The sequence below is a fragment of the Fictibacillus gelatini DSM 15865 genome (genome assembly GCF_000430745.1).
Lineage (GTDB): Bacteria > Bacillota > Bacilli > Bacillales > Fictibacillaceae > Fictibacillus_A > Fictibacillus_A gelatini.
In genome coordinates this window covers 56,572-112,775 of sequence record NZ_AUMP01000021.1, presented here as the reverse complement: position 1 = coordinate 112,775, position 56,204 = coordinate 56,572, and the positions used below count along the sequence as shown (strand labels likewise).

Annotated in this window: 59 protein-coding genes, 2 pseudogenes and 1 riboswitch (1 of these 62 running past the window's edge); of the genes and pseudogenes, 13 read left to right on the top strand and 48 right to left on the bottom strand. The window is 39.7% G+C overall.

Annotated features, from left to right (window positions below):
- From H538_RS0112385 to H538_RS0112370, 4 genes are all read right to left on the bottom strand, one after another.
- On the bottom strand, nt 1–220 hold a 220-nt coding region (locus H538_RS0112385; protein WP_026677875.1), incomplete at its 3' end, for an IS110 family transposase.
- Between the two features lie 197 nt (nt 221–417).
- The gene (locus tag H538_RS0112380) at nt 418–1,083 is read right to left on the bottom strand and encodes a PspA/IM30 family protein (protein ID WP_026677874.1); all 666 of its coding nucleotides are present in this window, start codon (nt 1,081–1,083) and stop codon (nt 418–420) included.
- A gap of 112 nt (nt 1,084–1,195) precedes the next feature.
- The gene (locus H538_RS0112375; RefSeq protein WP_026677873.1) at nt 1,196–1,834 is read right to left on the bottom strand and encodes a helix-turn-helix transcriptional regulator; all 639 of its coding nucleotides are present in this window, start codon (nt 1,832–1,834) and stop codon (nt 1,196–1,198) included.
- A gap of 105 nt (nt 1,835–1,939) precedes the next feature.
- On the bottom strand, nt 1,940–2,386 hold the full coding sequence (locus tag H538_RS0112370) for a DUF86 domain-containing protein (RefSeq protein ID WP_026677872.1): 447 nt from the start codon (nt 2,384–2,386) through the stop codon (nt 1,940–1,942).
- Between the two features lie 110 nt (nt 2,387–2,496).
- Here H538_RS0112370 and H538_RS0112365 point away from each other — a divergent pair, with 110 nt between their 5' ends.
- Entirely contained in the window at nt 2,497–2,766 is a 270-nt protein-coding gene (locus H538_RS0112365) for a DUF3055 domain-containing protein (RefSeq protein WP_026677871.1), read from the top strand.
- Between the two features lie 181 nt (nt 2,767–2,947).
- A complete protein-coding gene (locus H538_RS0112360; RefSeq protein WP_051291464.1) occupies nt 2,948–3,172 on the top strand; it encodes a hypothetical protein in 225 nt (74 codons plus the stop codon).
- 5 nt (nt 3,173–3,177) lie between these two features.
- On the opposite strand, the gene H538_RS0112355 is transcribed toward H538_RS0112360, so the two are convergent.
- A complete protein-coding gene (locus H538_RS0112355) occupies nt 3,178–3,453 on the bottom strand; it encodes a YutD family protein (RefSeq protein WP_026677869.1) in 276 nt (91 codons plus the stop codon).
- A 114-nt stretch (nt 3,454–3,567) separates the two neighbouring features.
- On the opposite strand from H538_RS0112355, the gene H538_RS23785 reads away from it, so the two are divergent.
- Complete coding sequence (locus H538_RS23785) at nt 3,568–4,179, top strand: YhcN/YlaJ family sporulation lipoprotein (protein ID WP_051291462.1); 612 nt, start codon at nt 3,568–3,570, stop codon at nt 4,177–4,179.
- Nucleotides 4,180–4,223: 44 nt separating this feature from the next.
- Here the strand turns inward: H538_RS23785 and lipA are convergent, their stop codons facing one another.
- Nucleotides 4,224–5,108: a lipoyl synthase gene (gene lipA / locus H538_RS0112345; RefSeq protein WP_026677868.1), complete on the bottom strand. Its 885-nt coding sequence runs from the start codon at nt 5,106–5,108 to the stop codon at nt 4,224–4,226.
- Nucleotides 5,109–5,307: 199 nt separating this feature from the next.
- Here lipA and H538_RS0112340 point away from each other — a divergent pair, with 199 nt between their 5' ends.
- Nucleotides 5,308–6,309: a M23 family metallopeptidase gene (locus H538_RS0112340; protein WP_026677867.1), complete on the top strand. Its 1,002-nt coding sequence runs from the start codon at nt 5,308–5,310 to the stop codon at nt 6,307–6,309.
- Nucleotides 6,310–6,536: 227 nt separating this feature from the next.
- Here H538_RS0112340 and yunB read toward each other — a convergent pair whose 3' ends face one another.
- Genes yunB through H538_RS0112325 form a run of 3 tightly spaced genes read right to left on the bottom strand, consistent with a single transcriptional unit; the run spans nt 6,537 to nt 8,674 of the window.
- Nucleotides 6,537–7,340 (bottom strand): sporulation protein YunB, encoded by an 804-nt coding sequence (gene yunB, locus H538_RS23780; protein WP_051291461.1) that lies wholly within the window; start codon nt 7,338–7,340, stop codon nt 6,537–6,539.
- 60 nt (nt 7,341–7,400) lie between these two features.
- Nucleotides 7,401–7,883 carry a dihydrofolate reductase gene (locus H538_RS0112330; RefSeq protein ID WP_026677866.1) on the bottom strand — a complete coding sequence of 161 codons (483 nt, stop codon included), beginning with the start codon at nt 7,881–7,883 and terminating at the stop codon, nt 7,401–7,403.
- Nucleotides 7,880–8,674, bottom strand: a complete 795-nt coding sequence (locus H538_RS0112325; protein ID WP_026677865.1) for a thymidylate synthase — start codon at nt 8,672–8,674, stop codon at nt 7,880–7,882. The genes H538_RS0112330 and H538_RS0112325 overlap by 4 nt, the downstream gene beginning before the upstream one ends.
- A 150-nt stretch (nt 8,675–8,824) precedes the next feature.
- Here H538_RS0112325 and H538_RS0112320 point away from each other — a divergent pair, with 150 nt between their 5' ends.
- On the top strand, nt 8,825–9,007 hold the full coding sequence (locus tag H538_RS0112320) for a hypothetical protein (RefSeq protein WP_026677864.1): 183 nt from the start codon (nt 8,825–8,827) through the stop codon (nt 9,005–9,007).
- A 29-nt stretch (nt 9,008–9,036) separates the two neighbouring features.
- Here the strand turns inward: H538_RS0112320 and H538_RS0112315 are convergent, their stop codons facing one another.
- The 10 genes from H538_RS0112315 to H538_RS26470 form a co-directional block, all read right to left on the bottom strand.
- Nucleotides 9,037–9,339: a YunC family protein gene (locus H538_RS0112315; RefSeq protein ID WP_026677863.1), complete on the bottom strand. Its 303-nt coding sequence runs from the start codon at nt 9,337–9,339 to the stop codon at nt 9,037–9,039.
- A 91-nt stretch (nt 9,340–9,430) separates the two neighbouring features.
- A complete protein-coding gene (locus H538_RS0112310; protein ID WP_026677862.1) occupies nt 9,431–10,816 on the bottom strand; it encodes a bifunctional metallophosphatase/5'-nucleotidase in 1,386 nt (461 codons plus the stop codon).
- Nucleotides 10,817–10,830: 14 nt separating this feature from the next.
- Nucleotides 10,831–11,646 (bottom strand): sulfite exporter TauE/SafE family protein, encoded by an 816-nt coding sequence (locus H538_RS0112305; protein WP_026677861.1) that lies wholly within the window; start codon nt 11,644–11,646, stop codon nt 10,831–10,833.
- Nucleotides 11,647–11,707: 61 nt separating this feature from the next.
- Complete coding sequence (locus tag H538_RS0112300) at nt 11,708–12,553, bottom strand: DUF72 domain-containing protein (RefSeq protein WP_026677860.1); 846 nt, start codon at nt 12,551–12,553, stop codon at nt 11,708–11,710.
- An 86-nt stretch (nt 12,554–12,639) separates the two neighbouring features.
- Nucleotides 12,640–14,037, bottom strand: coding sequence for a Fe-S cluster assembly protein SufB (gene sufB, locus H538_RS0112295; RefSeq protein ID WP_026677859.1), 1,398 nt, complete (start codon nt 14,035–14,037; stop codon nt 12,640–12,642).
- Between the two features lie 106 nt (nt 14,038–14,143).
- Nucleotides 14,144–14,587, bottom strand: coding sequence for a Fe-S cluster assembly sulfur transfer protein SufU (gene sufU / locus H538_RS0112290; RefSeq protein ID WP_026677858.1), 444 nt, complete (start codon nt 14,585–14,587; stop codon nt 14,144–14,146).
- Entirely contained in the window at nt 14,577–15,797 is a 1,221-nt protein-coding gene (locus tag H538_RS0112285; RefSeq protein WP_026677857.1) for a cysteine desulfurase, read from the bottom strand. Before H538_RS0112285 ends, sufU begins: the two co-directional genes overlap by 11 nt.
- A complete protein-coding gene (gene sufD, locus H538_RS0112280) occupies nt 15,797–17,104 on the bottom strand; it encodes a Fe-S cluster assembly protein SufD (protein WP_026677856.1) in 1,308 nt (435 codons plus the stop codon). Before sufD ends, H538_RS0112285 begins: the two co-directional genes overlap by 1 nt.
- 15 nt (nt 17,105–17,119) lie before the next feature.
- The gene (gene sufC, locus H538_RS0112275) at nt 17,120–17,905 is read right to left on the bottom strand and encodes a Fe-S cluster assembly ATPase SufC (protein WP_026677855.1); all 786 of its coding nucleotides are present in this window, start codon (nt 17,903–17,905) and stop codon (nt 17,120–17,122) included.
- Nucleotides 17,906–18,120: 215 nt separating this feature from the next.
- Complete coding sequence (locus H538_RS26470; protein WP_486598941.1) at nt 18,121–18,270, bottom strand: YuzK family famiily protein; 150 nt, start codon at nt 18,268–18,270, stop codon at nt 18,121–18,123.
- 251 nt (nt 18,271–18,521) lie between these two features.
- Between H538_RS26470 and H538_RS0112265 the strand changes: the two genes are divergently transcribed.
- The 3 genes from H538_RS0112265 to H538_RS0112255 all read left to right on the top strand — a co-directional run bounded on the left by H538_RS0112265 (nt 18,522) and on the right by H538_RS0112255 (nt 22,198).
- Nucleotides 18,522–20,153: an OPT/YSL family transporter gene (locus H538_RS0112265; RefSeq protein ID WP_026677854.1), complete on the top strand. Its 1,632-nt coding sequence runs from the start codon at nt 18,522–18,524 to the stop codon at nt 20,151–20,153.
- 72 nt (nt 20,154–20,225) lie between these two features.
- The gene (locus tag H538_RS0112260; protein ID WP_026677853.1) at nt 20,226–21,749 is read left to right on the top strand and encodes a cobyric acid synthase; all 1,524 of its coding nucleotides are present in this window, start codon (nt 20,226–20,228) and stop codon (nt 21,747–21,749) included.
- A 206-nt stretch (nt 21,750–21,955) separates the two neighbouring features.
- Nucleotides 21,956–22,198: a hypothetical protein gene (locus tag H538_RS0112255; RefSeq protein WP_026677852.1), complete on the top strand. Its 243-nt coding sequence runs from the start codon at nt 21,956–21,958 to the stop codon at nt 22,196–22,198.
- Between the two features lie 52 nt (nt 22,199–22,250).
- Here H538_RS0112255 and H538_RS0112250 read toward each other — a convergent pair whose 3' ends face one another.
- From H538_RS0112250 to H538_RS0112160, 18 genes are all read right to left on the bottom strand, one after another.
- A complete protein-coding gene (locus H538_RS0112250; RefSeq protein ID WP_026677851.1) occupies nt 22,251–23,930 on the bottom strand; it encodes a M4 family metallopeptidase in 1,680 nt (559 codons plus the stop codon).
- A gap of 204 nt (nt 23,931–24,134) precedes the next feature.
- On the bottom strand, nt 24,135–24,953 hold the full coding sequence (locus tag H538_RS0112245; protein ID WP_026677850.1) for a MetQ/NlpA family ABC transporter substrate-binding protein: 819 nt from the start codon (nt 24,951–24,953) through the stop codon (nt 24,135–24,137).
- 26 nt (nt 24,954–24,979) lie between these two features.
- Entirely contained in the window at nt 24,980–25,648 is a 669-nt protein-coding gene (locus H538_RS0112240; protein ID WP_026677849.1) for a methionine ABC transporter permease, read from the bottom strand.
- A complete protein-coding gene (locus tag H538_RS0112235) occupies nt 25,641–26,666 on the bottom strand; it encodes a methionine ABC transporter ATP-binding protein (protein WP_026677848.1) in 1,026 nt (341 codons plus the stop codon). The genes H538_RS0112240 and H538_RS0112235 overlap by 8 nt, the downstream gene beginning before the upstream one ends.
- Nucleotides 26,667–26,761: 95 nt before the next feature.
- A riboswitch (SAM riboswitch) is annotated at nt 26,762–26,878 on the bottom strand.
- Nucleotides 26,879–26,939: 61 nt separating this feature from the next.
- Nucleotides 26,940–28,154, bottom strand: a complete 1,215-nt coding sequence (locus tag H538_RS0112230) for an anti-sigma-I factor RsgI family protein (protein ID WP_026677847.1) — start codon at nt 28,152–28,154, stop codon at nt 26,940–26,942.
- Between the two features lie 75 nt (nt 28,155–28,229).
- A complete protein-coding gene (gene sigI / locus H538_RS0112225) occupies nt 28,230–28,982 on the bottom strand; it encodes an RNA polymerase sigma-I factor (protein ID WP_026677846.1) in 753 nt (250 codons plus the stop codon).
- 481 nt (nt 28,983–29,463) lie between these two features.
- The gene (locus H538_RS0112220; protein ID WP_051291460.1) at nt 29,464–29,793 is read right to left on the bottom strand and encodes a thioredoxin family protein; all 330 of its coding nucleotides are present in this window, start codon (nt 29,791–29,793) and stop codon (nt 29,464–29,466) included.
- Nucleotides 29,794–29,835: 42 nt separating this feature from the next.
- The gene (locus tag H538_RS0112215; protein ID WP_026677844.1) at nt 29,836–30,171 is read right to left on the bottom strand and encodes a toprim domain-containing protein; all 336 of its coding nucleotides are present in this window, start codon (nt 30,169–30,171) and stop codon (nt 29,836–29,838) included.
- A 410-nt stretch (nt 30,172–30,581) separates the two neighbouring features.
- Nucleotides 30,582–30,968, bottom strand: coding sequence for a glycine cleavage system protein GcvH (gene gcvH, locus H538_RS0112205; RefSeq protein ID WP_026677842.1), 387 nt, complete (start codon nt 30,966–30,968; stop codon nt 30,582–30,584).
- A gap of 73 nt (nt 30,969–31,041) precedes the next feature.
- Nucleotides 31,042–31,401, bottom strand: a complete 360-nt coding sequence (locus H538_RS0112200; RefSeq protein WP_026677841.1) for an arsenate reductase family protein — start codon at nt 31,399–31,401, stop codon at nt 31,042–31,044.
- A 162-nt stretch (nt 31,402–31,563) separates the two neighbouring features.
- Nucleotides 31,564–33,348, bottom strand: a complete 1,785-nt coding sequence (locus H538_RS0112195) for an acyl-CoA dehydrogenase family protein (RefSeq protein ID WP_035350702.1) — start codon at nt 33,346–33,348, stop codon at nt 31,564–31,566.
- 23 nt (nt 33,349–33,371) lie between these two features.
- Nucleotides 33,372–34,550: an acetyl-CoA C-acetyltransferase gene (locus H538_RS0112190; RefSeq protein WP_026677839.1), complete on the bottom strand. Its 1,179-nt coding sequence runs from the start codon at nt 34,548–34,550 to the stop codon at nt 33,372–33,374.
- Between the two features lie 25 nt (nt 34,551–34,575).
- On the bottom strand, nt 34,576–36,972 hold the full coding sequence (locus H538_RS0112185; protein ID WP_026677838.1) for a 3-hydroxyacyl-CoA dehydrogenase/enoyl-CoA hydratase family protein: 2,397 nt from the start codon (nt 36,970–36,972) through the stop codon (nt 34,576–34,578).
- A gap of 201 nt (nt 36,973–37,173) precedes the next feature.
- Nucleotides 37,174–37,902 carry a chitin disaccharide deacetylase gene (gene chbG / locus H538_RS0112180; protein ID WP_026677837.1) on the bottom strand — a complete coding sequence of 243 codons (729 nt, stop codon included), beginning with the start codon at nt 37,900–37,902 and terminating at the stop codon, nt 37,174–37,176.
- A gap of 92 nt (nt 37,903–37,994) precedes the next feature.
- The gene (locus H538_RS0112175; RefSeq protein WP_026677836.1) at nt 37,995–39,347 is read right to left on the bottom strand and encodes a 6-phospho-beta-glucosidase; all 1,353 of its coding nucleotides are present in this window, start codon (nt 39,345–39,347) and stop codon (nt 37,995–37,997) included.
- Nucleotides 39,344–39,691, bottom strand: a complete 348-nt coding sequence (locus H538_RS0112170; RefSeq protein ID WP_026677835.1) for a PTS sugar transporter subunit IIA — start codon at nt 39,689–39,691, stop codon at nt 39,344–39,346. The genes H538_RS0112175 and H538_RS0112170 overlap by 4 nt, the downstream gene beginning before the upstream one ends.
- 13 nt (nt 39,692–39,704) lie before the next feature.
- Nucleotides 39,705–41,042, bottom strand: a complete 1,338-nt coding sequence (locus tag H538_RS0112165; protein WP_026677834.1) for a PTS sugar transporter subunit IIC — start codon at nt 41,040–41,042, stop codon at nt 39,705–39,707.
- Nucleotides 41,043–41,050: 8 nt separating this feature from the next.
- Nucleotides 41,051–41,356, bottom strand: a complete 306-nt coding sequence (locus tag H538_RS0112160) for a PTS sugar transporter subunit IIB (RefSeq protein WP_026677833.1) — start codon at nt 41,354–41,356, stop codon at nt 41,051–41,053.
- A gap of 289 nt (nt 41,357–41,645) precedes the next feature.
- On the opposite strand from H538_RS0112160, the gene H538_RS0112155 reads away from it, so the two are divergent.
- The 3 genes from H538_RS0112155 to sugE all read left to right on the top strand — a co-directional run bounded on the left by H538_RS0112155 (nt 41,646) and on the right by sugE (nt 43,637).
- Complete coding sequence (locus H538_RS0112155) at nt 41,646–42,371, top strand: GntR family transcriptional regulator (RefSeq protein ID WP_026677832.1); 726 nt, start codon at nt 41,646–41,648, stop codon at nt 42,369–42,371.
- A 37-nt stretch (nt 42,372–42,408) separates the two neighbouring features.
- Complete coding sequence (locus tag H538_RS0112150) at nt 42,409–43,254, top strand: hypothetical protein (protein WP_026677831.1); 846 nt, start codon at nt 42,409–42,411, stop codon at nt 43,252–43,254.
- A gap of 95 nt (nt 43,255–43,349) precedes the next feature.
- Entirely contained in the window at nt 43,350–43,637 is a 288-nt protein-coding gene (gene sugE / locus H538_RS0112145) for a quaternary ammonium compound efflux SMR transporter SugE (RefSeq protein ID WP_026677830.1), read from the top strand.
- Nucleotides 43,638–43,809: 172 nt separating this feature from the next.
- Here sugE and H538_RS23770 read toward each other — a convergent pair.
- The 6 genes and pseudogenes from H538_RS23770 to H538_RS0112120 form a co-directional block, all read right to left on the bottom strand.
- Nucleotides 43,810–44,493: pseudogene (locus H538_RS23770) on the bottom strand (DUF421 domain-containing protein).
- Between the two features lie 23 nt (nt 44,494–44,516).
- Nucleotides 44,517–45,095, bottom strand: a complete 579-nt coding sequence (locus tag H538_RS0112135) for a CBO0543 family protein (protein WP_026677829.1) — start codon at nt 45,093–45,095, stop codon at nt 44,517–44,519.
- Between the two features lie 233 nt (nt 45,096–45,328).
- On the bottom strand, nt 45,329–46,846 hold the full coding sequence (locus tag H538_RS0112130; RefSeq protein ID WP_026677828.1) for a phospholipase D-like domain-containing protein: 1,518 nt from the start codon (nt 46,844–46,846) through the stop codon (nt 45,329–45,331).
- 145 nt (nt 46,847–46,991) lie between these two features.
- A pseudogene (locus H538_RS27130) lies at nt 46,992–47,159 on the bottom strand (hypothetical protein); the annotation flags it as partial.
- A 39-nt stretch (nt 47,160–47,198) separates the two neighbouring features.
- A complete protein-coding gene (locus tag H538_RS0112125) occupies nt 47,199–47,663 on the bottom strand; it encodes a hypothetical protein (RefSeq protein WP_026677827.1) in 465 nt (154 codons plus the stop codon).
- A 354-nt stretch (nt 47,664–48,017) separates the two neighbouring features.
- Nucleotides 48,018–48,593, bottom strand: a complete 576-nt coding sequence (locus tag H538_RS0112120; RefSeq protein WP_026677826.1) for a recombinase family protein — start codon at nt 48,591–48,593, stop codon at nt 48,018–48,020.
- A gap of 123 nt (nt 48,594–48,716) precedes the next feature.
- On the opposite strand from H538_RS0112120, the gene H538_RS0112115 reads away from it, so the two are divergent.
- Both H538_RS0112115 and H538_RS0112110 read left to right on the top strand, forming a co-directional pair.
- A complete protein-coding gene (locus tag H538_RS0112115) occupies nt 48,717–51,683 on the top strand; it encodes a Tn3 family transposase (RefSeq protein ID WP_026677825.1) in 2,967 nt (988 codons plus the stop codon).
- Nucleotides 51,684–52,083: 400 nt separating this feature from the next.
- Nucleotides 52,084–53,475, top strand: coding sequence for a peptide MFS transporter (locus H538_RS0112110; protein ID WP_026677824.1), 1,392 nt, complete (start codon nt 52,084–52,086; stop codon nt 53,473–53,475).
- A gap of 50 nt (nt 53,476–53,525) precedes the next feature.
- On the opposite strand, the gene H538_RS0112105 is transcribed toward H538_RS0112110, so the two are convergent.
- The 5 genes from H538_RS0112105 to H538_RS23760 form a co-directional block, all read right to left on the bottom strand.
- Nucleotides 53,526–53,771 (bottom strand): YusU family protein, encoded by a 246-nt coding sequence (locus H538_RS0112105; protein WP_407636394.1) that lies wholly within the window; start codon nt 53,769–53,771, stop codon nt 53,526–53,528.
- A gap of 105 nt (nt 53,772–53,876) precedes the next feature.
- A complete protein-coding gene (locus H538_RS23765; RefSeq protein WP_051291459.1) occupies nt 53,877–54,491 on the bottom strand; it encodes a TetR/AcrR family transcriptional regulator in 615 nt (204 codons plus the stop codon).
- A 124-nt stretch (nt 54,492–54,615) separates the two neighbouring features.
- Entirely contained in the window at nt 54,616–55,602 is a 987-nt protein-coding gene (gene manA, locus H538_RS0112095; protein ID WP_026677822.1) for a mannose-6-phosphate isomerase, class I, read from the bottom strand.
- A gap of 183 nt (nt 55,603–55,785) precedes the next feature.
- A complete protein-coding gene (locus tag H538_RS0112090) occupies nt 55,786–56,019 on the bottom strand; it encodes a hypothetical protein (protein ID WP_026677821.1) in 234 nt (77 codons plus the stop codon).
- A gap of 25 nt (nt 56,020–56,044) precedes the next feature.
- A protein-coding gene (locus H538_RS23760; RefSeq protein ID WP_035350745.1) for a hypothetical protein crosses the window boundary here: on the bottom strand, nt 56,045–56,204 show its 3' portion. 116 nt of this gene lie beyond the right edge of the window; the window shows 160 of its 276 coding nt (coding positions 117–276); its start codon lies off the right edge, out of view; it ends in the stop codon at nt 56,045–56,047.

Genomic DNA, 56,204 nt, shown 5'->3' with positions numbered 1-56,204 from the left:
CTAAGACTTCTGTTTTGTCATGATCCTTCATGGCCCTTAATATTCGTTGATAGAAGGACTCAAATCCATCCCGAGATTGGGATACAGAGAATGATTTTTGAAGCACACGACCACGATCATCCACAAAACAAGCGAAATGTGTACGCTTCGCAATGTCGATACCGACGACAAGTGTTTTTTCAGTGACTTGATTAATTTTTTGATTTTCTATACAATCCATATGGAGTCCTCCTTGGTTAACAAATTAGGGGTCAATTCTAGCAGATTGACACCCCGCATCATACCAAGAGGGCTCTTTTTGTTCAAGTCCCCGAAAACCTTCTAACAGGAATGCTCCTTAAAAACATTATAAGCCAATCGTGCAAAAAAAGTTGAAAGAAAATCCTATGCGAACACAGGATTTTCTTCGTTATTTTTCTATTTTTGGTGTTTTTGCATAAGAGCCGCAAGTTCGTCCTCAATATCTTTATCTTTGTTTAACTCAGCAAATTCATCATCAAGCGATTTCCCTTTTGCATAAAACTCATTGGAGGCATCTGCTTGAGCTTCCATTTGCAATACTTTTTCTTCCATTCTCTTTAGCCCCGACATTGCAGAATCGGCGTTAAATTCAGCCATTGATTTATTGATTTGCGTTTGTGCTTTTGCGGCATTCGCTCTGGCAACAAGCGTTTCCCGCTTGTTTTTCATTTCCGTCACTTGTTTTCTCATTTCATCAAGCTTTTGACGAAGCGTTTCCGCCGTAGCTTTATTTTGTTCATAAGCCGCTTTAAACTCTTCCATTTTTTGCGTTGCAGCTTTCTTATCTTCCAAAGCGCGGCGGGCAAGGTCAAGCTTTTCTGCTTGAACCGCCATCTCTGCTTGTTCTGCACGTTTTTCAACAAGCGCCTTCTGTTCTTCATATTGCAGTTTAAATTTCTTTTCAAGGGCAATTTGGGCAGCAACAGCTTTTTCCGCATCTTCTAAATCTTCTACCATGTCACGAATATATTGATCCAGCATTTTCACAGGATCTTCCGCTTTTTCAATTAGCGCATAAACATTTGAAAGTGTTACATCTCTTAATCGTTTAAATAAACCCATTTAAAAATCCTCCTCAAGGTTTTGTTTCTTTTTTCATTATACAATTACGACTCAAGCGACAAAAAAGTTTCACCGTTAAACAAAAAAACTTTGCCCAAATCGGGACAAAGTTTTAAGCTTCTTTTTCGTTTCTTTTAATAATATAGTGACAATAGTCGCCGCCTTTAGCGAGACATATTTTTCTTTCAATATTGTCCGTGCCAAGCATTTTTTTAAACAGAGATAATTCACAGGAACATGCTTGTTGATACTCTTTTGCAACCATCGCAATCGGACAGTTATATTCTTTCAGTTCAAACGTGCCGTCGTCTTTTTTCTCCCAATCGACCATATAGCCTGCTTCATTTTGAATCGCGGCGAGTTCCGCGACTTTTTCCTCGAACGATTTATGCTCTAATCGTTCTTTATATTTATCATTTAAACGGTGTTCACGGCGGCTGAAGAGCTCATTCACCGTTTCCTCTCCCTTTAAAGCTTCAATGTCTTTAAGAAACTCAACCGTAATGCCTGAATAATTTCTCGGAAACTGTTCATCCCCTAAATCGGTTAAATGGTAGACATTAAGCGGTCTGCCCATTGCCTGGCGAACGAGAGTCGTTTGAACAAGATGGTCGCGTTCCAATGTATTTAAATGACGGCGAACCGCCATTTCTGTTATTCCTAATTGACTTGCCATTTCGGTTACAGTCAAGCGCTTTTGCTTTTTTAGCATATTGATGATTTCATCACGTGTCGAGGTGTTGTTTGTCATACGATCACCTTCCTTTCCTTTATTTTAACGTAACTTCCTTAAAAAGTACATTATTAAACAAAAATGTTTAAAAAATAGACAAGTACGAACTTTAGTCGCACTTGCCTATTTTTCGTCCGGCAAAAAGGCTGAAACCGGCCCTAATTCATTTTCAAGATATTCGCGAACGTTTGCCGGGAAGCTGGATACTGCATGAAGGTTCTCTTTTAGCGTTTGGATTAATTGACCATGGTCAATCTCACAAAAATCTTGAACTAATGATTTGCGTAAAGCGATGATTTGTTTTAAGCTTTTTTCCGCTTGTTCATCAATGACGTTTTCATCATGTAAAATATCTATAATGTCCTCATAACTTCCTGGATCTCTCATAATAAACCCATCAATAATGCCATTGCCGACATCCAGAATACTCTCAATTAACAAATGCCCAATCCGCTCTAACGCTAATTGTTCAAGAGAAGTGCCTACGCTTTCTAAATTGGCGAAATCACCAGTCAATTTTTTAATATATTGGAGTTTTTGTTCAATTTTTTTTCGGTCTACAAAATACATTTTTTTCACCTATCTTTATTGTTCTTATTGTATAGTTTAGCATATTGTTGTAGGAAATGTCGGATTACGCTATGATAAAGTAAGCATTTTTACGTTTGGAGGAGAAGAAAATGACTGAGGAACGTTTCTTTTTGTATGATGATAAAGAAGAGTCCGAAACACGCTTTGTCGGTTTTATGGGGAAAAATAACCGTTTTGATTTAGCCATTGTAAAAACCGACCGCCATTTTGGGAAAAAGCTTGTCCTCAATATCCAGGGAAATCGGTTTGCCATCATTGGCCATGATGACCTTGAAGAAGAGGGCTATTTAGAATATGCATTCGGCATAAGCGAAGAGGATGCCGATGAATTACGACAATTCCTTTATGAAATAATATAAACAGGGACAAGAATCCCTTTTTTAAAAAACTGGGCAAAAAAACCAGCGGCCGTGATCACCTTTTTGGGCAGTTTAAAAGTAAGGATAATTTTCTCTATCCTTAAAAGCCTAAAGGGGTGATTTTTTGTCTAAAGAACGAAAATATACGGATTTCTCTAATGTGGAAACAGGCAGAACCTATATGATTCAAGAAGAATTTCCGGAAGGCCCGGTTGGCTCGCCCGTGAACATGAAACTCGGGAAATCAACACCGTGGGAAGGAAATGAGCGGCATTATACACCCTTTAACTATGAATACAAAAATCTTCATGAAGGACTCGAACGGCAAATGCCCGGAGCCCATGTTACGCACGATGACCCGGATACACATGTGCAGGAGCCATATGACGATTATCCTAACCCCTAGAATTTCTAGGGGTTTATTTTCTTAAGGACAAAATACGGACAGCCAAAATTGCAATATTCATAAATATACTCACCCAATGTACTGATTTTCGTGTCAAACGTCGCTTTTTCGTGATGGTCTTCAAAAAATCCACGTAATCGGAGCTGATTATACCCAATATCTCCAACAATATAATCATATTTATGTAAAATTTCACTGTAACGTGTTTTAAATTGTTCTTCATTAAAGGCGTTTTTTTCATTTTCTACTAGTTCATATACATATTCGCCAATCCGAATCATGAATGTCACCTCTCTTCCCTTTATTTTACCATGTACGACAAAAATTCAGCCAACAATTTCTTGTAAAAGATTGTTTAATTCAGGTCACTCTAACTAAAGAGGAGGTGAAAAGTATTGAAAATCAAAATCATACTAAGTCTGGCTGCTGTTCTTTTATTGTCAGCATGTGGCGGATATGACTGGCGTAACGACAGAGCCACTGAATATAAATTTTCAAGAGTGAACTATAAAGAAGCGAACCAGAGAAACCGAAATTATGCAGATTTTGGTTTTGAAAGGCACGAGCGCAAGGGCGAGCATGCTCGGGCTTTAAAGCAGCATGAAATTCCTTACATTGACAGGCAAAAATTGGCCCATACCGTAACTGATTTAGCGATTCGGATGCCTCAAATTAAAGATGCGGCAACCCTTGTAACTGACAAAGAAGTATTAATTGCTTACGTTACAACGAACAAAGACCGTATGGCTGCAGCCGACATGGTAAAAGATACGGCGATGTCCATTGTCCCGCGTTATTATCATGTCTATGTATCCGATGAAAAAGGGATGATTCCGAAACTGCAGCAATATCAATCGTTTAATACGCATACAGCTAATCGCAGAGTCGTTATCAATCATTTAATTAAAGAAATGAAACGATCTCCTCAAGGCTATCCTGTCGGCACTGAAAATGCAAACGGTGAGAAGCCGGGAGAAATGGAAATGGAGAAAAGCAGAGCCAAATAAAGAGGAAAAACCAGAAGCGAGTGGCATGCTTCTGGTTTTGTCTCTTATTTATTCTGTGCGGCTGCGTTTACTTGTTCGTCAGCATGGTATGAAGACCTTACAAGCGGACCGGATTCACAATGTTTAAAGCCTTTTTCAAGCGCGATTTTCTTGAGTTCTGCAAATTCATCCGGATGATAATACTTTTGTACTTTTAAATGCTTTTTCGTCGGTTGTAAATATTGGCCGATCGTCATAATGTCAACATCATTTGCCCGCAGGTCATCCATTGTCTCCAAAATTTCTTCCCATGTTTCGCCTACGCCGATCATTAAGCTGGATTTTGTAGGGATTCTTGGATTCATTTCTTTCGCTCTACGCAAAAATTCCAATGATCGCTCATATGTAGCACGTGCACGAACTCTAGGTGTTAAACGTCTGACCGTTTCGATATTATGGTTCAAAATGTCAGGCTTTGCATCCATTAGCGTTTTTAAATTTTCATAAACGCCCATCATATCTGAAGGAAGGACTTCGATTGAACAAAACGGATTTCGTTTTCGAACCGCACGAACGGTTTCGGCAAAAACTCCGGCCCCGCCATCTTTTAGATCATCACGTGCTACCGCGGTAATAACAACGTGTTTTAATCCCATTTGCTCAACAGATTCCGCTACGCGTTCCGGCTCTTGTAGATCAAGTTCAGTTGGAAGACCTGTTTTCACCGCACAAAAACGGCAAGCTCGGGTACAAATATCGCCTAAAATCATAAAAGTTGCCGTTTTTCTTATTGCCCAGCATTCGTGAATATTAGGGCATTTTGCCTCTTCACAAACGGTGTGCAGCTTTTTCTCCCGCATCATTTTTTTCAAATCTTTATAATTTTCATTTGTGTTTAGTTTTATTTTAAGCCAGTCCGGCTTACGTAGATGTTCTTCTTTTTTTGCCAAATTCCTCAACTCCCATTTCACTTGGCTTAATGTTTGCTAAATTAGCCGTGATGTTGAATTGTTTTAACTCCAAATTTTACTTTAACATACTCAATAAAAAAACACCAACCGACGATTTTTTCCAACATTTTGAGTTAATGATTTTCCATTGAAAAACCAAACTATTGATATATGCCCAGAAAGGAGTTGTTTCACTTTCATGAGGAAAGGGTTAATTCTCCTCACTTTGACAGCCTTTCTTTTTTCATTCTTGCCGTGTAAAGAAACAGAGGCCGAAAATTCCTCATTTTCTAAAGAAGAAATAGAGCGCATGGCATTGTATAAAAAAATGGAAGCACTTACGTTGATTCCATGGTATTATTTTGCCGGAGTCGATCAATACGAAAGAAGCGTAAGACGTGCAAGAAAAGATATAGAAAAACAAAAAGGGCTTGTCGGCATTTATTACGCTCCGAGACAATGGGTCGGGCCGTTAAATCCTGACCTCCATGATACAAATCCATCAAGTATTCAATTATTCGGGGGAGTAGGTTTAGATGGAAATCATGACGGAAAGGCGAGTCTTGAAGATGATGAAGATGTTCTTTATACGTTTGCTCATTTTATTCAAAAATATGGTTCCGATCCAGACGATTTTAAAATCGGATTATGGGAGTATTATAAACGCGATAAAGCGGTAGGGATTATTATGGGAAATGCGGCTATATATAAAGCATATGGCACGGTCGCACTTGATAAACATTGTTTCGTCCTGCCTTTAAGAGCAAACTACAGCTTTCGGGACACATGGGGAGACAGGAGAGGATACGGGGGATTACGTATTCATGAGGGAACGGATATTTTTGCCGGATACGGAGTCCCTGTCAGGGCAACATCATACGGTATTGTCGAAATGAAAGGCTGGAATCGTTATGGAGGATGGCGGATTGGGATACGGGATATTAACAATGTATACCATTATTACGCCCATTTAAGCAGCTTTAACAAATCGGTTGAAAAAGGAACGATCGTAGAACCTGGAATGATTGTCGGATATGTCGGAAGTTCCGGATACGGACCGCCGGGAACGTCCGGAAAATTCCCGCCACACCTGCATTACGGAATGTACCGCGACAATGGGATATTTGAGTGGGCATTCGACCCTTATCCTTATTTACGCGCCTGGGAGCGACAGGAACGAATATCCTTAAAAAAGAAATAAACAACGTGCACCATTTCACGTTGTTTATTTCTTTTATTTTTAATGTCCGCCATAAAAGGCCATCTCACCTGGTCACTCGCATTTAACCCGTCTACTCCCACCATTGCTCTTTGATTCCTAACCAAGAGCTTGTTAACCATTAAACCGGCTTCTTCATAATAGCCAGGAATAAAAATAAACGATGGCTTCTCATCTTTAATACGAGTTTCAAAATCCAGTTTATAACATCATTCCTCTTTTTTCTCTTTTGTTTGATTGGACTTTTTAGTTTTTTCAGCATCATACGGAACGGTAGGCTGAATCGGAGTTCCTGATTCGCTATAAAATTGAGGGACTTCTCCAGGGATGAATTTCCCAACGACTAGATAATCCCGATCAACTTCTTTCGTTTTTGTGGCAAATGGAATAACCGTCTGTACATCGACATTTACTTTGATGACCACTTGAATCCAGGTATTGTTAATTCCAACTTTCTTGACCGTTGGTTCTAATTTTGTTTTCACGTCGCCAACCATAACGAACTTTACGGGGATTTTTGGCCCCTCGTTCGCAAGAATTGAATTTTTCATCGCCTGGCCGAGCGGAATATATTCAATGACACCATCGCTTTTTTTATGTGAAGCTTTTTTGTCATTTAATTTCCCTTCCCTTAAATCCTCTACTGAAATTTCGCCATTCGAAATGCTATCTAAATAGCTTTGAACCATTTCGTTAGATTTTCTTTGTATTCGGTTAATGATGAAATAATTTAAATCACTCGATATGATATTCCCGTCTTTATCCTTTTCCAGGCTGACGATATCTTTCATCTCATCAATGCCCACAATCTTTTCCATCACGATTTCATTCAGTGCAAGTGTTGCAACTTCCTCTGTCTTTTTATCTGCTATTAACAGCAATGTCGGTTCAATTCCTTTATCAATAAATTCCAATGCAAGAATGGTTAATCCTATAAAAAGAATGAACGAAATAATAAGCACAGTCCGAAAGCGAAGCGGGCCTTTCCTCAGTTTCATCCTCCGCCGTTTCATCAATGAAAAACCCCCTTTCATGCTATGTTTATGCATGGAAAGGGGGAGCTATTTCACGATTTAGGACATTTTCTTGTCATAGACGATAAAATCATGAGGATATTTATTTTTCTCATCTACCTGTCCGGGAGTTTTTGAAACGATCTTCCATTCTTTTTCATTAAAGTCAGGAAAATACGTATCGCCTTCAAACGTCTCATGGATTTTTGTAATGTACATTCGGTTGACATATGGCATAAAAAGCCTGAAAACTTCCGCTCCGCCGATCACGCAAATCTCCTCATTATCCCGCTTAATAATATCCTCTACTGAATAAATAACCGTGCAGCCTTCCGCTTTATAGTTTCGGTCCCTCGTCAGTACGATATTTTCCCTCCCTGGAAGCGGCTTTCCGATCGATTCATACGTTTTTCTGCCCATTACAATCGGCTTATTCATCGTCACTTTTTTAAAGTATTTTAAATCAGCCGGCAAGTGCCATGGAAGCTTATTTTTACTTCCGATTAAATGGTTCTCGTCCATCGCGACGACATAAGAAATCATACGGATACTTCTCCTTTAATGTGAGGATGGTATTCATAGTTCACGAGCTCGAAGTCTTCGTATTTAAAATCGAAGATTGAAGTTACCGCAGGGTTGATTTTCATCGTCGGCAGCGGCTTCGGCTCGCGTGTCAGCTGCAATTTCACTTGCTCAATATGGTTCTTGTAAATGTGGGCGTCCCCAATCGTATGGATAAATTCACCCGGTTTCAGGCCGCAAACTTGCGCGACCATCATGGTCAGCAGCGCATAAGATGCGATGTTGAACGGGATTCCAAGAAAGCTGTCCGCTGATCTCTGATAAAGCTGGCAGGACAACTTTCCATTTGCGACGTAAAACTGAAACAGCAAATGGCATGGCGGCAGAGCCATCTTCGGCAAATCAGCCGGATTCCATGCCGATACAATGAGCCTGCGGGAATCAGGGTTATGCTTTATGTCATGGATGACGTTGGCAATTTGATCAATCGTCCCTCCATCGGGTTTTGGCCAGGAGCGCCATTGGTGTCCATACACGGGGCCTAAATCGCCGTTCTCATCAGCCCATTCATCCCAGATGCTGACGCCATTTTCTTTTAAGTATTGAATGTTCGTATCTCCTTTTAAAAACCAGAGCAGCTCATGAATAATGGACCGCAAATGCAGCTTTTTCGTAGTGACGACAGGAAATCCTTCTTCAAGATTAAATCTCATTTGACGTCCGAATACAGAAATCGTGCCAGTGCCTGTCCGATCCTCCTTTTCAACTCCGTTTTCAAGGATATCCTTCAGCAAATTCAAATATTGCTTCATCTTACCACCTCTTTTTTACCTTTGCCTTAATGGTATCATACATTTAATCAGAATAATCTTATTTCAATTTTTCATTTTTTCATCCAATTTGGATCATTTCTTGTTATACTAAGAGAGGAGAAAAAATAATAAGAAAAGAGGGAATGTCAATTGGACTTTAAAAAGCTAATCCAGGCCATTTATTATTTACAGATCAGCTTTTTTGTCAGCGGGCTTTACCTCCTTTTAATCTACATTTTCACAAACAATAAAGAGCGTATTCCAATCATGACCGGTGTGCTTTGCATTAATTTCATCGCGTTAAAATTAACACGAGACCGGTTTAAATATTAAAAACCGCACCAATGATGGCGCAGTTTTTATCAAACCATTTTCAAAAGAGCATCCTTCCCAGTCATTCCGACTTTAATCCCGATATTTTCCGCTTCATATGTGATCGATTCTAACGGTGCTTCTAATAGTTGTTCAATCGTCCGGACTCCAACAGCTCTTGCTGCAATAATTTTTCGATCGGCTAATTTTTCGTTTAAGAGCGAAACATCAAGTGCTCCACATGAAATGTATCCTTTTTCATTATAGATTACCATGAAATTTGTTTTGGGCAAGCGCAGTGTTACTGCTGTATATGGATGACCTTCAATAAAAATCGGATTCATTTCCAACATATTCCCACCTCTTTCCCCTATAAGTTTATGTTGTTAATCCAAAAATGCTAACGCAATTTTTTAGAGGCGAGAAGTGGGAATGTATGAACGTTTATGATTTCAATTTCCAGGCTAATAAATCCCGAAGCGTTTCAGGGAGCAAGTATTCTTTATGTTTACTTCTTGCAATCGATGGATAGAGATGCCCGAACGTGAACATATCTATCGTTGCAATTTCATAGATTTTCTCGTCATCTACCGGTACACCTTCAACCATTATTCTTTTCACATGAAAATGTCCGTCCTTCATTCTTTCTTTAATAACATCAATCCCGGAAAAAACCATGCAACCTATCACTTTCCCCCTGAATCCCAGACCTTTAAGCTGCAGATGAATCATTTCGTCTGTCAGACTGTGTCCGATGACTTCTTTTAGTTCATTCCCTTTTAAACGAATGATGCATGGATTGATTGGGTGGGGGCAAATGCGGTGTAAATCGCCCTTTGTGACAGGCCCTGCAGGTAAGCCTTCCAGGAGGACACCGCTATTGACCATTGCTAATTTCGTTTTACACCACTCTTTTAAAGTTTCTGCTAACAGCTTAGCAAACGGGGAAGGCGTTTCCCATGAAATCGTTAATGGCTCCTGTAAATAGGCAATTTCTTTGTTTAATAGGTCTCTCCCCTTTTTTTCAAGAGACATTATTAATTCTGACGTTCCTTCATCAGGTTCCAAAGTATTTGCTGGGATTAAATCAGCTTCAATGTGAATAATGTTTTTCGTCAATGGATGATAATCCACTTTTATCGAGCCCAGGTTATTTCCATATTTTCCAGTTTGGGCGATGAACGTTTTATTAATGATCAATCCTTTTTTCAGCTCATGATGTGTATGAGCCCCGAGAATCATATCGATTCCTTCAACCTCCTGCGCCAATCGCTTATCCTCATTTAACCCTAAATGGGATAAAACAATGACAAGGTCTGCATTTTTTCTTAAGTTTTCTATGATTGGGCGTACAGCGTCAAATGGATCCGTAACCTCCCAACCGAGCGGACTGTAAAAACCGGTAAAAGGGACTGTCACGCCGGTCACACCGATCTTTAAACCGTCTTTTGTTTCATAATAATCATATGGCTTTGCCCAGTATGGCCTCCGCCCTTTTTCATCTAATAAATTCGCGACATAAATAGGAAATTTCGCCTCTTTATAAAGAGCATTTAATTCGCTTTTCGTTAAGGTGATTCCCTCATTATTTCCAATCGTTACTCCACTTACATTGATATCATTAAGTAGTGCCGTATTCCCCTGACCGGCTGTTCCTTCGGTCAAAGGATGAAACTTATCAACATGATCGCCGCAATCAAAATAAAGAACAGATTCGCCCAATGATTCAAAACGTTCTTTTGCCAATTTCACTTCCCGGGCAATGCCGGGCCAATTTTCAAAATGACTATGCAAATCATTCGTATGGTAAATATGTAATGTTGACTTCACGAGATGTACCTCTCTTATAAAAAGATTCCTTTATAAATGAAACGTACCCCGAAACCCATGAGAACGAGAAGAAGGATAAGAACAACCGTTTTATCTTTCATTTTTGAATGGATATACGTGCCAAACTTAGCGCCAAACCAGGCTCCTGGGACAAGCGCAAGCGCATATAACCAGATGATATTACCGTAATATAGATGAGTCGAAGAACCGACAACACTCGATAAAAAAATCATAAACATGCTTGTCGCAACCGCTATCGATACCGGAAAACCAAAAAGAAGAATCATCGCAGGCATCATTAAAGAACCGCCGCCGATTCCGAACAGCCCGGAAATCATCCCAACGACGAATGAGATAATGACAGCAAGAACAGGTTGATAGGAATACGTGACCGTCTCACCTTCATCATTCATTACCGTTCTTTTAAATCCTTTTTTTGCCGGGATCGGCTTTAATTTATCCCGAATCATCAGTAAGAACGAAACAAATATCATAAATCCGCCGAACAAACAGTAAAATGTACCCTGGCTGACGCCTTCATTTAATGCTGCGCCAATAATCGATCCGGGACCGCTCCCGATAAAAAAGATCAATCCGCTTTTATAATCCACTTTTCCTTTTTTTATGTATGAAAGTGTAGATGACAGGCCTGTGACGATCAATATGATAATCGATGTCCCAACAGCATGTTGAGGTGTAATATTAGGGAAGAGCCCATGTTCACCACCGTATAAAAGAGAAGGCACAACAATTATGCCTCCGCCAAGACCGATAATACTTCCAAATGTACCTGCAAGAAATCCTGTTATGATAAGTATAATCCAAAGCACCCATCTCCCTCGCTTTCTTTATTCATTATGTGTCCAATAAGGAGGTTTCCCGGACCATCCTCTAAAACAAATCTAGTTGTCTCGGAGCCAATCCCTTATATTCTATACCTAAATACTCGATCAATTGTTTCGCATTTTCTGCGGCATCCCCGCCTGAGTTGTTGTTAAACAAGACAACGATTTCTCTTGATTGTTTGGCAAGTTCCTCAATATTCTTCTTCCACTCAAGGAGCTCATCTTTATTGTAGCGATACAAATATCGGACTTCTCTCCAATTAGGCTGGCCATGATTGTTCCAGCCATACACATTTCGCCCGTGCATTCTGACGAGTGTAAGATTAGTATTTGTTGCTTGAAGTACGGTCGGAACCGATCCTGATCCCGCCTGCGGCTCATCACAAACCGAATGGATCCATCCTTCTTCTGTCATGAAGCGTAATGTCTTTTCTTTCATCTCAGGTGAAAACCATGATTGATGCCGGAATTCAAGAGCAACAGGCAGATTGCCCATCAATTCTTTCGTAACCCGCAGAATAGTAACGCTATCTTTCGTGCATTCAAACCAGGGCGGATATTGAAACAATACCATTTTTAATTTATTTGATTCAATTAAAGGTTGGATCGACTCTTTAAACGAATGGAACATTTCTTTTATTGATTTGAATTTCCGCTCTCCTCTTGAGTGACCGGTCATCTCCTGGTACGCTTTGACGACAAAAGAAAAGCATTCGGGCGTGTCTTTTGCCCACTTTACATAATTTTTTTCTGGTTGAATGGCATAGAAAGAAGAATCAATTTCAACAACTGGAAAATGGCCGCTGTATACTTGCAGCTTCTCGCTTGAAGGTGTCCCGTCTGGATACAATATGTCATGATCTCCCCACCCGGTTACTCCAATTAATATCATGAATTTGTCTCCTTATGTAGCTATAAATGTTTTGAACGTATTGCAAAAGCGAACTCACACCCCGAGTTCGCTTTGCAAAAAAGATATTAACCAATTGAGCCTTCCATCTCAAACTTAATGAGACGGTTCATTTCAACTGCATATTCCATTGGAAGTTCTTTTGTGAATGGTTCGATGAAGCCCATAACAATCATTTCTGTCGCTTCTTGTTCAGAAATACCGCGGCTCATCAAATAGAACAATTGATCTTCGGACACTTTCGACACAGTCGCTTCATGCTCAAGCGTGATATTGTTGTTTAAAATTTCATTGTATGGAATCGTATCGGATGTTGATTGATTATCCATAATGAGCGTATCACATTTAATGTTCGATTTAGATCGATCCGATTTGCGTCCAAAGTGGGCGATACCACGATATGTTACTTTACCACCTTGTTTAGAGATCGATTTCGAAACGATAGTTGAAGAGCAATCCGGCGCAAGGTGCAGAACTTTTGCTCCTGCATCCTGGTGTTGTCCCTTACCAGCGATTGCAATGGAAAGAATCGTGCCCTTTGCACCGCGGCCTTTCATAATAACGGCCGGATATTTCATCGTTAAACGTGAACCGATGTTACCGTCAATCCATTCCATTGTCGCATTTTCTTCCGCAACGGCACGTTTCGTTACAAGGTTATAAATGTTGTTCGCCCAGTTTTGAATCGTAGAGTAACGGCAATATGCGTCTTTCTTTACGATAATTTCAACAACCGCACTGTGCAGAGAGTTTGTTGAATAAACAGGGGCTGTACAGCCTTCTACATAATGGACGGAACTTCCTTCATCGGCAATGATTAATGTACGTTCGAACTGTCCCATATTTTCCGAGTTAATGCGGAAATAGGCTTGCAACGGAGTGTCGCATTTTACGCCTTTAGGCACATAAATAAACGAACCTCCGGACCATACAGCCGAATTTAAAGCCGCAAATTTGTTATCCGATGGTGGAATAACCGTACCGAAATACTCTTTGAAAATTTCTTCATGTTCTTTTAGCGCTGTATCTGTATCAGTAAATAAAATGCCTAATTCAGCCAGGTCTTCTTTCATGTTATGATATACCACTTCAGACTCATATTGTGCGGATACACCGGCAAGATATTTTTGTTCTGCTTCTGGAATACCAAGTTTATCGAAAGTCGCCTTAATTTCCGGCGGAACCTCATCCCATGATTTCTCTGACTTCTCTGACGGCTTAACATAATACGTAATGTCATCAAAGTTTAGCTCAGATAAATCTCCGCCCCATTGAGGCATTGGCATTTTATAAAATTGTTCTAATGATTTTAAACGGAATTCAAGCATCCATTCAGGCTCATTTTTCATTCGTGAAATTTCTTCGACGATTTCTTTCGTTAACCCGCGTTTTGAACGGAAAATGGATACGTCTTTATCTCTAAAGCCATATTTGTACTCGCCGATTTCAGGCATTTTTTTCGCCATCGTTCAGGTCCCTCCTTAAAGGATACGTTCTTGCGCTAATGGCATTTCTTGCATTCATTGTACGTGTTAAAGCACAAATAAACAACCACCTGCGCAAACATGGTAATTATTGTTTTTCTGTCTGGCTCCCTACGCCTTTCTCCATCGCTTTCCAAGCAAGAGTGGCGCATTTAATGCGGGCAGGGAATTTAGAAACACCTTGCAGCGCTTCAATATCACCTAAATCAAAGTTCTCTATTTCATACTCTTTCCCGAGCATCATATTGTAAAAAATGTGGGCAAGTTTTTGCGCTTCTTCCACCGACAATCCTTTGATCGCCTGCGTCATCATCGATGCGGAAGAAAGACTTATGGAACAGCCTTCACCATCAAATTTGGCGTCCATTATCTTTCCATCTTCAATTTTCAAGTGAAGCTGAATTCGATCTCCGCATGTCGGGTTGTTCATATGAATCGTTACTGAATCATCTGAGAGTTCCCCTTTATTGCGTGGATTTTTATAATGATCCATGATGACCTGCCTGTAAAGCTGATCTAAATTAGAAGACATGACCGAAATACTCCTTTGTTGTAATTAAGCCTTTAAGAAAAATGTCAATCTCTTCTTTTGTATTGTATAAATAAAAACTTGCGCGGGCGGTGGCAGTCACATTTAACCATTTCATTAACGGCTGCGCGCAATGGTGGCCAGCACGGACAGCAATTCCTTCTGCGTCAAGAACCGTTGCGACATCATGTGGATGAACATCATTAATATTAAATGTTATAAGTCCAGCACGCGCTGATGGCCCATATACCGTTAAGCCTTCTATTTCGTTTATGCGGCTCATTGCGTAATTAACAAGCTCTTGTTCATGGTCATGAATCGCATCTAAACCAATTTCCTCGAGGAAATCAATAGCCGCGGCTAAACCAATTGCACCTGCAATGATCGGTGTCCCGCCTTCAAACTTCCACGGCAATTCTTTCCATGTTGAATCATATAAGTCAACAAAATCAATCATTTCACCGCCGAACTCGACTGGTTCCATTTGTTCTAATAATGACTTCCTTCCATAAAGTACGCCAATTCCCGTTGGCCCGCACATTTTATGAGCGGAAAAGGCAAAGAAATCACAGTCTAATTCTTGAACGTCAACTTTCATATGCGGAGTGCTTTGAGCACCATCAACAACCATTATCGCACCATTTTTATGGGCGATTGCAGCAATTTCCTTAATCGGATTGACCGTTCCTAAAACGTTCGATACATGGGCAACAGAGACAATTTTAGTATGTGCCGTCACTGTGCTTTCTACATCTTTAAGATCGATTGTTCCGTCTTGTTGAAGCGGCAAATATTTAAGCGTTGCACCCGTTTTCTTTGCCACTTGCTGCCACGGAATAATATTGCTGTGATGTTCCATCGGTGTAATAACAATTTCATCACCTTCTGAAACATTGGCTAAACCGTAGCTTGATGCAACTGTATTAAGAGCGGTTGTCGTTCCGCGCATAAAAATAATTTCTTCCGTCTGCTTTGCATTGATGAAGCGCCGAACCTTTTCACGTGCTCCTTCATAGCCATCCGTGGCGCGCGTACCAAGGGTATGCACACCACGATGAACATTGGAATTATATTCACGATAATACTTGTCTAAGGCTTCAATAACAGCAATCGGTTTTTGAGAAGTCGCAGCGCTATCGAAATAAACGAGTGGTTTACCGTTAACTTGTTGATCAAGGATCGGAAACTGCTTTCTGACTTCTTGAATGTCCATTACTTAACTTTCCTTTCTATAACCTCGATCAACCGTGATTTAACAGATTCAAGCGGAATTTCTCCTACAACAGGAGCAAGGAAACCATGAATAATTAACCGTTCAGCTTCCGTTTTCGAAATACCGCGGCTCATTAAATAGAAAAGTTGAATCGGATCAATGGTTCCGACAGATGCAGCATGACCTGCTGTTACATCATCCTCATCAATTAAAAGGATCGGGTTTGCATCACCACGCGCTTTTTCGCTTAGCATTAAGACACGTTCCGTTTGCTCCCCATTCGATTTCGTTGCGCCATGTTCAATTTTGGCGATTCCGTTAAAAATGGAACTTGCTGTATCTTTCATTACACCATGGGTCAAAATGTAACTTTCTGAATGTTTGCCATAATGGATGGCATGTGCGACGAAGTTTTGTTTTTGATCCCCGCGGCCGATCGATACCGTCTTTTTGTCCGTATATGAACCATCTCCGACTAAATGGGTTGTGTTGTCTGAAATGGTGTTTCCATCATTCAATTGGCCGAGTGCCCATTCGATTCTTCCGTCACGAGCTGCCCGACCACGGCGGTTTACATATGTCGTCATTCCTTTAGCGAAATTATCTACTGCGCCGTAAATCACTTTCGCACCGGCTCCGGCAAATACTTCAGAAACGATATTGGCAACAGATGGGCTTTCATCATTGGTAGACAAATAATTTTCCACATACGTTACGGAACTGTTATCTTCCGTGACGATTAAAACGTGGTTAAATATGCCCGTTTCTCCATCATCATTAAAATAAATCGCTTGAATCGGAATATCCACTTCAACATTTTTTGGAACGTAAACAAATGCTCCGCTGCTAACTAAAGCGGCATGTAGGGCAGTTAAACGATGCTCGTCTACATGCACTGCGTCTTTCATAAAATAGTTGCGGACTAAATCGCCATGTTCCCGAACGGCTGTGGCAAAATCGGTAAAGATGACGCCTTTATCTTTTAACTCTTCCGTAACCGAGTGATAAGCAACCGCTCCATTTCGAATAACGAGGACGCTTCCCGCTTCCTCTTCCTTCCCGATTAACTCTCGAATCGCTTCTGGAAGTTCATGGAAAGCGACTTGTTTATTCCCGCTTACTTCATGTTTGAATTCGGTAAAATTCCAATTGTCAATTTTTGTTTTTTCCGGTTTTGGCATTGGCAGGCTTTGCGCTTGTTCCAATGCTTGTAAGCGAAGTTCCGCCAGCCAGGAAGGCTCTTGTCTCTCACTCGAAAACTTGCTTACGTAATCCTTGTCGAATTTGAAAGAAGTATCAACTGACATGTATAGCCCTCCTTGCTACGCTTCTTGACCAACAGTTTCGTCTTCAATGCCTAATTCTTCTTTAATCCAGTCATATCCTTCAGCTTCAAGACGTTCAGCAAGTTCAGGACCGCCTGATTTTACAATACGCCCTTGCATCATTACATGTACTTTATCAGGTTTAATGTAATTCAATAGACGCTGGTAGTGTGTAATAATTAAGCAGCCGAAATCAGGACTGCGCATTTCGTTAACACCTTTTGCAACGATTTTAAGAGCGTCAATATCTAGACCTGAGTCAATTTCGTCTAAAATCGCAATTTTCGGCTCTAACATCATTAACTGCAAAATTTCATTACGTTTCTTCTCACCGCCGGAAAACCCTTCATTTAAATAACGGTGCGCAAAAGAGCTGTCCATTTCAAGGACTTCCATTTTCTTGTCTAATTCGCGAATGAATTTCATTAGAGAAATTTCATCGCCTTCTTCACGTTTTGCATTGATGGCAGAACGCAAGAAGTCAGCGTTCGTAATTCCGCTTACTTCACTTGGATATTGCATCGCAAGGAAAAGACCAGCTTTGGCTCGCTCATCAACGTCCATTTCTAAAAGATCTTCGCCGTTAAAAAATGCTTTACCGCCTGTTACTTCATATTTCGGGTGACCCATAAGAGCCGCTGAAAGAGTAGATTTCCCCGTCCCGTTAGGTCCCATAACCGCATGGATTTCCCCGCCATTTATTTCAAAGCTAAGACCTTTGATGATCTCTTTATCGTCGATTGCAACATGTAAATCTTCAATCTTTAAGTTAGGTGTTGACATAGAATGACCTCCATCTTAAAATTCATACGTATCTAATCGTAATGAAAGTAGTCTCGAGAGTGAAGTGCTTTTCCATTCTCAATTTATTCTCATTCTAATTTTATAACAAATGAAATGTATCTTCAACATTTCCGGTTATTTTATTTCTTCTGTCAAAAAATCAGTACCCCATTATTAGGATACTGATTTTTTCTTACATTATAATAGCTTGCCCATTATAATATCTTACGGTCCAATTCTGCTGTAACATCTAAACCTTTAACATATTCTGCTTCACGTTTTGCCTCAACCTCTAAACGCTTCTCAAGGCTTCTTTCATACTCTGCGTATCCAATGCCGTGTGATTTCTGCATCGCTTTTTCCATCTCAGATGTATGCTTGACTTTAATTTGTTGGATAATGAACCATCCTTTCAATTTTAAATGTCCCTATCAGCTTAACAAATATCATATCCCCTTTCAACCGAAGCGATTCTTATATTCCGTTTTTATGGAAATTCAAAAAGTAAGCTTATAATAAAATTTTGGCGAGACTATATACTGCAAAAAATAAATATTTAAGCTAATATTTAAAATAAGTAAAATATTTTTTGGAAGTATCGGAGGAACAAATCTAAATGCCTACTAACCAGCAAGAACAAGAAGTAAATTATGCCCGTTCCTTATCTGAGCAATTAACATTTCGAGGAATCTTCATTGGAACAATTGGATCTTGTATCATCACGACGAGTTCGATGTATATTGCCCTTCGAATGGGAAGTTTGCCATGGCCCACTATATTTGCAGCCGTCCTTTCAATGGTCATTTTAAAAGCTCTTGGAAGTACAAACGTAAATGAAATCAATTTAACCCACACCACGATGTCAGCCGGAGCAATGGTAGCCGGCGGCCTGGCTTTCACGATTCCAGGCGTATGGATGATCGACAAAGATGCCGATATTAGTTTATTGACGTTGTTCATCGTTACCATTTGCGGAACTGTTCTAGGCTTACTTTTCACCGGTTTGATTCGCAGCTTTTTTATCGTTCAAAAGGAACTTCCGTTTCCTATGGGGATTGCGGCATCACAAACTGTAATGGCAGGAATTAAAGGAAAAAAAGCGAAACTATTGTTTTCGTCTCTCGGTTTGTCGGCCGCCATTACCGCCTTTAGAGATGGATTCAACTGGTTTTCAAGCACATGGATGTCAGCAAAGCTCGCTATACATAACCTCTTCTTCGGCATCTGGTTATCTCCAATGGCTGTTGGTATGGGCTATTTAATCGGACCTTTATATACAAGTATTTGGTTTTTGGGTGCTGGATTCACTTACTTTGTTCTGATCCCTGTTGGATTAGCAAAGGGTTGGTTTGATAGCATTGAATCTGCTGCCATATTTAAAGATAGTCTTGGCATCGGTTTAATGGTTGGAAGCGGAATCGGTATTCTGCTTAAAGGTGTCATACCAAAAACGAAAGAGATATACGGTCTGATTTTTAATGAAAAGGTTGATTCGAAAAGAATTCTTTCGAAAGCAATCCCAATTGCTCTCATTCTTATTGCCTTTTTCTTAACGTTCTTGACGGAATTATCTTTATTTCCAAGCATATTAATGATCATTGGAGTCTGGCTGACAACCATTATGGCAGGGACCATTACCGGACAAACCGGGATTAATCCTATGGAAGTTTTCGCTATACTTGTTTTGGTAGCAATTAAAAGTTTATTTAATACAACAATGATTGAAAGCTTTCTTATTGCTGCCATCGTTGCTGTAGCCTGTGGACTCACAGGTGGTGTTTTAAACGATTTTAAATCGGGTCATTTATTAAGAACCGATCCTAAAGCACAATTTATTTCAGAAGCAATTGGAGGCGTTATTGGAGCCATCGTCTCTTGTTTAGTTTTATATGTCATGTTTCAATCGTACGGCGCAATGGGGCCGGGTACCGAGCTTCCCGCCCCACAAGCATTTGCCGTCTCAACGATGATTGACGGTCTTCCAGATGTGAAAACATTTTTTGCCGGCCTCATTATCGGTGCCCTTCTATATGTATTCAATATACCGGGAATGACGATTGGCCTCGGTCTCTATTTACCGATCTATATGTCTACAACGGTCTTTATCGGAGGTATGCTGAAATTTATCATTTCTAAATTCTCCGCTAAAAAAGCTAAAAACGGGATGATCATTTCATCCGGATTGCTTGGCGGTGAAGGGGTGGCTGGTGTCGTCATCGCCATTGTAAAGGTTTTGACAGGCGGTTAATGGACAAGTTTACTAACGTAAAATTTTCGTTTCCAATTAAGATGAAAGAAATTATATGAGGGGAAAAAATCAATGAAAAAATGTCTACCTATAATGATCCAAGGGACGTGTTCAGATAGTGGGAAAAGTATTTTAGCTACCGCTTTTTGCCGGATCTTTTCACAGGACGGTTACAGGACGGCTCCTTTCAAATCACAAAATATGGCATTAAACTCTTATGTCACACTTGATGGTAAAGAAATCGGAAGAGCACAGGGGATCCAGGCTGAAGCGGCCGGAATTGCCGCTACAACAGATATGAACCCCATTTTGATTAAACCAACAAGAGATATGGAATCACAAGTTATACTAAATGGCAAACCTTTTCAAAATATGAAAGCTTCCCGATATCGGTCAGAGTTCTATTCCATCGGGCTATCGGCTATTAAAGAAGCGTATCAACGATTAACCGAAAACTATGAGCGAATTGTCATTGAAGGTGCGGGGAGCCCTGCCGAGATTAATTTAAATGATAGGGAAATGGTTAATATGCGTGTTGCAAGATTGGCAAATGCTCCTGTTGTTCTCGTTGCCGATATTGATAGAGGCGGTGTATTTGCAAGCCTTGTTGGAACCCTGCAGCTTCTTGATCCAATCGACCGGGAACGTGTCATTGGTGTAATCATTAACAAATTTCGCGGTGATCTTTCATTGTTGCAACCCGGGCTCGACTGGTTCGAAGAATATACCGGAAAACCAGTGCTTGGCGTCGTTCCTTTTATCCCTGATTTATATATTGATGCGGAAGATTCACTTAGTTTGGAAAAATATACTTCAAAGCCAAACATCGGTAAAAAGGAAATTGATATAGCGGTTATTCGCTATCCAAGAATTTCGAACTTTACAGATATCGATCCGTTTTTAATCGAAGATGATTGCCATGTGAGAATGGTCACTAAGCCGGAAGAACTCGGAAAACCGGATTTGGTTATTTTACCGGGCAGCAAAAACACGATCGAGGATCTTATGTATTTACGGGAAAACGGTCTTGAAAAGCAGCTTTTTGATTTAAAAGCAAAAAAACAAAGTTACTTCTTTGGAATATGCGGAGGATACCAGATGCTCGGAAGCGCCATATTGGATCCTTTTCATGTGGAATCGCCAAATGAAAAATGCGAAGGGTTAAAGCTTCTCCCGATCAAAACTACGCTTACGAAAAAGAAAACAACGGTATTCTCAACTGGTGAAGTGAAGTTCAGTAAAAAAATGATCGATGTGAAAGGTTATGAAATACATATGGGCCAGTCCAAACGGCTTGATGATACCCCTTCCTTTATTCAATTAGAAAACCATCAGGACGGGTGCTTCGACTTGAAAAATAAAGTAATCGGTACGTATTTCCACGGCATTTTTCATAATGACGAATTCAGGCATGAATTTCTGAATTTAATTCGTATGGAAAAAGGCTTTGAACCACTTGAAAATCGAAAATCATTTAAGCATATTAGTGAAGATAGCTTTAACCGGCTGGCAACTGTTGTAAGAAAACATGTTCGAATTGACGACATTAAAAGGAAAATGGAAGAGTTTCAAGCATCCCCTATCGATGTTTCATAAAATGCCTGCTTGAGCCATATAGTTTAATAAAGAAAACTCGGCGATTGGCGAACGTTGAACAAACGAAGATGCAAGGCTGTTGCCTTTGTGCCGACCGCTTCGGAGTTCTACTTTCTTTGTGGTGCAAAACGCGTGCTATATTAAGGCATAAGTAACCTGTTGAAATTGGTTTAACTTGTGCCCCGAATAAGGAGGATGTGTGTATGATGCAATCAAAAGAATTACGATTGAGGCGCATTCAACACCTGGCTCATGAAATTATGGATGATATGAATTTACGCCACGAACCGAGACATTCAGCAACGTTACGTCTTGTGATTGATAATCTTTCACGGGCAATCGGGGACCTTGCCGATCCTTCAGGATACTCCTTAGAATATTTAGAGGAAAAAGTGGGAAATGCCCATTATCTTCTTTTTAAAGATAAACGTAAACAAAAAGGGGTTTAAGAGATTTCTTAAACCCCGGGAGCCTCTTTTCTCTATGCAAAGAGGCTTCGTTTTATTTTACACCGACAGCGTCAAATGCTTTATTAACCGTAGTGACTTCCGGTGAACTTGTTCCGTACAAGTCAACAGCGGCCTGTACAAGAGCGGCACGTGCCTGGCTGAAAGTAGAGGAGGCTGTGAAGTATTGCGTGTTTGCCCGGTAGAAAATGGCGCCCAATTTATCATTGCCAATTCCTGAAACGGTCACTCCGTAATGGGTACCACCCTTTGCAATTAAGTAAGCTGCTTTGTTAATGATTCCGCTGTTCGTATGAACGCCGCCATTATCACTTGTTCCCGTATAACGCTTAGAATAGTGGTCCGGATCTCCATATTTCGCAGGATCGCTCATCGAGCGTAACGCATCGTTTGGCACAGCAGGTGTATAAATGTCTTCTCCTATTTCATAGTCCGGGTTGCGGTTATTATAAAACTCTACTAGCGTTCCAAAAATATCAGACACCGCTTCATTTAAAGCACCGGACTCGTTTTGATAGATTAAGCCAGAGCTTGTATCAGTGACCGCGTGTGTCAACTCATGGGCAACAACATCAATCCCTCCTGAAAAAGGAATGAAATTCGTGCCATCCCCGTCTCCATATACCATTTGTGAACCGTTCCAAAAAGCGTTGTTATAGCTGCGGCTGTAATGAACCGTGGACTTTAATGCGCCGCCCTTATTATCATAGGAATTGCGTCCAAACACATTTTTATAGTAATCGTACGTAACCCCTGCGTAATAATGTGCATCAACTGCCGGTCCATCATACTTTTGATCTAAACGATTATCCGTATCCGTCCATAGCGTTCCCGGCAATCGGGTGCGGTTAGCTCCGTCATACGTAATGATTCCGCTTCCTCTCGTATTATCTTGTAAATAATAGGAAGAACCTGAAAGCGTCATGTTGAGAGTTTTCGAGTCGCCCAGTACACCAACCCCGCTCCCTGTTGTATTTGAACCAGTAATAGGACCCCCGTTCCCTGGTTTACCACCCTTTTTCAGAGGAGAGGTTTGTTCAATGGCTTCATCGATATTGTTATATTTGTTTAAGATTTTTCCTGTTGAGGCATCAATAAAGTAATTATAGTTTCCGGGTTTTGGAGAAAGAAAGTTTAAGTTGACAAGGTACGCATAGACAGCATCTTTTCCTCCATCATAAACTACTAAATGAGCAGTCGGAAGTTTTTCAAACGAAGGAGAGTAACCTAAATCTTTTTTTGCAATGTTAATCGCTTTTTTAGCATTCAATTTTTTCTTCGCTTTAAGCCCTTCCTTCTTATCAAGATCAGGGATGACAGTTCCAGAAATAACTGTTAGCACTCCATCTTCAGAAACATGCGCTACCTGTGTGGAACCCCACACCGGCACGCCTTTAAACACTTGTTGAAGACGAAGAATGGTTTGCCCCTGCTTGTCCTTTTGACTCGACATTACTAGAAAGGATTTTTCGGCTGAATGTGCTCCGATTTTGTATTCATTTTTATGGCTGTCGAAATAGCTGAACACGACATTTTTTGCACTTTTTGAAGACGGTTTTGTTAAATGGCCTGAAATAAATTCTGGAGAACCGACCGTCTTATTGTACATTTTTGTCGATAATACATTTTTGGGCGCAGCGAAAGCAGATGCGCTCGAAAAAACACTTGCCGTCAAGCCAATTGATAATCCCAATGCCAATACTTTCTTGTTCACAAACATGCCTCCCCATAAAAATTTTTAGAAAAACCTCGAAAACTATCATATCATAAAGGTTGTTAAATTCATACTATTCCAAAAATTTTGATTCTGTTTTACTACGCTACTTAATCGATAATGGGAATAAAGGCATACCATCAGCATTATAAAAATAAGCGTTTAGACACTTGCAATAAAAAAACAGCCGAAATGGCTGTTTTTTTATTGATTGACTGGCACAACTGCGCCTTTATATTTCTTGTTAATAAAGTCCTGGATTTCCTTTGAATGAAGTACATCAACTAATGCTTTTACTGGTTTTTTGTTTTTGTCCCCTTTGCGAACCGTAATAATGTTTACAAATGGAGAGTCTGCCCCTTCAAGGGCGATTGCATCTTTCTTCGGATTTAATCCTGCATCAAGTGCATAGTTTGTATTGATTAAGATCGCATCGCCTTCACCATTTTTATACGCTTTAGGAAGCATGCCTGCATCAATATCAGCTTTAAACTTAAGGTGTTTAGGATTTTTCACGATATCTTTTAGCTGCGCATTGTAGCTTACGCCTTTTTTCAACGTAATTAACCCTTCTTTTTCAAGCAATAGCAACATACGTCCATGGTCGGCAACCGAATTGCTCATAATGATTGTCGCCCCGTTCGGAAGGTCTTTTAACGATTTATATTTTTTCGAATACACACCAATCGGTTCAATGTGGATTCCGCCCGCGTTTTCGAACTTGTAATTTTTATGATCTTTCATTTGTGATTCAAGGTAGGGAATGTGTTGGAAATAGTTTGCATCGATTTCTTTATCAGCCAATGCTTTATTTGGCAATACGTAATCCTGGAATGTTTTAATTTGAAGATCAATGCCTTTTTTCTTCAAAAGCGGTTTAGCCTGTTCCAAAATTTCTGCATGTGGTACAGAAGTAGCCCCAACAACAATTTTATCATTGCTCATTCCTTCTTCTTTTTTCCCACAAGCAGCAAGTGCCAGTGAAAGTGCAACAACGAGAATAATGCTTAAAATCTTTTTCATCAGAAATAGTCCCCCTTGTTTGTAAATTAACGCTTATCAATGCGTTTTGTTATAAGATCACCAATAAATTGGATGATAAACACAATAATTAAAATCGCAACCGTCGCTACAAACGTAACATCATTTTGGTCGCGTTGATATCCCCAAATGTAGGCAAGGTTTCCAAGGCCGCCTGCACCGACTACACCTGCCATAGCCGTATAGCCGACAAGGGCGATCGCCGTTACCGTAATACCCGAAATTAATGCAGGCAAGCTTTCAGGGATTAGCACTTTAAAGATGATTTGAAAATTAGTAGCCCCCATCGATTTAGCTGCTTCAATAACCCCTTTATCAACTTCGCGAAAGGCAATTTCAACCATCCGCGCATAAAATGGCGCTGCGCCAATAATCAAGGCCGGTAAAGCTCCATTGGCTCCAAGCATGGAACTGAACAAAAATGTTGTAAATGGAATTAATAAAATAATTAAGATAATAAACGGCACAGAACGAAAGACGTTCACCACCGCGGCAATTATCATATTAAAAAACTTATTTTCCCATTGATTGCCTCTATTCGTTAAAAATAAAGCAAGACCTAACATTAGTCCTAGTATAAAGGTGAAAAGTACACTAACCCCCGTCATATAAAGCGTTTCAATTGTCGCATCTTTAAAGGCGCCCCACTCAACATTCGGAAATACGGTATTAAGCATGTGAGATCACCTCCACCTGTACTTGCTGTTCATTTAAGAAACGAATCGCTTCCTTCAAGGATTGCTCTCTGCCGTCTAATTGAATAAACAACGTTCCATATTGCCCATTTTGTGTTTGCGACATTTTTCCTTGCAAAATATTTACACTTACATCAAATTGCTTGATAACTTCAGTAATTAATGGCTGCTCCGCCTTCGTTCCGACAAAAGTTAGTTGAACGATATGACTACTAGGGTTTTGTTCCAGTAAATGGTTAAGAGTATCTATCGTTTCCTCCGGTTCAGTCACTTGCTTCACAAATTCTTTAGTAATTGCTGCTTTCGGTGTTTTAAATACTTCAAGCACAGGACCGATCTCCGCAACCTTACCGCTCTCCATCACAGCAACACGGTGGCATATTTTTCGAATCACGTGCATTTCATGAGTAATTAAAACAATAGTCAATCCTAACTTTTTATTAATTTCAACCAGCAAATTTAAAATGCTATCCGTAGTTTTCGGATCAAGCGCAGATGTCGCTTCATCACATAACAATACTTCCGGATTATTGGCGAGCGCTCTTGCGATTCCGACACGTTGTTTTTGTCCGCCGCTCAACTGAGCAGGATAGGATTCACCGCGTCCTTCTAAACCTACAAGCTGGATTAATTCATCAACCCGCCTCTTCCTCTCTTCTTTCGGCACTCCTGCAATTTCAAGAGGAAATGAAATATTTTCACGAACGGTACGAGACCAGAGGAGATTAAAGTGCTGAAAGATCATGCTGATTCGTTGACGCTCTTTCCGCAATTCTCTTTCACTCAAATTCGACAGGTTTTTTCCCGCCACTGTAATCGTCCCACTCGTTGGGCGTTCTAACATATTTAACATACGAATTAACGTACTTTTGCCGGCCCCGCTATAGCCGATAATTCCAAATATTTCTCCTTTTTCAATTTCGATATTGACGTCATCCACGGCATGGACAGGTCCGTCCTTCGTTTGAAAAAGCTTTTTCACTGATTCGAGCTTAATCAACTATATTCCCCTACTTTCTGTTGTTACTTTGTTGAAAAAACAAATGCCTTTCTGCGTAAATGAGCAGAAAGGCATAAATGTATCTATGCGCCTTCTTCTCATCTCCCAAAGCAATTGATTCGCTTTGCAGGAATTGGCACCATTTTAAGCGTTATTCGCCTAACGGTTGCCGGGTTTCATCGGGCCAGTCCCTCCGCCTCTCGTGATAAGAACAAGTCGTTCTATTATTTTTTCATTTTTATAGTTGAATTCTATCACCCATGTCGAATGCTGTCAAACACTTTTTCGCCTATTTTTATGATTATGACTCCGCCAATCATTCCCTCTATTCACACGTTTTGGTTTATGGTGTTGAAGATGTTGAGGGTGACGCTTTTTTATGTAATTTCCCCTGTCAGAGTGATACGGCGCTTTACGCTTATTGTGTGGCGGACGATATTTTTTTACTCGACGTTGAGGTAAATCGTGCTTGTATTTATGTAATGGATGTCGGTTGCTCGAATGGCGTATATTTTTCAAGCGATACCGTTTATAGTCGTGATGTTTAACCAACGGCTTCTGTTTCATTATTTGACGCGATTGCCTATCCTTCGATTGTTTCGGCACAAAAACGGTCTCTCGTTTTTTCTTTTCCTTATTTTCTTTTGGTAAAACGCTTTTTTTGGGGCGTTTGGCTTTATTATGTTTATGAATGACCTTATTTTTTATAGTCTTATTTTTCCGCTTATTGTTCGGCTTATTACTTATCTCTATATTTCTTTTCAGCTCGGAAAACGTCTTCTTCTGAACATCCTTAAGGGAAATCTTTTGTCCTTTATTCTTTGCATCTAAATATAATAAATATTTCCCGGTAGATATATTATTGTCGCTTGCCTTCTGGTGTTTTTCAGAATCCGCTTCTTTTATATTTACTGTAACTTGATGATTGGCGACTATTTTATTTCGTTTGATGGTTGCAATTGTTTTTTTTAGCGAAGATGACAACTTTTTATTTGATGGGTCAACTACTGTAGTCACAATCATTACATCTTGCCTGTCATTTAAGTACCCGCTCGCATTAAAAGCATCTATTAACTGGCCGGAAAAAGAAGACAGGCTCATCTTCTCTTTATATCGGATCTTATTTAATAAATCTGCCGCATCATGATTCCATGATTGCACGTCAATGACCTCTAACCTTGAATTTACTCCTACTTCAAGACTTGGATTCACATCAAAACTTACATAAGCGGCCGCTGCTTCATTTTCATTTTTGATAGGAATCATCCCTGAAATAAGAAAAAAGACAAGGAAAAGAATAAGCGTAAGCGAAAAAGATGGCAATAAAGAACAGGGCCTTTTTTTAGAAACGGCAAAATAGGATGAATGATATTCGCTTCCAACGGCCGGCTGTCTGCCGGGCGGAATGCGAACAGAAACAAAACATCCATCCTTTGTAAGAAGTATTACCTTTCCTTTTTTTACTTCCATTACAATGCCGCTTTTCATGTAACGTGTCCCCTCCTGCATGTAGAAGGAGTTGCTTCGTATAACGTCAGCTTGTCCTACTTTTAAACAACATCCTTAAGACTGAATGTATGACTTTAACGCTTTAAAGTCGCCTAAATAAATTAATGATACAGCTATTATATATTTTCGGTTTCTTTCGATTGTTTTACGACTGCAGGAAACCATGCTTAACAAATCTTTTATTGGCAGTTGCTTTTTTTCCATAAGAAAATCAGCTAATTCTTTATTTTCAACAATCAGTCGGGAAATTTCTTTCGCGTTTTCACGGGCATCTACATGTTTTGGACAATGTTTGGAAAGAACTTTAAAATTCAACCCGAATTCTTTTAAAAGTTTTTGGTATTCCTCAATTTCATACACACGGTTTTCTGATTGAACTTGTTCTTCATAGTAATCTAATGCCGCTTTTTGTTCTGCATAGCTCTCTTCAAGACGGCCTTCCTCATCTTCCTCTTCAGGCTGAAGGTAAATTAAACGGTTTTGACGCACTTCTTTTCGAATATAATCAATCACCCGGCGTCTTATTACCATATCCGCAAACGATAAAAACCGGCTGCCCTGGCCTTCCTGATATTGATCAATTGCTTCATTAAATGCAAAGAGACCTACACTAAATTCATCCATCGTACGATCTATATATTGACTGCATACTTTTGATGTTACTTTTTTAATAAATGGTTGATATGCTTCGATCAGTTCATTACGCAGAATATCATTACCACGCTGAATTTTCAATACTTTATCTTCAATCGTCATAATTGTTTTATTAATCGATGGTACAAATGCTCTAAGTTCCATTGTTGACATTGCTCATTCACCTCTACTCTACACCTGTTTATTAAAAAACAAAATCGTGTATTCGTCTTATTTCAAATTACCACTGAATGAATTGGAGCAAACCTGAATCAAGCTCCCTCTTACATTTATACCATTGATTTTTGAATTTGTAGGCTACAGTTGTATAACAATGTGACAATGATCATAACAATTGTAATATATTCGTCAAATTACTGAAAATAAAAAATTATCTAATTGCAATGGGAATGATTTCATATTCCAGGTTATCCCCTTGAATTAAAGGGTTTTCACTCTTTTTTTCGTATTGTTGTTGCACAGTTGAATTATGACGTTTGTTACACGCCGCGATAACACTTCCATTATTTACCGTGTATATTTAAGCCGTTTTTGCGTTTCTACCCCCGCAAAAGTTGAATAAAAATTAAAAATCAGCCTGCAACTCGAGTGCAGGCTGATTTTAGTAACTTTCGTGAAACAATCGAAAAAATGATCAAACATATTTTTTTAACGTTTCATACAAATAATCAACAGATTTTAGCGCATCGATCTTTTGAACAATGATCCCTCTATTTAAAATAACAAGAGAAGGAACCGTCGTTATGCTATAGGTTTGCGATAATTCAGGCATAAGGTTCAAATTGCACGCGCCTATAACGATTGGTTTTCCGGTTTGCTTGAACGTTTCAAGACAGATTTCAAGCATTTTTCTCCCCATTTTACATGTTCCGCAAAGAGGAGTTTGAAAGTAAAGAACGACCGGTTGATTGATAGATTGTTCAATAAACGATTGGAAATCGTCTCTTGTTAAATCTTGTATCATTTATAATACCCCATATAACACGCTTTTATTGCCAGCATTACATTAGCCAAGGCAATTTTTATTAATTGTAAAATGAGCTCCAAGGAGAACTTTTGCTAAATACATAAGCGGTGTTTTAGCAACTTCCCTGTACATTTTATGAATATAGAGATGTTCGGCGTTTGGGAGTTCCCGCCCGAGTTGCCTCCGGAGTTTAGTTCCCGCTTCATCCGCATCCACTAAAATGTAAACATCTTTGTCCTCGACAGTGTTTGCCAATTCCTCAAGCTTTGTGATTCCCATTGTTCCATTTGTACATATAATTTCAACAGGCTCACTTAAAATGGAGATAAGCTTATCTTTATCGGATTTCCCTTCAACGATAATCACTTTATCCATCACTAATCTCTCCTATTAAGAAAGTCTAATGAACGAAATCATTTTATACTTTATTTTATTAAATTTCTCCTTTAATTGTTCATCTATGCGATCTCTCGTAAAAGCATAGGGCAATAGCAACCTTTTAAATGAGGAATTGGACCCGTTTTGGAAGAAAAGCATAAGGGCCTCGATTAGCCCCGACAGCTGCTTGCGCCTCACCCTTAATGTCTCTTCCTCTACACGAGAAGCTCCAAAGCCTGCTGCGTCGAGACAACTCGAAGTTTATTCGTGAAGTAGATGCTCGTGGCTGTTGCCGCCGCAGGGGAGCAGACCGCGACTCGAGGGACTGGGCGCACGCTCTCCATCACTCGCTCTCTTCTCTTCCAAAAAAAGGGACAAGCAAAAAAACTTGTCCCTTTTTTCAATGATTAGTCTTCTTTCGTCATTTCTTCATATTGTTCAGCAGTCATTAATTTTTCGATTTGAGCAAGGTCTGATGCTTCAACTTCGATCATCCATGCTTTTTCATATGGAGATTCGTTAACTAACTCAGGGCTATCGTCAAGATCTTCATTAATCGCAACGACTTTTCCGGAAATCGGAGCATAAAGTTCTGAGACGGTTTTAACCGATTCTACGCTTCCGAATGGCTCATCTGCCTGGATTTCATCTCCAACTTCAGGCAATTCTACAAAGACAATATCACCAAGTTCGTCTTGAGCGAAGTCTGTAATTCCAATCTTCACTTTGTTGCCTTCGATTACTTGTACCCATTCATGTTCATCAGAATAACGTAGTTCTTTTGGAAAATTCATTTCGTATCCCTCCAGCATTAAATATGTAAATTATAATTACTATAATATAAGATTTATTATAGTTAATCAACTGTCAATTGGACCATGATTTAGAATATAATTCTTCATTGAAACCGACTGTCACTTTCTTTCCGTCTGTTGCAATCGGACGTTTGATCAACATGCCGTCAGATGCCAGAATTTCAAGCAATTCGTCGTTGGAAGCGGTTTTAATTTTATCTTTCAACCCTAACTCCCGATATTTTTTCCCGCTCGTATTGAAAAACTTTTTCATTTCAAGACCGCTTAATTCGATCAGCCGCCTTAGCTCTTCCTTGGAAGGCGGTTCGTCAACAATATGTATTGCATTAAAAGGGATGTTGTGGTCTTTTAACCATTTCTTCGCTTTTTGGCATGTCCCGCATTTCGGATACTCATATAACGTAAGGCTCATTTGTTCACTCCTCCCTTACTCCAATAGTACCACAAAATAGTCTAACCAAGTATAACGAAATTAAGTCTATTCAGCCTTTTTCAAAAAAAAAAAGACCCCATCTATGTATGGGGCGAAATAGAGAGAGAATAAATTTGAAGGTAAGGCATTATTAAATTTCAATCACACGATATAACGTTCTTCTTCAAGAAGCTTTGCCGCAATTTCACGTTTCTTCTTAATGACATTAATTGGAGTATGACGCGTTAATTTTTTCAACGCGGATAACATCATGCGAAGTGTATCCCCTTCTTCCACTGCAATGATAGATTCACGGGCATGGGCTTCAATACGGTTAAATGCTTCTTGACAGAACACTTCTGTATAAAGCTGCTTTTGCCGATTTTTTTCAAGTCCACTTTTTTGTACAGCCTTTTGTGTACGTAATACAGTAGATTCCATCGCATAAATTTCGCTCACGATATCAGCGATATTGGCGAGAACTTCTTGTTCTTGTTCTAATTGTGGTCCGTATTTCTGGACGGCAAGACCTGAAACCATTAAAAAGATCTTTTTCGCCATGCTGACAAGATATTTTTCTTGTTCAAGCGGCTCTGTGCCAACTTCTTGTGGCATAAGCATCATCAGCTCATTTTGCAGTGACATCGCTTTTTCCATTAGTGGAAGCTCATTTTTCATCGCTTTTTTTACAAGCGTACCCGGAACGAGCAACCGATTGATTTCATTCGTCCCTTCGAAAATTCGGTTAATCCGCGAATCACGGTACATCCCTTCAATTGCGTATTCAGTCATAAAGCCATATCCGCCGTGAATTTGCACTCCTTCATCCACCACATAATCAAGAACTTCGGATGCAAAAAATTTATTTAATGAACATTCAATGGCATATTCAGCTATCGCTTTAGCAATTTCTTTTCCGTCTTTTTGCGCCTCTTCACTTAAGCTGCCAAGACGTCTGTCAAACAAGCCGACCGTCCGGTAAACAGAGCTTTCAGCGGCATAAGTTTGCACACCCATGTTCGCGATCTTTTCCTGAATTAAGCTGAACGAACTGATCGGGCGTTTAAATTGTTTCCGTTCATTCGCATATTTAATCGACACTTCCATTGCGGATTTTGCCGCACCGACAGCTCCGATCGCCAGCTTATAGCGGCCAATATTCAAAATGTTAAAGGCTATGACATGGCCCCTTCCTTCTTCGCCAAGGAGGTTTTCTTTTGGAACAGGAACGTCCTCTAAAATTAACGTGCGCGTAGAAGAACTTTTAATTCCCATTTTTTTCTCTTCCGGACCGGTTGATACACCCGGGAAATCCCGTTCAACGATAAACGCTGAAAACTTTTCACCGTCAATTTTAGCGTAAACGATGAAAACATCGGCAAAAGCGGAGTTAGTGATCCATTGCTTTTCACCATTTAAAATGTAGTGAGTGCCTTCAGCATTCAATTTAGCTGTTGTTTTAGCCCCTAAAGCATCTGATCCTGACCCCGGCTCAGTTAATGCATATGCCGCGATTTTCTCGCCTGTCGCAAGTGCGGGTAAATATTTTTTCTTTTGCTCCTCGTTTCCGAATAAGACAATTGGAAGGGAACCGATCCCGACATGTGCTCCGTAGCTGATAGAAAAGCCGCGGCCTGGCGCAAATTTCTCAGTCACAATGGAAGATGACACTTTGTCAAGCCCAAGACCGCCATATTCTTCCGGAACATCAATGCTTAAAAGGCCAAGTTCTCCCGCCTTGCTTAAAAGCTTGCGGGAAACATCGAATTCATGATTTTCCATCTTCTCAATATTCGGCATGACATCTTTTGTAATAAATTCTTCGGTCGTTTTGGCAAACATCAGATGTTCATCAGAAAACTCTTCAGGAGTAAAAACATCTTCAGGTAAAATATCTTCTACTAAAAACCCTCCGCCTTTTAATACTCTTTCCATCGTATCAGACATAATAAATCCCTCCATGTATACCATTAATGAATGAGTTCAAACACACCGGCTGCACCCATGCCGCCGCCAATACACATCGTAACAACGCCAAACTGCTCATTTCTCCGTTTCATTTCATGCATCAACGTAAGCGTAAGTTTAGCTCCTGAACAACCGAGCGGATGGCCAAGGGCTATCGCTCCTCCATTGACATTCACTTTCTCTTCCGGAATCCCGAGCTCACGAATAACTTGAACGGCTTGCGAAGCGAAGGCTTCATTTAGCTCGAATAAACCGATGTCGGATAATTCTAGTCCGGCGAGCTTCAACGCTTTTGGAATCGCTGCGACTGGGCCAACTCCCATAATTTCCGGCGCTACTCCCGCTACGGCAAAACTATGGAATTTCAAAATCGGAGTCAGGCCTTCCGCTTCCGCTTTTTCACGATTCATTAAAAGGACGGTTGCTGCACCATCACTCGTTTGCGAAGCGTTCCCTGCCGTCACTGTTCCCTTCGGTGAGAAAACAGGGCGGAGCTTTGCCAGCACTTCCATTGACGTATCCGGACGGACCCCTTCATCTTGAGAAACAGTAACTGCTCTTTCTTGAATTTTATTGTTTTCATCAAGCCATCGTTTCGTAACGGTTACAGGGACGATTTCCTCGTTGAACTTCCCTTCTTTGATCGCTTTAGCGGCATTTTGATGGCTTCTTACCGCAAACGCATCCTGGTCTTCGCGGGAGACGCCAAAGCGCCTTGCGACTTCCTCTGCTGTATAGCCCATTCCCATATAATATTCGGGAACGGTTTCAACAAGCGTTGGATTCGGTTTTACGACATGCCCTTCCATAGGCAGTAAACTCATCGACTCTGCCCCTCCGGCTAAAACGGCTTCAGCGTGTCCGAGCATTATTTTTTCCGCTCCATAGGCGATCGATTGAAGCCCTGAGGAACAAAATCGGTTAATCGTAATTGCCGGAATCGTATTTGGCAGTCCTGCTCTTGCTCCGATTAAACGAGCCATATTCATTCCTTGTTCCGCTTCCGGGATGGCGCACCCGACAATTAAATCATCAATCGGCCCGTCATATCCTCCTGCTCGTTTTAACGTTTCTTTTACTGTAATTGCCGCAAGTTCATCCGAACGCATATTGGCGAATGAACCTTTCTTTGCTTTTCCAACAGGCGTCCGGGCCCCTGCCACAATGACTGCTTCTTGCATCATTTTCTTCCCTCCCTTGAAACTTTTAATTGCGCAACGGTTTTCCTTTTAAAAGCATATGCTGCATTCTCGCCTGGCTCTTCGGTTCGCCCGCAAGGCTTAAAAACGCCTCCCGCTCAAGATCCAGCAAGTATTGTTCATCGACGAGCGTGCCTTCAGGAACATTGCCGCCGCTTATGACATATGCGAGTTTTTTCGCGATTTTCAAATCATGGTCGGAAATAAAGCCGCCCCATCTCATCGTTTGAGCGCCAAGCACCATCGTCGCGTATCCAGCTTCTCCGACAACCGGAATCTTTTTCTTTTTCGGTGGAGTATATCCCAGTTTGCTTAAAGCAAGAACCCGGTTTTTCGCATCATAAAGGAGATGGTCACCGTTCACTGAAATGCCATCTTGAGGCCGCAAGAAACCAAGTTTTCGTGCTTCCTGAGCCGATGTCGATACTTTTACCATCGCAATCGTTTCAAACACTTGATTGGCAATCGCCTGCAAATCGATTTTCGCCCCTTCAGGCACTCTTTCAATTTGCCTCAAGTACAACTCCTTGTTGCCTCCCCCGCCGGGAATTAAACCGACACCGCATTCAACCAGACCCATATATGTCTCCGCGCTCATTTGCAAGCTGTCGGCCGGAAGCGAAATTTCAACACCGCCGCCGAGCGTCATTCCGAAATTAGCTGCGACGACAGGTTTTTTGCAATAGCGAATACTTCCCATCGCCTGTTGGAATTGGCGAACCATCATATCTAATTCAAAGAAGTTTTCATCCTGTGCTTCCATTAAAATGAGCATGAGGTTTGCCCCGACACAGAAGTTTTTTCCCTGGTTTCCAATGACAAGCCCTTCATAATTTTTTTCCACTTCTTCGAGCGCTTGCTGAAGCATCATAATGACATCAGGCCCAAGTGCGTTGTTCGGTGACGTAAATTCAAGAAGCGCCACCCCATCCCCCATGTCGATCAGGCTAGCCCCATTATTCTTTTTGATCACATTTCCTTTTTCTTTTAATCGTTTAATATGAATAACTTTCGGATTTTCAGTTAATGGCTGATAGCTTCCATGGTGGTAATAGGAAACTTCGGCATTATCCGTCTTATAAAACGTAGTGTGGCCGCTTGCAAGCATCTCCTCAATCCAGCCCGGTACAGACTCGCCTTCCTCTTTCATCCGGGTTATGGATTCTTGAACGCCGATCGCATCCCAAATTTCGAATGGTCCATGCTCCCAGCCGAATCCCCATTTCATTGCCTGGTCAATCGCGACAATAGAATCCGCGATTTCATAACATTTTTCCGCCGAATAGATAAGCACCGGCTTAATGATTCCCCAGAGCAACTCGCCGGCGCGGTCTTTGCCAAATAAAAGCGTTTTCACTTTTTGATCGGTCGACTTCAATTGTTTAGCCGCCTCAACCGTCGCCGTTTTTAATTTTTGCCTTTCCTTATATTCAAGCGTTGTTGGATCAAGCTCTAAAATCGTGCTTCCATCTTTTGTTTTTCGTTTTAAATAAAAGCCCTGGCCTGATTTGCTGCCGATCCATCCTTTTTCCACCATTTTGTTCAAAAATGGCGGTACATCGAATACTTCTTTTTCCTTTCCTTCCACCTGGTCATAGACGTTTCGAGCAACGTGCAGGAATGTATCAAGCCCGACAACATCAAGCGTTCTAAATGTTGCGCTTTTGGGACGTCCGATTAACGGCCCTGTAACGGAATCCACTTCACCGACACTATAGCCTTGTTTCATCATTTCCTGGACGGTGACCATGAGTCCGTATGTCCCGATTCGATTGGCAATGAAGTTCGGTGTATCTTTTGCCAGTACAACACCTTTACCAAGCACGTCTTCGCCAAACGTTTTCATAAACTGTACAATTTCCGGTTTTGTCGCTTTTGTTGGTATAATTTCGAGTAATTTTAAATATCGTGGTGGGTTAAAAAAATGTGTGCCTAAAAAATGTGCACGAAAGTCGTCCGAACGCCCCTCAGCCATTGCTTCAATCGAAATTCCAGAGGTGTTGGAGCTAACAATGGAGCCTTTTCTACGATGCTGATCGACTTGTTCAAATATTTTCTTCTTAATATCCAATCGTTCTACGACAACTTCAATAATCCAGTCAACATCCGCAAGTTTTTTCATATCATCGGTAAAATTCCCAACCGAAATTAAATCCAAATTTTCCTTCACTGCAAGCGGTGCCGGCTTTTGCTTCAATAAACGCTGTTTTGCTTCCAGTGTTAATTTGTTCCGAAAACGCGGATCGTCCTTCGTTAATCCCTTTGCTTTTTCTGCTTCCGTCAATTCAGCAGGTACCATGTCCAAGAGCAGTGTTGGAATCCCGCTATTTGCCAGATGGGCTGCAATTCCGGAGCCCATCACACCTGAGCCAAGAACCGCCACTTTTTCAATGGAGTTCGCCATCCTTCATCCTCCTTTACTTGAATGAATACTCATTCATTTCCTGACAATGGGTTAATCGTATAAATTTGAAATTTATACGATTAAAAGCGTTTACAATTCATACTGACCAAATTTCAAATTCGGTTCTACTCTTACTATAATCCTTATTCTGAATTTTGGCAACTGATTAAATTATTATTTTTTCAGAAATTAAATAAACGCCTAGACGAGGCGTTTATTTAATGATTGTACCAGGTTAATCGTTTCCGGAAGTTTTGTATTCATTAATATTTCAGTTTCGTTTAAGCGGGCAATATTATAGGAAGAACTGCTCATTAGTTCCACGTCTATATAGGCAGGATGGCACATCACTTCAACCGTTTTTCCATCCTCTACCCTTTCTGACAAATGTTCAAAATAATCCCCGGCAATTGTTTCGCCGTAAAAATCATGAAAAAACACATCAGTAAACGACGGAATCCCTTCTAATTCTTCATTACATTTCCTTACCGGCAACTGATATTTCTCGGAAAGCTTTTGGACGACGGGATAAAATTCTCTGATCCCATGCATATGATGGTGACTATCAAAATGAGTTGGTTTTAATCCTGAGGATAAAAACACTTCAATTTGCGCCGACCATTCCCGTTCAAGCTCATCAAGATCCACATCTTTATGTTGTAAAATATGGGCCTGCTTTTTAAAATTCCCTTCCTCGTCTACTAAACTCGGAACATTGGTTGACAACGGCTTTCCCGCCGTTAAGACTAGATGGATGCCAATCTGTAAAGAAGGGTTTTCTTTCGCTAATTCGATGGCGTGTTCGGTTCCGGCTGCGTTCATCATCATTGTTGCCGAATTAACAATGCCATTTTGATGACAATCAAGTATCCCGTAATTCACTCCTCTTGAAAATCCAAAATCATCTGCATTGACAATGAGATGAATCATCAAATTCCTCCTCTTCAAGCAGGTTAAAAACAAAACGAACCCAGCCGGAAAATCATATGTTTCGATTGGGTCCGAAAACGTTGTAACTAGATTCAGTTCAAAGCCGAAGTCTCCTTTTTCACTTCATAGCTTTTAAAAAACTGCGGCAAATACTCTTTATGGGCTTCCAGCATTTCATCCAAAATCATTTTACCGACCCGGTCACTTGGAACGAGCGGATTGATCGTCATAGCCAGAAGTGCTGTGTCATAATCGCCGGTTACGGCCGCTTCGATGGTGACGCGCTCAAATGATTTAATTTGCTGAACGAGACCGCGGACGGCTACCGGTAAATCTCCGAATGCCAGCGGTTTTGGACCATCTTTCGTAATGACACAGCTAATTTCAACGGCGGAATCATTCGGAATGCTGGCAATTGCTCCGTTATTCATCGTATTGACCGCCTGAATGTCCCGTTTATCAGTATACATTGAATGAATTAACCGAACAGCCGCGTCGCTATAGTAGGCGCCACCGCGTTTTTCAAGCTGTGGAGGTTTAATGGCTAATTTCGGATCTTTATATAATTCGAATAAATCATGCTCCAACTGCTTCACTACTTCCGCACGGGTGCCGCCTTCTTTAAAGGTTTTTAACTCTTCTTCAAGCATATCCCCTGTTTTGTAATAATAGTTATGATATGGACATGGAAACAAATTCAAAGCTTTTAAAAATTCAGGTTCCCATCCCATCGCGTGAATATTGTTCATCGTGATAGAGTTGTCGGGATCCGTAATCAATTGAATCACTTTGTCTTTCACACTTACTCCGTCAACAAATACATCTAATCCGTAAACCATATGATTCAGTCCGGCAAAATCAATTCGGACTCTCTCATGATCAACATTTAAAAGATGAGCCACACCCATTTCCATGCCGATTGGCACATTGCATAACCCTACGACTCTCTTAATGTTGCTATAACGAAGAACTGCTTCTGTAATCATTCCTGCCGGATTCGTAAAATTGATGAGCCATGCATCCGGGCACAACTCTTCCATTTCGCGGCAAATGTCAAGGATGACCGGAATCGTTCGTAAGGCTTTAAATAACCCGCCCGGGCCATTCGTTTCCTGGCCTAGAACACCATACTTTAATGGGATTCTCTCGTCTTTTGCTCTCGCTTCTAAGAGCCCTACCCTTAGCTGGGTTGTTACATAATCGGCATCTTTTAACGCCGCTTTCCGATCGAGCGTTAAATGAATATCGATAGGAACTCCTGCCTTTTCGACCATCCGTTTCGCAAGATTGCCGACAATTTCTAATTTTTCTTTCCCTTCCTCAATATCTACTAACCAAATTTCACTGACAGGCAGCTCTTTATGATAGTTAATAAACCCTTCAATAAGCTCTGGTGTATAACTTGATCCTCCGCCAATTGTAGCAATTTTCAACCCTTTTTTCATTTCAATGTCTCCTCTTTGACACCAGGTAGAACAGCTATTTCCTGACGCAATTCAATGATTTCAACAGCCATGTCTTTTAACGTTATTGCAGTCATTAAATGATCCTGGGCGTGAACCAGTATAATCGGGATGTCATATTTGTCTCCTGCTGCTTCACTTTGAATCAACTTTGTTTGCATTTTATGCGCCTGTAAAAGTGCTTCTTCTGATTCTTTAATTTTGCTTTTGGCTAGTTCAAATTCTTTATTCCTTGCTTTTCGCATCGCTTCCATTGCATAGCTTCTTGCATTCCCGCTATGGAGCACGAGTTGAAAAGAGATTTCATATAATTCTTCTTTCGTCATTGCTGTCACACCTTTATGAAATATTTACTGTATTCTCCTGTTGCTCTTTTAACACTTCATTTAATTTCTTTTGGTCCATACGCTCCTGAATCATGACAAATGGGAAATATGCTACAATACAAATCGCAAAGTTCACTGCTGCCATAATGGCACCGGAAATGTGTCCTCCTGTAGCCAGATAACCGCCGATAATCGGAGGTGTTACCCATGGAACATTGGCGACAACCGGGTAGACCCATCCCCAGGCTGTAGCTAAATAGGCCGTTACTGTCATAATGGCAGGAGTAATAACGAAAGGAATGATCCAAATCGGATTTAATACGATCGGCATCCCGAATATGACTGGTTCATTGATTTGGAATAGAGCCGGCGGCATGCCGAGCGCTACCATTTGCTTTCGCTTTTTCGAGGCAATTAATAAGCCAATTAAAAGGCCGATGGTTGCTCCAGACCCTCCAAGGTTGACATAAACATCCAAAAACGGGCCTGCTAAAATATGATATTGATCTAAGTCAGTAACCCCTTTTGCAAAAAGGTCGATGTTGGCATTTCCTAAATTCGTTAAGAGCGGTCCGGTTATACCGGCAACGATATTGCTTCCATGTAATCCTAATGCCCAGAAAAATTGGATGATTGTTGTAATTAATACGGCAAATCCTAATGAATCGGCTGCGCCTGTCAACGGAGTAACCAATACTTTATTGAGCCAGTCGTTAAAATATTCACCGCCTGTTGCATGACGGAAAAGCAATCCAATAAGCCCGATAAGAAAAATGGTAATCATCCCCGGAAACAAGCGGGCAAATGAACGCGAAACTGCCGGAGGTACGCCTTCTGGCAAGCGAATGACTAAATACTTTACTTTTGCCAGACGGACAAATATTTCTGTTGCAATAATTGAAACAACGATTCCGGTAAATAAAGCGGTTGAATTCGTATACGAAACACCGAGCAATCCCCATACCCCGTCTTTTACCCCTTCAATTTTCGCCGTTTGAGGCACTAAAACAAAATACGAAGCAAGAGCGACAAGCATTGCCTCAAATCCATCATCCCCGTAAGATTTTGCTAATTTATAAGCAATCCCGACAACAAGAAATACGGTCATAAAGGCAAATGTTCCCCACCAGATGTCTCCGCCAAGTGTTTTATACGTTTTGCCGAAAAGGCTAATCATCAGTTTGTCATACCCGGGAATAGCGCCGCCCAGGTTATTAATAAGGACGGCAAACGAACCGATCATTGTAATGGCGAGCATACCGATTAGCGCATCACGAATGGCCAGTAAATGACGTTGATTTCCAATTTTCGCAGCAGCCGGCATGATTTTCCGTTCAATAAAATTCATCATTTTCTAAATCACCTCTTCATCAGGTTCAGTGCTTGCCCCAGAACATCTTCCCCTTTGCACAAGCCATATGCCATCGAATCAATGACTGCAACAGGAATTCCGACCTCTTTCGTCGCTTTTTCCATGTCACTTAACATGTAACGGACTTGTGGTCCAAGAAGCAAAACATCCGCTTTTTTCAATTCCTCATGAACTTCCGTAGAAGAAACCGCCCAGATCGTGGCATCTACACCCTTTTCTTTTGCTGCTTTCTCCATTTTTGTTACCAATAAGCTTGTTGACATTCCTGCTGAACAACACAATAAAATATTCATGTTAAAAGCCCTCCATAATTTTAGTGATGTTTGTTTAAATTGAGAATTTTCAGAATTTAAAAGCCGGAGTTGTAGTGTCGTCTTTTTAGTATTTCCTACCTGTCAGAAATACACCTCCTCATGAAATGAAAGCGATTTCCTTTCTTAATACATATTGTAATTACAAATCACAATAAATGCAATACAAATTTTTATTTGTTATGATGAATTTTCTCACCCAAAAGATGGTTCAATTTATCACTTTATGCTATAACACTTATATACAGATAGATTATGGGAGGCTTTTGTAATGGAGATATCCAGGGAAGGAAATGCTCTTCATCTAAAAGTAAAAGAGTCCATCATCCAGCTAATAAAATCAGGTGAATATAAACCAAATACGCAGCTCCCTACTGAAGCTGAGTTTTGCAAGAAATACAATGTTAGCCGTACGACGGTGAGAACAGCCCTTCAGCAATTGGCGGTCGAAGGATACGTATATCGGAAACAAGGAAAAGGAACATTTGTCTCGAACAATAAAGTAAAACAAATCTTAACAACAACCGTGGAACAGTTCTCTGAACAAGTGGCGATGCAAGGGAAAAAACCTGCGATTAAAGTGTTAAGCCTTGAAGTCATCCAGGCCGATCCTTTCCTCGCAGAAGCCTTTGACATAAATGAAAACGATCCCGTTAATAAACTTGTGCGAATTCGTTATGTTAATGAAGAACCTCTTCAATATGAAATCGCCTTCCTGCCATGGAATAAAACACCGGGATTAAATAAAGAGGCTTGTGAAACATCATTATATAAATTTTTAGAAAGCCATTTTCATTTAAAAGTAAAAAAAACGGTGGAACATCTTGACCTCATTCTTGCTGATCAGACGATTTCAAATCAATTAAATATCGACGTCGGCTCACCATGCTTTTCTCTTGAAACACACGCTTATCTTGAAGATGGGACGGCAATTGAATACTCAAAAACGATATATCGCGGTGACTTAGTAAACTTCGTAATTGAACGGAATTATTGAATGATAGTAAGACAAATCTTCTTAGGGAGTGAAGAAGTTGACGCAAAAGCTTGCTATTGTCATTGTCCATGGAATCGGGAACCAGGATGAATCATTTGCCGATGATTTCATTGCAGCCTTAACTCAATCATTTGAGAATAAAGTCAATACACCATCTCAATTAGTGATCGAGCCGATGTTTTGGGGAAGTGTTTTTCAAAAGAAGGAGATCGAGCTCTGGCAACATGTTCAAAAAGGCGGAAAATTAGACTTTACTTTACTAAGAAGATTTGTGATTGACTTTTTCGGAGATGCGATTGCTTATCAGCCAGCTTTTTCGCAAAATCCGAATTACGATAAAGTCCATGAAGTATACGCCCGTACCCTTCGTTCGCTATCAGAGCGGGCGGGCGGGAAAGCTCCATTAATTGTTATCGCTCATAGCTTAGGGGCGGTTATTTCCAGCAATTACTTTTATGATTTGCAATTTATTCCTGATCGTATCTCATCTTCCGTCCTCAAAACTATAAAGGATACTCCTTTAGAAAAGGGAGAAACATTAACTTCATTTTTTTCATTAGGCTGCCCTCTTGCACTTTGGAGTCTTCGCTACGCCAGTTTTGACCGTCCGATCGCTGTTCCCGATCCGAGGCTTTCTGGCCATTTTTCGGACTTAAAAGGAGAATGGATCAACTGTTATGACAAAGACGATGTTGTCGCCTTCCCTTTAAAAACATTAAATATAGCGTATGAACAGGCCGTTTCGGAGGATATTGAAATAAATAGCGGCAGTTTTCTTGCCAGCTGGAGCCCGATGAGCCATCTTTATTATTTAAAAAATAAATCATTAACCCATATGATTGCAGAAAAACTCGCATCGATTTGGAAAACGGTTAACAGGTGACAATGGAGTCACTTGTTTTTTGCTTCTAAATGAAGGCATTTAAATATCGGGAAAGAAGAATACTAAAGGATGAGAAAGCTAGAAGGAGGTTTATAATGGCCTGGGTATTCTTAATTATTGCCGGAATTTTTGAATGTGTCTGGGCAGTAAGTTTGAAATATACGCACGGTTTTACACGTCTTATGCCGAGCCTCATTACGATTGTCGGTATGATCATCAGCTTTTATTTTTTATCTCAATCGTTAAAATCATTGCCAATCGGAACGGCGTATGCCATTTGGACTGGAATTGGCGCAATCGGAACGGTCATTGTAGGCATGGTCGCTTTAGGTGAGCCGCACAATTTATTGCGGATTCTCTTCCTTTTGTTAATTATGGGGTAGCGTCAGGAAAATGCGGATTTACAACGTTAAGGAAATCAAAATATAAAAAGTCTAATTTCTCGGTGTTATAAGTGAAAAATTAGGCTTTAGTTACTTCATTAAAGCGCCTGATTGTTGAAGACTAAAGTTTATATTCACCAAGAAAATTGATGTGCTCTTATCCTAACAAATTTTATTTAGGACTTACATGTATGCCTTCACTCTCTCGCCAATCTGCGTAAAGTATACGCTTTACATTATCATATCCATTGGTAGTTAATTGGTTATCTAACCACTGTTGATCAAATCCGAGTTCATGTAAATTATCCCATAAAATTTACCCATCTATAATTAACGATGTTGGGAGGTCTACTGGACTTTCTGGAAGATTGAGATCTTGCTTGTCTGGTTTTTGATACTTGGATTTTAATAATAAACTTATTTGCCCATTAGCTTCCAATATACCGTATTTGACTTCGCGAACTGAAAAGACATTATTTTGACGGAGTATACTCAATACTTGATTTACATCCAATTTGTTCTTTGTAAGTAACTTTCTGTCCATAACACCATCTCGAATGATGATGTTAGGATTGCCTAATAAGAGAGAACGTGTCGATTTATTTTTTAGAGTCATAAACTCTATTCCCAACATAAGAAACGTCCACAATCCGATGGCATATAAAAAATGAAAAATCCCTACCTTATCTTCATAAATGGTATTTCCTAAAAAATCTCCAAGTACTAACACAAAAACTAAGTGAAACGGGGTTAACTGATAGATGGATGTTCTGCCTGTTATGATAATGATAAAAAATAAAGTTGCAAAACCAACGATGACTTTGATCGTCAGTAAACCAATATTAACTTCTTCCAAAGTTTTTTCCTCCAATTTAAATTTTACTTAGTTGTAAGATCTTGAGGTTTAGATAAAGAGGCTAGTTTTAGTATTAAAGCTCGAGTTACAATTCCAACAATGATGTAATATATGAATGAATATCTGTATCTCCACTCTAAATAATTAACAAGTTTGACCCACTCGCAAAAGGGTTCACCTATATAGGCATATGTTAGTGCCATAATGATCTGGGCTAAAATAAAAGATTTCCATGTTCTAAAATATTGATATAACAACATGTAAGCTACAGGTACCATTGAAAAATCAAAAGGAAAGGCCCTAGGAATAAAAGGTAGGAATGCAATGGGGTAATCCCAAAAACTGTATTGTGCACCAACTACATCTAATAAGGCTGTTGTCAAGATAATTATGGTACCAAATAACAAAATTTCTAAAATAATGTCTCGTTTAACAAGTTTAGCCCATATAACCCAAGGCACAACTAAAAAAACGACTAGTATCCACCATTCCCAAGTTAAAAACTCATTTTTTAGCCAACCATTTAATTCTAAATGATAGAGCTTATCTTCTAATAAACGTATTTCCTTAAGATTTTCAAATATATTATCTATTGATATCACCTCTATATTTAAATGAAAAGGTAACAGATATTTTTGAATTCAAACTCTTTGAGCTGCCTTTTTAGTATTACCGTTTTTTAGTAATGAATTTCCATCGTAAATAAGAAAAAACCCATGTTGGAAGTTCTTATAATACACGGGTTTTCGACTTTTTTTCAAATAAGTCAGAAATATATTAAAAACAAAGTTAAATCTAGATTTAAGATAGAACAATAAAAACAGGATACATCAACTTATAATAATGGAGAAAGCAGACGAGCACCTTGTTCAACAATGCGCTCGGTCAGGGATCGTTGCAACAAGTCTTCAATTCTTAATGGTACAGAATCAGTAAGATCCCTCTCGAACTGCTCTGTGAGTTCCCTTGCCACATCAGCACTGTACACGACTTGACACACCTCATAATTCAGGCGAAAACTTCTCATATCATAGTTTGCTGCGCCTACTTCTGCAATTTCCTCATCAATGATCATCAGTTTCGCATGTAACATTCCTTTATTGTACTGGTAGATTTGGACCCCAGCTTCTATAAGTTCCCCGTAATAGGTACGACTTGCATAGCCCACGCTTTTTTGATCAATGTGGCGAGGAACCAGCAATCTTACGTGCACACCACGAGCCACAGCTGTCTTTAATGCCATGATAATATCTGTTTCTGGTACAAAGTAGGGTGTTGTTATATCAATAGTTTTGGTCGCCTGTGTTATACATATAAAGTAAGCTTGACGAATAACTGGGGTAGGAATTCCAGGGTTTCCTTCCAACGTATGGATGTACGCTTTTTGCAATTCTCCTGTCTTTGTTTGGGTATTGTCTGTTTTACCTTCTATAGGCCATAACTCAGATCCTAATTCGGCAGACCATCTTGAAAGATCTATGCTGCCGGTTGGATTGATTTCCTTTGATTTATATTTTGGGATTTTAGTGGCCTTTTTCGTTGCCTCAGATTTTGTTTTTGACTTTATCCGTTCTGGTACAGCGATATTCCAATGAACGTCGAAGATAGTCTGCAAGTCGCCTGTTGCTTCCCCTATAATTTGCAAATGAGTGTCCCTCCAAAATCCTACGTCTGGCTTTAATCCTGTATATTCATACCCAACGTTCATACCGCCAGTAAAGGATTCCTTTCTGTCAATCGTCACAATCTTACAATGATCCCGATAATTCCAATTGGACAAAATCCAGGGAAAACTTAAAGGAAATATTGTCCGACATTCTATCCCTGCTTCCACCATCTGAAGAATTTTTTGACGCGGAAATTTTTTACTCCCCCAACCATCTCTAATAAAACGAACCCGCACTCCATTTACTGCTTTTTCGATCAGCAGTTCTGTGATGCGATTACCAATTTGGTCGTTCCGATAGATGAAATATTCCAGATCAATGGTTTTTTGGGCTTTTTGTAGGGATTCGATAAGTTGTTCATATTTTGCTATTCCATTGTTTAGTACTTGGACTTTGCCGACTCGAAGCCCGCCTACAGTAAAATACCTTAAAGCATCGGCGATTATCGATGCTGAATCACTATATGTATCAGGTAACTTATCAGACTCATTATGAGAAGAGGTCAATCTTTTACGATGAATAAGCTTGGGATTTGATATGCTAAGATATAGTAAGAAACCAATGACAGGCAAAACAAGGACGATTACTATCCAATTCAAAGCTTTGGCTGGCCGACGAACTTCCCAAATTGCTATGAATAAGATAAAGAACGTATTTAACAGGTATAGAAAAAAAATCCACTCCAACTAAAATTCCTCCTTAGTTTTTCCATTATCATGTACAAACTATGTAGCAAGTATACGTTTGGAATACGAGGAATTGTTTAGATTGACCTTTTCTCATGAGACACCTCAAATATTTTTTTGTAATTATATAGGTTGAATTAAAGACTTACATTCTTACACAAAGCCTGTTTATGACTACATCGGCTTTAGAACCAATGTCCACTACGAACTTACGGACATTGATCCGGATGTCCTGGACTCTCGAATAGAAGACATTATTAATGATGGTTTCCTTCATCCATTTCCAAAAACCCTCCATCAGATTAAGTTCCGGACTGTAAGGAGGTTCGTTTTACATTTCTTCTATTTAATCCTAATATCTTCCGTAATTCTGCTGCAGCTGACTAAGTATATTCGATGTTAAAAAGACTCCAACAGGGGGCAAGGTACTACTACTAACGGGATATCCGGTAAGAGTTCTATCGGTTGTAGCAACCCATGTTCCGTATTCGCCTGCTTGTAAAGAAGGAGGTTTCATAATAAGCCTCCCATTTAAAATAAAATGTCGAATTCTAATCTGTGGATCATCAAATATGGCTAAGTTGCCATAAAATGTGGCATAAGATGAATCAAATCTTATTTGTTTGGTGTTTTCATCCCAAGATCCATTAATTGGAATAGGTGTACCACGAAAATTAACCGTACCAATTACCCTGTTATCTGTAATAGAGTTAATGGTGAGTACGCCCCAAACGATTGGTCTACCAGCTATAGCAGCATGGATACCCCATACTGATGGGAATGGAATACTAACCATTGTTTGCTGTGCAGTTTGCAATACTAATCTCCCCCTAAATTTAAAGTTTATGTTTTGAGGAATAAAGGATTAGATATCTTATTTACTACCCTATATAAAGGACCAATTCAGTATATGCACCACAAGCTGAATAATCCTTTAGACAATAGAAAAAATAACCTAGTTCCTTCTATATTTTCATTTCTAATATTCAGTACAAATAAAGATGTTTACTTTTAACGGTTAGAAGCCTCATCCTTCCGTTGAAAAATGCAGCTCATTCAAAAAATAGTTGTTAACTTTTAAGAAATCACTCGTGATGGAATCAAAAATCACGTGACAAAAAGTTGTTTATTCAACTATATGGCCTTTTCTGGAATATGGGGTAAGGAAGGACTATTTGTTCTCTTCTGATAGCTTTCTATATAATGAAGCTCTAGACACATTTGTAATTTCGCAAATTTGATTTACAGTCATATTTCCTTCTTTATATAGCTTAACTGCATAATTCATTCCTGCGTGATTTTTATGATATTTCTTTAACCGACCTTTAAACTTTCCTTCTTTCTTAGCCAACTCAATCCCTTCACGTTGTCGCATACGAATAAGATCTCGCTCTAATTGGTTAACACCAGCCATTACTGTAATTAAGAATTGGCTGTATGGATTATCATCTGATAAATCTAGCCATGTATCTTTTAGTGATTTTAAGCTTGCTTTTTTTTTCCGTATGTTATCGATTAATTCAAATAGGTCTTGTGTGCTACGAGTAATTCGAGTTAAGTCTGTAACATAAATGATGTCATCTTCCTGTAGATCCTCTAACATTTTTTGAAGTTGCTCGCGATCCTTTGTTGCTCCAGAAACTTTTTCTTCGTATATAATATCCATTCCAATTTCATTTAGCTGCTCAAATTGCCTTGAAGGATTTTGGCTGGTCGAACTAACACGTATATAACCGATTTTCCGCAAAATATCACCTCGTTTTTGAGACAAGTCTTATGAGACGCTCTTAACTATGATTTTATCAGTCTACCACACTTGTATATAATTGAACTAATTAACTGAATAATTATGGAAATGGGATGATACTGAATGAAAATTGCGAGAGGTAGAGAATTGCTTACACTGGAACAGAGGCAGGATTTTATGCAAATCCCTGAAGATGAATGGATATTGGGGACCTACTTCACTTTTTCCAAACGGGATTTAGAAATAGTTAATAAGCGAAGGAGAGAAGAAAACCGTTTAGGGTTTGCTGTTCAATTAGCTGTTCTTCGGTATCCCGGTTGGCCATACACTCATATCAAAAGCATCCCGGAATCAGTCATACATTATATATCGAAACAAATCGGTGCCACTCCATCTTCGATTAGTCTTTATCCTCAAAGAGAAAATACACTTTGGGATCATTTGAAAGAACTTCGAAGTGAATACGACTTTGTAACTTTTACTCTAAGAGAATATCGAATAGCACTTAAGCATCTTCATCAATTAGCTTTTGAAAATGGCGATGCCATACATCTACTACATGAATGTATAGATTTTCTAAGAAAAAACAAAATCATACTGCCTGCTATTACTACACTTGAAAGAATGGTGTGGGAGGCAAGGACAATGGCTGAAAAGAAACTGTTTAATACTGTTAGTCAATCTCTTACAAATGAACAAAAAGGAAAGCTTGAAGAGATCATTACTTCGCAGCATCCATCCGAATCCAATAAAACGATATTGGGTTGGTTAAAGGAACCACCGGGTCATCCTTCACCCGAAACATTTCTAAAAGTAATAGAACGACTCGAATACATACGAGGAATGGAATTAGAAACGGTACAAATTAGTCATTTGCATCGCAATCGCCTGTTACAACTATCTCGCTTAGGCTCAAGATATGAGCCATATGCATTCCGTGACTTTCAAGAAAATAAGCGATATTCGATATTAACTGTCTATTTATTACATCTTACTCAAGAGTTAACGGATAAAGCTTTTGAAATTCATGATAGACAAATACTTAGTCTGTTATCAAAAGGCCGTAAGGCTCAAGAGGAAATTCAGAAACAAAACGGTAAAAAGCTGAATGAGAAAGTTATATACTTTACGAACATCGGACAAGCTTTAATCAAAGCAAAAAAGGAAAAATTAGACGTTTTTGAGGTTTTAGAATCCGTTATCGAATGGAATTCTTTTGTCTCTTCGGTCGAAGAAGCTCAGGAGCTTGCACGCCCTGCCGACTTTGATTATATAGACTTACTGCAAAAACGATTTTATTCACTTAGAAAATATACGCCAACGCTATTAAGGGTATTGGAATTTCATTCTACAAAAGCAAATGAGCCACTTTTACAAGCTGTTGAGATTATCCGTGGAATAAACGAATCCGGAAAGCGAAAAGTGCCTGATGACTCACCTGTGGATTTTATTTCAAAACGTTGGAAAAAGCATTTATACGAGGATGATGGTACAACAATCAATCGTCATTACTATGAAATGGCTGTTTTAACAGAACTTCGGGAGCATGTTAGGGCAGGAGATGTTTCCATTGTTGGCAGCAGACAATATAGAGACTTTGAAGAATATTTGTTTTCAGAAGATACATGGAATCAAACGAAGGAGAATACAAGATTATCAGTTAGTTTATCATTCGAGGATTATATGACGGAGAGAACAAGCAGCCTTAACAAAAGGTTAAAGTGGTTAGCTACCAATTCCAACAAGTTAGACGGGGTTTCTCTTGAAAAAGGAAAGCTGTCAATTGCACGATTAGAAAAAGATGTTCCAGAAGAAGCAAAAAAATTTAGTGCAAGCCTGTATCAGATGCTACCAAGAATAAAATTAACCGATTTACTGATGGATATTGCTTATATAACAGGATTTCATGAGCAATTTATTCATGCTTCCAATAATCGAAAACCGGATAAAGAAGAAACAATTATTATTATGGCTGCTCTTTTAGGAATGGGAATGAATATTGGTTTAAGCAAAATGGCTGAAGCAACACCCGGACTTACATATAAGCAATTGGCCAATGTATCACAATGGCGCATGTATGAAGATGCAATGAATAAAGCCCAAGCCGTATTAGTAAATTTTCATCACAAATTGCAATTGTCCTCCTATTGGGGAGACGGTACAACATCCTCGTCCGATGGTATGAGAATGCAGATAGGCGTTTCATCGCTACATGCAGATGCAAACCCACATTATGGAACTGGAAAAGGAGCCACCATCTATCGTTTTACAAGTGATCAATTTTCTTCTTATTACACAAAGATTATTCATACTAATTCAAGGGATGCGATTCATGTTTTGGATGGTTTGTTACACCATGAGACGGATCTAAATATAGTAGAGCATTATACAGACACAGCTGGTTACACAGACCAAATATTCGGACTGACCCATTTATTAGGATTTAAATTTGCTCCAAGAATACGAGATTTATCAGACTCGAAATTATTTACAATAGATAAGGCAAGTGAGTATCCAAAATTAGAAGTCATTTTACGTGGACAAATAAATACAAAGGTCATTAAAGAGAATTATGAGGATGTTTTGCGATTAGCTCATTCTATAAGGGAAGGAACAGTTTCAGCATCCCTTATTATGGGGAAATTAGGTTCTTATTCAAGACAAAACAGCTTGGCTACAGCCTTACGTGAGATAGGCCGAATAGAAAAAACGATCTTTATTTTGAATTATATTTCGGATGAATCATTAAGAAGAAAAATACAAAAAGGATTGAATAAAGGAGAAGCCATGAATGGACTGGCAAGAGCTATTTTCTTCGGAAAACAAGGCGAGCTTAGGGAACGAACCATACAGCATCAATTGCAAAGGGCCAGTGCCTTAAACATAATTATCAATGCCATCAGTATCTGGAATACTTTACATCTAACAAAGGCAGTTGAATATCAAAAACGGTCAGGTAGTTTTAATGAAGAATTATTGCACCATATGTCACCTCTAGGTTGGGAACATATTAATTTACTTGGAGAATACCATTTTAATTCGGAGAAAATGGTCTCGTTAGATTCTTTAAGACCATTGAAACTTTCTTAACGTTGTTAAAACTGGGGGAATCGTCTTGAAAATGGGCTTAGCGTTGTAAATCCGCATTTTCCTGACGCTACCCCATTATTGGGGGAATCATAGGATTAAAAGTCACTTCCGCCCCTTAAACAAACAGGCGACGGCTTGTTTGTTTTCTTTTTAACTTGACAACCAAGTATCTATCTTACAAAGTCATTCTCAATTGATTTAACTTTCAATGATGTAACCGCTTTACTAGTTTTCGCAATATTAAATTTTATCGACTGAAACTATTGATTTTACGCTATTTTTCAAAGCACTCAACGAGCAATTAGTTGGTATTCCCAAATAATTCTATTGACTCCTAAATATTTAGTAAATTAAAATATATTTAACAACAGAAAAAGTTAAATAGTAGGAGGTTTAAATAATGGGTGCAGCATTAGAACAACACCTTGAAAACCCGACTCAACAAAAAAAGCAAAAACATCCTCCAGGATTATATTTTTTGTCTTTAACTGAGGCTTGGGAACGATTTAGCTATTATGGTATGAGGGCGCTTTTAGTCCTTTATTTAACAACCGCTTACATTAGTGGAGGACTTGGATTTAAAGAAAGTACAGCAGCTTTAATCTACGGCTTTTTTACTGGAGCGGTATACTTAACGCCAATGGTAGGAGGCTGGCTCACTGACAGATATATAGGCCAACGTTTAGCAATTACAATTGGCGGTACGGTCATGGCAATTGGGAACCTTACTTTATTTGCTGGACATAGTAAAATAGGATTATATATAGGATTAATATTACTAATCATTGGAAACGGTTTATTTAAACCTAATATTTCAACTGTTGTAGGTGAGCTTTATCCTGCAAATGACAAGCGAAAAGATGCAGCTTTTACAATCTTTTATATGGGGATTAACCTCGGAGCTTTTTTTGCACCTCTTTTATGTGGTTATTTAGCAGAAAATTTATTTAAAACAACCGTTAATGGTGTTGTTCAATACGGTTTTAAATATGGATTCTTGGCTGCTGCAATCGGAATGATTGTTGGACAGTTAATGTTTAACCTTCTTGGCAATCGATTCCTCGGGGATATTGGGAAGAAGCCAGTTGGCAAACCTGTCAAAACGAGCACAGGGGTAAAATCAAACAAACCTTTAACAAAAAAAGAAAAGCAAAGAACTGCTGTCATTGTCATTTTAACTTGTTTCGTTATTTTCTTCTGGGCTGGATTTGAACAAGCCGGCAGCTCAATGACACTTTATACAGATAAATTTGTAGATAGAAGCATTTTAGGATGGACTGTGCCAACATCATGGTTCCAATCCGTTAACCCTGCTTTTATTATATTATTAGCACCACTTGTGTCTGCTCTTTGGATTAAGCTTTCCAAATCCAAAAAGGGTGATCTAAAAATCCCGACAAAAATGGGTCTTGGAATGGTTCTCCTTGGAGTCGGCTATATGGTTTTACTTTTAGGCGTATTAAAAACAGGCAGCAACGAACATCATATTGTTGCTAAAGCGAATTTAATCATAATCGTATTAACGTACTTGTTCCACACAGTTGGTGAACTTTTCCTATCACCTGTTGGTTTGTCGATGGTAAGTAAGATTGCGCCAGTGAAATTAGCTTCATTGTTAATGGGCGTGTGGCTTGCAAGTTCAGGAATTGCTAACATCTTAGCAGGACAATTGGCTTCAACAACTGAAAGTTTAGGATACTTTGAAATTTTTGGTTTAATTGGTTTAATTGCGATTGCCCTAGGTTTAATTTTACTCGTAGCTTCAAAAAAATTAGTCAAAATGATGGAATAGCGGACAAGCCTTCAAAGGCCGGGAAAATAACTCCCGGCCTTTTCTTATGACTATTTTTGTTGATTTCGATGTGCGTCGTTTAACTGCTTTATTTCCCGGATCAGCCCCATCATTTCTTCTTTCGCGTCCGGATATTTTTCATTCCAATGCTTGACAAGAGCGGGCATCGTTTTTGACATGTACGTGTACAGTGCCCATTTTTCCACTTTTGCCTTCAGCTCTGGCGTACTTTCCCCGAGTAAAAGCTCTGTAAATTTCTCTATCAATCCATCAAATTGCTCATCCAATTCATTCACATTCATCTCTCCCTACTTTTTAGCCATTGTAGCTTCACGGCTGGCGAAAATTGTTACATTAAGATATTTGTTCGATCGGTTCTACTTGCACTTTCATCATCTTTCTTAAGATCGGGCCAAATACAAAAACATCATTTCTTCCGTTTCTTTAAACAGATGTTTATAGTCATAGTCGTCGCCAATTACGGAATAATGCGTGCATAAGCCGTCAATGAACGCCCAAAAAAGACTTGCTATCCTTTTTGAATCTAACGCTTTGCGAAATTCCCCATTTTTCTGGCCTTCGTCAATAATAGAAGCTAAAAAGCTCTGGTATTGATTTTTGTATCTATTCATCATGATTTCCCTTAAATGGCCAGCTCGCGCTGAATTGATCCAAAATTCCATATGGACCTGGATAACCTCTTGCCACTTTTTATTTAAAGTCGCTTCCCTGTAAATCCGAAATAATTCGCGGATTTTTTCCGATGCCGTTTGCATATTTTCAAACCGCTCGGCTAAAAAAGCGAATGTCCGATTCGTTCGTTCTTCCATTAATGAAAGATACAACTCTTCCTTGCTTTTAAAATAATTATAGATCACCCCTTTGCTTGCTTTCGATTTTGCGACAATATCATCCATTGTCGTAGACTGATACCCTTTTTCGGCGAAACAAGAAAGGGCGCTTTCCATTAAAAGTTCTCTCTTTTTCACTTTATATTCTTCTGAGACTTTAGGCATAAAGGATCCTCCAAAAACCGACTAGTAAATTTATCTTCAATGTAACATGATTTAAAGCTGAAAAAAAGAACCAGACAAAAGCGATGTGCTGCTGGTTCTAAAAGTATCCGCCATTTCGGCTGCTTTATTTTGGCTGTCTTATCCTCATTTGCTCGTTTTCCGTTGGATGGGAAACGATTAACTCCGCTTCACCTGTCAGCCTGTAATTCTTGACCGTTGCCGGTATAATCAAATGATCGCCTTTATGGAATGAAAATGTGCGATCAGCAATTGAAATCGTTCCGCTGCCATTTAAAACGCTGGCGAGTAAATAATCGCAATCAAGCGGCTTTTCAACCGTTCCTTTCAGTGTCCAGTGGTAGACGGTAAAATAGTGTTCCCGAACAAGCAACTTGCTTGATAATCCTTCGAGCTTTTTCTCTTCTTGCTCAATTACAGGATCATGATGGGGGCAATTTGCCACTTCGATCGAGGCTTTAATATGAAGCTCTCTTTTCTTCCCTTCGCTATCCGTCCGGTCATAATCGTATACTCTGTAAGTAATGTCAGAGCTTTGTTGTGTTTCTAAAATCATGGTACCTTTTCCGATCGCATGGATTGTTCCACTTGGGACATAAAAAAAGTCACCCGGTTTAATCGAAACCTTGCGAAGAAGCTTGTCCCATTTTCCTTTATCTACAAGTTCCTGAAATTCTTCCTTCGTTTTAGCATGATGGCCATAGATCAATTCAGCGCCGTCTTCACAATCAATAATGTACCAACATTCTGTTTTCCCATAGGGGCTGTTTTCTTTCTGTTGGGCATATTGATCATCAGGATGAACTTGCACGGATAAGTCATTATTTGCATCCAATATTTTTACAAGAAGCGGAAATTCTTCGCTCGTTGGATCGCCGAAAAGTTCTTTATGCTCTTTCCATGCCAAAAGCAGTGATTGGCCTTTTAAAGGACCATTTCTAATAATGCTCGGGCCGTTCGGGTGAGCGGAAATTCCCCAGCATTCTCCTGTTTGGTCAGATGGAATGTCATACTGATATCGGTCACGGAGCTTTGTCCCGCCCCATATTCTCTCTTTAAAAACGGGTTGAAGAAAAATTGGTTCTTGATACATCGGTCTCCCTCACTTTCAACGATAAAACCATTGTACCAGAACAAAATTGCTTCGCAACTTTGTTCAGTGGTTAGAAGTGAGAGGTGAGATAAGTCCGAATCGGGAATAGCATCCACATCGGAGAGAAAAAATTTGCGATACGGTTAAAAATGCCCGGCTCCTTAATAAGAAACCGGGCTTTTTTTAAACTAGGCTGCCTTTTGAAGAAGGATTATCAAGCACATCCATGTCCGCTACATTATTTATCGGGAAATTATAAACGTCTAAGTCGCCGTTTTGTTCGCCGAATCCTTGATTTCGTTTATTGGATTGATAAAAATCAACTTGCTGAATCGGCCCTAAGCTTAGCGTGGCCGATCGGTCCATCGTATTCACTTTGAACCCGAGTATATTGACAACCATTGGCGCAAAATTCATTGTTGTACCCCTCTCTTAACAGAGTCTAAGATGAAGCCGTTTTAAAAGGAGGATCGATAGTAACTGGTTTAGATGTCTGGAAAACTGGATTATCTATCGCGTCCCGATCATCTACATAGCTTCGGGTCGCTATAAAATCTCCTTCATCTCCAAAATTTTGGCCAAACCCTTGCGTTTTCTTATCC

Coding starts and splice junctions, on each gene's coding strand:
- H538_RS0112355 (WP_026677869.1), bottom strand. CDS start 3,453: ATGATTCGGATTGGCGAATATGTATATGAACTAGTAGAAAATGAAAAA.
- H538_RS0112115 (WP_026677825.1), top strand. CDS start 48,717: ATGAAAATTGCGAGAGGTAGAGAATTGCTTACACTGGAACAGAGGCAG.
- gcvH (WP_026677842.1), bottom strand. CDS start 30,968: ATGAATTTTCCAAAAGAACTACGTTATTCTGATGAACATGAATGGGTA.
- H538_RS0112110 (WP_026677824.1), top strand. CDS start 52,084: ATGGGTGCAGCATTAGAACAACACCTTGAAAACCCGACTCAACAAAAA.
- H538_RS0112155 (WP_026677832.1), top strand. CDS start 41,646: ATGGAGATATCCAGGGAAGGAAATGCTCTTCATCTAAAAGTAAAAGAG.
- H538_RS0112265 (WP_026677854.1), top strand. CDS start 18,522: ATGCCTACTAACCAGCAAGAACAAGAAGTAAATTATGCCCGTTCCTTA.
- H538_RS0112215 (WP_026677844.1), bottom strand. CDS start 30,171: ATGGATAAAGTGATTATCGTTGAAGGGAAATCCGATAAAGATAAGCTT.
- H538_RS0112330 (WP_026677866.1), bottom strand. CDS start 7,883: ATGATTTCTTATGTCGTCGCGATGGACGAGAACCATTTAATCGGAAGT.
- H538_RS0112165 (WP_026677834.1), bottom strand. CDS start 41,042: ATGATGAATTTTATTGAACGGAAAATCATGCCGGCTGCTGCGAAAATT.
- sufB (WP_026677859.1), bottom strand. CDS start 14,037: ATGGCGAAAAAAATGCCTGAAATCGGCGAGTACAAATATGGCTTTAGA.
- H538_RS0112160 (WP_026677833.1), bottom strand. CDS start 41,356: ATGAATATTTTATTGTGTTGTTCAGCAGGAATGTCAACAAGCTTATTG.
- H538_RS0112195 (WP_035350702.1), bottom strand. CDS start 33,348: ATGTCTGATACGATGGAAAGAGTATTAAAAGGCGGAGGGTTTTTAGTA.
- H538_RS0112340 (WP_026677867.1), top strand. CDS start 5,308: ATGAGGAAAGGGTTAATTCTCCTCACTTTGACAGCCTTTCTTTTTTCA.
- H538_RS0112360 (WP_051291464.1), top strand. CDS start 2,948: ATGATTCAAGAAGAATTTCCGGAAGGCCCGGTTGGCTCGCCCGTGAAC.
- H538_RS0112255 (WP_026677852.1), top strand. CDS start 21,956: ATGCAATCAAAAGAATTACGATTGAGGCGCATTCAACACCTGGCTCAT.
- H538_RS0112285 (WP_026677857.1), bottom strand. CDS start 15,797: ATGGACATTCAAGAAGTCAGAAAGCAGTTTCCGATCCTTGATCAACAA.
- H538_RS0112230 (WP_026677847.1), bottom strand. CDS start 28,154: ATGAAAAGCGGCATTGTAATGGAAGTAAAAAAAGGAAAGGTAATACTT.
- H538_RS0112370 (WP_026677872.1), bottom strand. CDS start 2,386: ATGTATTTTGTAGACCGAAAAAAAATTGAACAAAAACTCCAATATATT.
- H538_RS23765 (WP_051291459.1), bottom strand. CDS start 54,491: ATGCCTAAAGTCTCAGAAGAATATAAAGTGAAAAAGAGAGAACTTTTA.
- sugE (WP_026677830.1), top strand. CDS start 43,350: ATGGCCTGGGTATTCTTAATTATTGCCGGAATTTTTGAATGTGTCTGG.
- sufC (WP_026677855.1), bottom strand. CDS start 17,905: ATGTCAACACCTAACTTAAAGATTGAAGATTTACATGTTGCAATCGAC.
- H538_RS0112380 (WP_026677874.1), bottom strand. CDS start 1,083: ATGGGTTTATTTAAACGATTAAGAGATGTAACACTTTCAAATGTTTAT.
- H538_RS0112260 (WP_026677853.1), top strand. CDS start 20,226: ATGAAAAAATGTCTACCTATAATGATCCAAGGGACGTGTTCAGATAGT.
- H538_RS0112200 (WP_026677841.1), bottom strand. CDS start 31,401: ATGAGCCTTACGTTATATGAGTATCCGAAATGCGGGACATGCCAAAAA.
- H538_RS0112175 (WP_026677836.1), bottom strand. CDS start 39,347: ATGAAAAAAGGGTTGAAAATTGCTACAATTGGCGGAGGATCAAGTTAT.
- H538_RS0112090 (WP_026677821.1), bottom strand. CDS start 56,019: ATGAATTTTGCGCCAATGGTTGTCAATATACTCGGGTTCAAAGTGAAT.
- H538_RS0112190 (WP_026677839.1), bottom strand. CDS start 34,550: ATGCAAGAAGCAGTCATTGTGGCAGGGGCCCGGACGCCTGTTGGAAAA.
- sufD (WP_026677856.1), bottom strand. CDS start 17,104: ATGTCAGTTGATACTTCTTTCAAATTCGACAAGGATTACGTAAGCAAG.
- chbG (WP_026677837.1), bottom strand. CDS start 37,902: ATGATTCATCTCATTGTCAATGCAGATGATTTTGGATTTTCAAGAGGA.
- manA (WP_026677822.1), bottom strand. CDS start 55,602: ATGTATCAAGAACCAATTTTTCTTCAACCCGTTTTTAAAGAGAGAATA.
- sufU (WP_026677858.1), bottom strand. CDS start 14,587: ATGTCTTCTAATTTAGATCAGCTTTACAGGCAGGTCATCATGGATCAT.
- H538_RS0112375 (WP_026677873.1), bottom strand. CDS start 1,834: ATGACAAACAACACCTCGACACGTGATGAAATCATCAATATGCTAAAA.
- H538_RS0112220 (WP_051291460.1), bottom strand. CDS start 29,793: ATGATACAAGATTTAACAAGAGACGATTTCCAATCGTTTATTGAACAA.
- H538_RS26470 (WP_486598941.1), bottom strand. CDS start 18,270: ATGGAAAAAGCGATGCAGAAATCACACGGCATTGGATACGCAGAGTAT.
- H538_RS0112185 (WP_026677838.1), bottom strand. CDS start 36,972: ATGGCGAACTCCATTGAAAAAGTGGCGGTTCTTGGCTCAGGTGTGATG.
- sigI (WP_026677846.1), bottom strand. CDS start 28,982: ATGTCAACAATGGAACTTAGAGCATTTGTACCATCGATTAATAAAACA.
- H538_RS0112170 (WP_026677835.1), bottom strand. CDS start 39,691: ATGACGAAAGAAGAATTATATGAAATCTCTTTTCAACTCGTGCTCCAT.
- H538_RS0112245 (WP_026677850.1), bottom strand. CDS start 24,953: ATGAAAAAGATTTTAAGCATTATTCTCGTTGTTGCACTTTCACTGGCA.
- H538_RS0112240 (WP_026677849.1), bottom strand. CDS start 25,648: ATGCTTAATACCGTATTTCCGAATGTTGAGTGGGGCGCCTTTAAAGAT.
- yunB (WP_051291461.1), bottom strand. CDS start 7,340: ATGAAACGGCGGAGGATGAAACTGAGGAAAGGCCCGCTTCGCTTTCGG.
- H538_RS0112325 (WP_026677865.1), bottom strand. CDS start 8,674: ATGAAGCAATATTTGAATTTGCTGAAGGATATCCTTGAAAACGGAGTT.
- H538_RS0112300 (WP_026677860.1), bottom strand. CDS start 12,553: ATGATATTAATTGGAGTAACCGGGTGGGGAGATCATGACATATTGTAT.
- H538_RS0112365 (WP_026677871.1), top strand. CDS start 2,497: ATGACTGAGGAACGTTTCTTTTTGTATGATGATAAAGAAGAGTCCGAA.
- H538_RS0112315 (WP_026677863.1), bottom strand. CDS start 9,339: ATGTTGGAAATGAATCCGATTTTTATTGAAGGTCATCCATATACAGCA.